This window comes from Veillonella parvula, assembly GCF_001553335.1.
Classification (GTDB): Bacteria; Bacillota; Negativicutes; order Veillonellales; family Veillonellaceae; genus Veillonella; species Veillonella parvula_S.
The window spans coordinates 1-57,671 of sequence record NZ_KQ960801.1; the positions used below are offsets into that span (position 1 = coordinate 1).

54 protein-coding genes and 1 pseudogene are annotated in these 57,671 nt (G+C 40.1%); 50 read left to right on the plus strand and 5 right to left on the minus strand.

Annotation, left to right across the window (positions count from 1 at the left end):
* Nucleotides 1-269 precede the first annotated feature (269 nt).
* Nucleotides 270-593 (minus strand): YnfA family protein, encoded by a 324-nt coding sequence (locus tag HMPREF1865_RS07030; RefSeq protein ID WP_008714961.1) that lies wholly within the window; start codon nt 591-593, stop codon nt 270-272.
* 153 nt (nt 594-746) lie between these two features.
* On the minus strand, nt 747-1,646 hold the full coding sequence (locus tag HMPREF1865_RS07035) for a LysR family transcriptional regulator (RefSeq protein WP_004696868.1): 900 nt from the start codon (nt 1,644-1,646) through the stop codon (nt 747-749).
* A 297-nt stretch (nt 1,647-1,943) separates the two neighbouring features.
* On the opposite strand from HMPREF1865_RS07035, the gene rpsD reads away from it, so the two are divergent.
* Complete coding sequence (gene rpsD, locus HMPREF1865_RS07040) at nt 1,944-2,531, plus strand: 30S ribosomal protein S4 (RefSeq protein WP_004695181.1); 588 nt, start codon at nt 1,944-1,946, stop codon at nt 2,529-2,531.
* An 86-nt stretch (nt 2,532-2,617) separates the two neighbouring features.
* Here the strand turns inward: rpsD and HMPREF1865_RS07045 are convergent, their stop codons facing one another.
* Nucleotides 2,618-3,823 (minus strand): MFS transporter, encoded by a 1,206-nt coding sequence (locus HMPREF1865_RS07045; RefSeq protein WP_058948076.1) that lies wholly within the window; start codon nt 3,821-3,823, stop codon nt 2,618-2,620.
* A gap of 217 nt (nt 3,824-4,040) precedes the next feature.
* Here HMPREF1865_RS07045 and HMPREF1865_RS09740 point away from each other — a divergent pair.
* The 48 genes and pseudogenes from HMPREF1865_RS09740 (at nt 4,041) to HMPREF1865_RS07285 (ending at nt 52,186) form a co-directional block, all read left to right on the plus strand.
* Nucleotides 4,041-4,419: pseudogene (locus HMPREF1865_RS09740) on the plus strand (WapI family immunity protein).
* A gap of 157 nt (nt 4,420-4,576) precedes the next feature.
* On the plus strand, nt 4,577-5,017 hold the full coding sequence (gene rplM / locus HMPREF1865_RS07055; RefSeq protein WP_004695186.1) for a 50S ribosomal protein L13: 441 nt from the start codon (nt 4,577-4,579) through the stop codon (nt 5,015-5,017).
* A 20-nt stretch (nt 5,018-5,037) separates the two neighbouring features.
* Entirely contained in the window at nt 5,038-5,430 is a 393-nt protein-coding gene (rpsI, locus tag HMPREF1865_RS07060) for a 30S ribosomal protein S9 (RefSeq protein ID WP_004695188.1), read from the plus strand.
* A gap of 205 nt (nt 5,431-5,635) precedes the next feature.
* The gene (gene fabM, locus HMPREF1865_RS07065) at nt 5,636-6,427 is read left to right on the plus strand and encodes a trans-2-decenoyl-ACP isomerase (protein WP_058948075.1); all 792 of its coding nucleotides are present in this window, start codon (nt 5,636-5,638) and stop codon (nt 6,425-6,427) included.
* A 170-nt stretch (nt 6,428-6,597) separates the two neighbouring features.
* Complete coding sequence (pgl, locus tag HMPREF1865_RS07070) at nt 6,598-7,353, plus strand: 6-phosphogluconolactonase (protein ID WP_058948074.1); 756 nt, start codon at nt 6,598-6,600, stop codon at nt 7,351-7,353.
* A 36-nt stretch (nt 7,354-7,389) separates the two neighbouring features.
* The gene (locus HMPREF1865_RS07075; protein ID WP_004695192.1) at nt 7,390-7,632 is read left to right on the plus strand and encodes a Sec-independent protein translocase subunit TatA/TatB; all 243 of its coding nucleotides are present in this window, start codon (nt 7,390-7,392) and stop codon (nt 7,630-7,632) included.
* Between the two features lie 14 nt (nt 7,633-7,646).
* Entirely contained in the window at nt 7,647-7,955 is a 309-nt protein-coding gene (locus HMPREF1865_RS07080) for a heavy-metal-associated domain-containing protein (protein ID WP_021148497.1), read from the plus strand.
* Between the two features lie 68 nt (nt 7,956-8,023).
* Nucleotides 8,024-8,467 carry a cupin domain-containing protein gene (locus HMPREF1865_RS07085; RefSeq protein ID WP_058948073.1) on the plus strand — a complete coding sequence of 148 codons (444 nt, stop codon included), beginning with the start codon at nt 8,024-8,026 and terminating at the stop codon, nt 8,465-8,467.
* A 16-nt stretch (nt 8,468-8,483) separates the two neighbouring features.
* Nucleotides 8,484-9,887 carry a DASS family sodium-coupled anion symporter gene (locus HMPREF1865_RS07090; protein WP_058948072.1) on the plus strand — a complete coding sequence of 468 codons (1,404 nt, stop codon included), beginning with the start codon at nt 8,484-8,486 and terminating at the stop codon, nt 9,885-9,887.
* Nucleotides 9,888-10,422: 535 nt separating this feature from the next.
* A complete protein-coding gene (ilvD, locus tag HMPREF1865_RS07095; protein WP_060919670.1) occupies nt 10,423-12,093 on the plus strand; it encodes a dihydroxy-acid dehydratase in 1,671 nt (556 codons plus the stop codon).
* 42 nt (nt 12,094-12,135) lie between these two features.
* Entirely contained in the window at nt 12,136-13,359 is a 1,224-nt protein-coding gene (gene ilvA, locus HMPREF1865_RS07100) for a threonine ammonia-lyase (protein WP_024061815.1), read from the plus strand.
* Nucleotides 13,360-13,377: 18 nt separating this feature from the next.
* The gene (ilvB, locus tag HMPREF1865_RS07105; RefSeq protein WP_060919671.1) at nt 13,378-15,087 is read left to right on the plus strand and encodes a biosynthetic-type acetolactate synthase large subunit; all 1,710 of its coding nucleotides are present in this window, start codon (nt 13,378-13,380) and stop codon (nt 15,085-15,087) included.
* Entirely contained in the window at nt 15,087-15,575 is a 489-nt protein-coding gene (ilvN, locus tag HMPREF1865_RS07110) for an acetolactate synthase small subunit (protein WP_004696811.1), read from the plus strand. The genes ilvB and ilvN overlap by 1 nt, the downstream gene beginning before the upstream one ends.
* Nucleotides 15,576-15,586: 11 nt before the next feature.
* On the plus strand, nt 15,587-16,372 hold the full coding sequence (locus tag HMPREF1865_RS07115) for an ABC transporter ATP-binding protein (RefSeq protein ID WP_060919672.1): 786 nt from the start codon (nt 15,587-15,589) through the stop codon (nt 16,370-16,372).
* A 141-nt stretch (nt 16,373-16,513) separates the two neighbouring features.
* A complete protein-coding gene (gene ilvC, locus HMPREF1865_RS07120) occupies nt 16,514-17,521 on the plus strand; it encodes a ketol-acid reductoisomerase (protein WP_060919673.1) in 1,008 nt (335 codons plus the stop codon).
* A gap of 173 nt (nt 17,522-17,694) precedes the next feature.
* Nucleotides 17,695-18,156 (plus strand): DUF3290 family protein, encoded by a 462-nt coding sequence (locus HMPREF1865_RS07125; RefSeq protein WP_021148487.1) that lies wholly within the window; start codon nt 17,695-17,697, stop codon nt 18,154-18,156.
* A 12-nt stretch (nt 18,157-18,168) separates the two neighbouring features.
* The gene (locus HMPREF1865_RS07130) at nt 18,169-18,888 is read left to right on the plus strand and encodes a DUF421 domain-containing protein (protein WP_021148486.1); all 720 of its coding nucleotides are present in this window, start codon (nt 18,169-18,171) and stop codon (nt 18,886-18,888) included.
* A 120-nt stretch (nt 18,889-19,008) separates the two neighbouring features.
* Nucleotides 19,009-20,736, plus strand: a complete 1,728-nt coding sequence (locus tag HMPREF1865_RS07135) for a TIGR03960 family B12-binding radical SAM protein (protein WP_060919674.1) — start codon at nt 19,009-19,011, stop codon at nt 20,734-20,736.
* 9 nt (nt 20,737-20,745) lie between these two features.
* The gene (locus HMPREF1865_RS07140) at nt 20,746-21,600 is read left to right on the plus strand and encodes a purine nucleoside phosphorylase YfiH/LACC1 family protein (protein ID WP_060919675.1); all 855 of its coding nucleotides are present in this window, start codon (nt 20,746-20,748) and stop codon (nt 21,598-21,600) included.
* A 176-nt stretch (nt 21,601-21,776) separates the two neighbouring features.
* Entirely contained in the window at nt 21,777-22,463 is a 687-nt protein-coding gene (locus tag HMPREF1865_RS07145; RefSeq protein WP_060919676.1) for a YggS family pyridoxal phosphate-dependent enzyme, read from the plus strand.
* Between the two features lie 53 nt (nt 22,464-22,516).
* Nucleotides 22,517-23,014: a cell division protein SepF gene (locus HMPREF1865_RS07150; RefSeq protein ID WP_004695224.1), complete on the plus strand. Its 498-nt coding sequence runs from the start codon at nt 22,517-22,519 to the stop codon at nt 23,012-23,014.
* Between the two features lie 26 nt (nt 23,015-23,040).
* Complete coding sequence (gene proC / locus HMPREF1865_RS07155; protein ID WP_060919677.1) at nt 23,041-23,835, plus strand: pyrroline-5-carboxylate reductase; 795 nt, start codon at nt 23,041-23,043, stop codon at nt 23,833-23,835.
* A 2-nt stretch (nt 23,836-23,837) separates the two neighbouring features.
* The gene (locus tag HMPREF1865_RS07160) at nt 23,838-24,623 is read left to right on the plus strand and encodes a YlmH family RNA-binding protein (protein WP_060919678.1); all 786 of its coding nucleotides are present in this window, start codon (nt 23,838-23,840) and stop codon (nt 24,621-24,623) included.
* Nucleotides 24,624-24,680: 57 nt separating this feature from the next.
* The gene (locus HMPREF1865_RS07165) at nt 24,681-25,328 is read left to right on the plus strand and encodes a precorrin-2 dehydrogenase/sirohydrochlorin ferrochelatase family protein (RefSeq protein WP_060919679.1); all 648 of its coding nucleotides are present in this window, start codon (nt 24,681-24,683) and stop codon (nt 25,326-25,328) included.
* Complete coding sequence (gene hemA / locus HMPREF1865_RS07170) at nt 25,297-26,568, plus strand: glutamyl-tRNA reductase (RefSeq protein ID WP_004696829.1); 1,272 nt, start codon at nt 25,297-25,299, stop codon at nt 26,566-26,568. Before HMPREF1865_RS07165 ends, hemA begins: the two co-directional genes overlap by 32 nt.
* Nucleotides 26,569-26,572: 4 nt before the next feature.
* On the plus strand, nt 26,573-27,511 hold the full coding sequence (gene hemC, locus HMPREF1865_RS07175; RefSeq protein WP_039965270.1) for a hydroxymethylbilane synthase: 939 nt from the start codon (nt 26,573-26,575) through the stop codon (nt 27,509-27,511).
* Complete coding sequence (gene cobA / locus HMPREF1865_RS07180; RefSeq protein ID WP_060919680.1) at nt 27,508-29,016, plus strand: uroporphyrinogen-III C-methyltransferase; 1,509 nt, start codon at nt 27,508-27,510, stop codon at nt 29,014-29,016. The genes hemC and cobA overlap by 4 nt, the downstream gene beginning before the upstream one ends.
* Nucleotides 29,017-29,025: 9 nt before the next feature.
* The gene (hemB, locus tag HMPREF1865_RS07185; RefSeq protein ID WP_004695239.1) at nt 29,026-30,000 is read left to right on the plus strand and encodes a porphobilinogen synthase; all 975 of its coding nucleotides are present in this window, start codon (nt 29,026-29,028) and stop codon (nt 29,998-30,000) included.
* Nucleotides 30,001-30,009: 9 nt separating this feature from the next.
* Nucleotides 30,010-31,314: a glutamate-1-semialdehyde 2,1-aminomutase gene (gene hemL, locus HMPREF1865_RS07190; RefSeq protein ID WP_060919681.1), complete on the plus strand. Its 1,305-nt coding sequence runs from the start codon at nt 30,010-30,012 to the stop codon at nt 31,312-31,314.
* A gap of 46 nt (nt 31,315-31,360) precedes the next feature.
* Entirely contained in the window at nt 31,361-31,822 is a 462-nt protein-coding gene (locus tag HMPREF1865_RS07195; protein ID WP_060919682.1) for a helix-turn-helix domain-containing protein, read from the plus strand.
* A gap of 223 nt (nt 31,823-32,045) precedes the next feature.
* On the plus strand, nt 32,046-32,426 hold the full coding sequence (locus HMPREF1865_RS07200) for a hypothetical protein (RefSeq protein WP_060919683.1): 381 nt from the start codon (nt 32,046-32,048) through the stop codon (nt 32,424-32,426).
* Nucleotides 32,427-32,466: 40 nt separating this feature from the next.
* Nucleotides 32,467-33,354 carry an immunity protein YezG family protein gene (locus HMPREF1865_RS07205; protein ID WP_004696852.1) on the plus strand — a complete coding sequence of 296 codons (888 nt, stop codon included), beginning with the start codon at nt 32,467-32,469 and terminating at the stop codon, nt 33,352-33,354.
* 38 nt (nt 33,355-33,392) lie between these two features.
* Entirely contained in the window at nt 33,393-34,265 is an 873-nt protein-coding gene (locus HMPREF1865_RS07210) for a hypothetical protein (RefSeq protein WP_004696814.1), read from the plus strand.
* Between the two features lie 137 nt (nt 34,266-34,402).
* Nucleotides 34,403-35,167 (plus strand): DUF3969 family protein, encoded by a 765-nt coding sequence (locus HMPREF1865_RS07215; protein WP_039965274.1) that lies wholly within the window; start codon nt 34,403-34,405, stop codon nt 35,165-35,167.
* Nucleotides 35,168-35,412: 245 nt separating this feature from the next.
* Nucleotides 35,413-36,180 (plus strand): M48 family metallopeptidase, encoded by a 768-nt coding sequence (locus HMPREF1865_RS07220; protein WP_042975903.1) that lies wholly within the window; start codon nt 35,413-35,415, stop codon nt 36,178-36,180.
* 12 nt (nt 36,181-36,192) lie between these two features.
* Nucleotides 36,193-39,600 (plus strand): DNA polymerase III subunit alpha, encoded by a 3,408-nt coding sequence (locus HMPREF1865_RS07225; protein WP_060919684.1) that lies wholly within the window; start codon nt 36,193-36,195, stop codon nt 39,598-39,600.
* A gap of 93 nt (nt 39,601-39,693) precedes the next feature.
* On the plus strand, nt 39,694-41,442 hold the full coding sequence (pyk, locus tag HMPREF1865_RS07230; RefSeq protein ID WP_060919685.1) for a pyruvate kinase: 1,749 nt from the start codon (nt 39,694-39,696) through the stop codon (nt 41,440-41,442).
* A gap of 35 nt (nt 41,443-41,477) precedes the next feature.
* Entirely contained in the window at nt 41,478-42,221 is a 744-nt protein-coding gene (locus HMPREF1865_RS07235; protein WP_060919686.1) for a Bax inhibitor-1/YccA family protein, read from the plus strand.
* A 13-nt stretch (nt 42,222-42,234) separates the two neighbouring features.
* Nucleotides 42,235-43,146 (plus strand): LysR family transcriptional regulator, encoded by a 912-nt coding sequence (locus tag HMPREF1865_RS07240; RefSeq protein WP_060919687.1) that lies wholly within the window; start codon nt 42,235-42,237, stop codon nt 43,144-43,146.
* 393 nt (nt 43,147-43,539) lie between these two features.
* Nucleotides 43,540-44,943: an anion permease gene (locus tag HMPREF1865_RS07245; protein WP_060919688.1), complete on the plus strand. Its 1,404-nt coding sequence runs from the start codon at nt 43,540-43,542 to the stop codon at nt 44,941-44,943.
* Between the two features lie 122 nt (nt 44,944-45,065).
* A complete protein-coding gene (gene citD, locus HMPREF1865_RS07250; RefSeq protein ID WP_004696923.1) occupies nt 45,066-45,335 on the plus strand; it encodes a citrate lyase acyl carrier protein in 270 nt (89 codons plus the stop codon).
* On the plus strand, nt 45,335-46,300 hold the full coding sequence (locus HMPREF1865_RS07255; protein WP_004695279.1) for an HpcH/HpaI aldolase/citrate lyase family protein: 966 nt from the start codon (nt 45,335-45,337) through the stop codon (nt 46,298-46,300). Before citD ends, HMPREF1865_RS07255 begins: the two co-directional genes overlap by 1 nt.
* Nucleotides 46,290-47,837, plus strand: a complete 1,548-nt coding sequence (gene citF, locus HMPREF1865_RS07260; RefSeq protein WP_060919689.1) for a citrate lyase subunit alpha — start codon at nt 46,290-46,292, stop codon at nt 47,835-47,837. Before HMPREF1865_RS07255 ends, citF begins: the two co-directional genes overlap by 11 nt.
* Nucleotides 47,838-48,086: 249 nt before the next feature.
* Nucleotides 48,087-48,590, plus strand: a complete 504-nt coding sequence (locus tag HMPREF1865_RS07265) for a hypothetical protein (protein WP_024064552.1) — start codon at nt 48,087-48,089, stop codon at nt 48,588-48,590.
* Nucleotides 48,591-48,606: 16 nt separating this feature from the next.
* Entirely contained in the window at nt 48,607-49,482 is an 876-nt protein-coding gene (locus HMPREF1865_RS07270) for a DUF4261 domain-containing protein (RefSeq protein WP_060919690.1), read from the plus strand.
* A 28-nt stretch (nt 49,483-49,510) separates the two neighbouring features.
* A complete protein-coding gene (locus HMPREF1865_RS07275) occupies nt 49,511-49,867 on the plus strand; it encodes a cupin domain-containing protein (RefSeq protein ID WP_024066296.1) in 357 nt (118 codons plus the stop codon).
* 241 nt (nt 49,868-50,108) lie between these two features.
* Entirely contained in the window at nt 50,109-51,422 is a 1,314-nt protein-coding gene (locus HMPREF1865_RS07280) for an MFS transporter (RefSeq protein WP_060919691.1), read from the plus strand.
* Nucleotides 51,423-51,568: 146 nt separating this feature from the next.
* Nucleotides 51,569-52,186, plus strand: coding sequence for an SAP domain-containing protein (locus tag HMPREF1865_RS07285; protein ID WP_060919692.1), 618 nt, complete (start codon nt 51,569-51,571; stop codon nt 52,184-52,186).
* Between the two features lie 158 nt (nt 52,187-52,344).
* Here HMPREF1865_RS07285 and HMPREF1865_RS07290 read toward each other — a convergent pair whose 3' ends face one another.
* Entirely contained in the window at nt 52,345-52,764 is a 420-nt protein-coding gene (locus HMPREF1865_RS07290; RefSeq protein ID WP_004695292.1) for a hypothetical protein, read from the minus strand.
* Nucleotides 52,764-53,687 carry a LysR family transcriptional regulator gene (locus HMPREF1865_RS07295; RefSeq protein ID WP_008602616.1) on the minus strand — a complete coding sequence of 308 codons (924 nt, stop codon included), beginning with the start codon at nt 53,685-53,687 and terminating at the stop codon, nt 52,764-52,766. The genes HMPREF1865_RS07290 and HMPREF1865_RS07295 overlap by 1 nt, the downstream gene beginning before the upstream one ends.
* A 386-nt stretch (nt 53,688-54,073) precedes the next feature.
* Between HMPREF1865_RS07295 and nifJ the strand changes: the two genes are divergently transcribed.
* The gene (gene nifJ, locus HMPREF1865_RS07300) at nt 54,074-57,610 is read left to right on the plus strand and encodes a pyruvate:ferredoxin (flavodoxin) oxidoreductase (RefSeq protein WP_060919693.1); all 3,537 of its coding nucleotides are present in this window, start codon (nt 54,074-54,076) and stop codon (nt 57,608-57,610) included.
* Nucleotides 57,611-57,671 lie beyond the last annotated feature (61 nt).

Consider the following 57,671-nt stretch of genomic DNA (forward strand, 5'->3'; position numbering starts at 1 on the left):
CTGTCATCGTCCACCAAAGCAAACGGTTATCTTCGGATGACCGTTTTTTAGTATGTAAAAAGTATATATGGGTATAAAAAATACATATAGTCATGTAGATAAATATAGGAGTACAACTGTTATAGTTGTACTCCTTTTGTTGTAATGCTTATATAGTTTTATGTAAAAAATATATAGTTGCTATGGTTGTACTTTCAAAATATATAGTTAGTTATTGTTATATCTAAAAAATATAAATTATATTATAGTCACATCTGGAAACTACATATTTAACGTGGTGCATACATGATGATATAAACGCCTACAAGACAGACAAGACCACCGATGATATCGTATGTATCTGGCCGTAATCCGTCTACAAGCCAACCCCAGAGGATGGATAGGGCGATAAATACGCCGCCGTAGGCCGCGTACACCTTACCAAAGCTGGCTTCTGGTTGGAAGGTGGGGATGATGCCGTATAAAAATAAAATAAAAGCACCTGCGATTAGGTAAATAGGTCCTTTGTCGTCACGCATATAGAGCCATACGAGATAACCGCCACCGATTTCCGCAAGTCCTGCTAGTATAAAGAATAGAATAGATAAGAGCATTGTAACCTCACTGTATTCTTACTGTATTAATTGAAATCTATTCTCTATTGTACAACTTAGGACAATAGAGGGCAATTGTTTTGTATAGATAGGTCATTTGTTGTTTATAGTAAAACCCCGTACACCAAAAGGTATACGGGGTTCTATTAGTTATTATAAACGTGGTGGTGATTCGCTGTGCACATAATCCATGAAGGTATGCATGGTTTCTGTTTTAGAATTATTCTTTTTAAATGCGAAGCACACTTGCAGTTTGAATGGTTTTTCTAAAGGTACAAAGCCATCATTGATGTTTAAAGACGTTAAAATTTGGCGTGCTACGATGCAACCAGATTTATTCTTTTGACAGTAGTCAATCATTGTATATGGATTGGATAGACGGCTACCGCGGATGTGTAGGTTTTGTTGACCGTTCCCAACATAGTTTTTTAATGTGCGATACATAAAGTATTTAGGTGGATACATGAGCAGTGGTTGTTGCTGGATAGCTTTTAAACTGGCTGTTTCCATACCGTTCACTAAGTTTGGTGCATAGTATACAAATTCGTCTTCTCTAAGCGCGGTGGATTCGTATGCGGACATATCCTTATTATTAGGTAAATAGAGTAATGCAATATCGATGCGGTTTTCTCGTAAGTCGAGCATCAATTCTTCTTCTTCCATATCGTAAATACTAACAGAGAATTCAGGATGGTTTTGGAAGAAGTGGGAAACGTAACCGTTTAGACGGATATCCCCAAGACTACGTAATACGCCAATATTTAGAATTGGGCGTTCAACCTTGCTAGCCAAACGAATGGATTGGATAGCTCGTTCCAATGTGTCGAGAACTTGTTCTGCTTCTGGTAGGAATAACTCACCTTCTGGTGTTAAACGGCTACCTCTTGTAGAACGGGAGATTAATTTCACACCAACTAAACGCTCTAATTTTTTCATTTGAGCGCTGAAAGCTGATTGTGTAATATTCATAGATTGTGCAGCTAATGTAAAGCTTCCTGTTTTATTATAGGTAATAAAACTTTGTAGCTCTTGCATTGTAGGTAACTCTTTCATGTTATTCCCCCAACTTAGACATAAGACTCCAATGATACCTATTACCTTACTTATCCATATTGTAGCATACTATAATTGATTTTTCATCTAAATCTATAAAATATGATGAAACATGCACAATCGATATAGTGCGTCGTATTATCGTAAAAAAGTGTAATTCAAAATTGTGATTATGCACTTATTTCAATGACTTTCACAAGTATCGATAATTGACATAACTAGATGAAAATGATATTATACTTGGGTACCATTATGTATAGGTACAGGTTTATTTTAATCTTATGAGGTGATAATCACATGGCAACGAGAAGAGAGGCTCGATTCAAACTTTGTCGTCGCTTTGGTGTGAACGTATTCGGTCACGCAAAAGCCTTGAATCGCGTCAAAAAAGACCAACGTCAGAAAAAAATGTCTGAGTATGGCACACAATTATTAGAAAAACAAAAAGTTAAAGCTTACTACAACTTGCTAGAACGCCAGTTCGTACGCTATTATGATAAAGCGAAAAAAATGCAAGGTGTTACAGGTCAAAACATGTTGATCCTTTTGGAACAACGCCTTGATAACCTTGTATATCGCATCGGCTTTGGTAACTCCATTCGTCAAGCTCGTCAAATGGTAAACCATGGCCACATCTTGGTAAACGGTCGTCGCGTAGACATTCCTTCCTTCTCCTGCAAACCAGGCGATGTAATCGAATTGCGCGAAGCATCTCGTGATAACGAAATGTTCAAAACTAACTTCCAAGAACTTCGTTCTTTCGAACTTCCTTACATTGAAAAAGACTTGGAAGGCTTCAAAGCTACTTTCACTCGTCTTCCTCAACGTGAAGAACTTCCTATCGAAGTTAACGAAACACTTATCGTCGAATTGTACTCCAAATAATTTGGCGCTATTGCCCGCAGTGCTATGCACTGCGGGTTTTTGTATGTTGTGGGTATTGTTTATAAAAGTAGAGCTATCATAAAAAATTAAATTTTAGAGTTTAATCGAGTATAACCTATTATAATAGCAGTGCTTATGATTATTCCAAATCCACATATAAAAAATATATCATGTAAAGGTAATACATTTGCTAAGCTTGTAAATATAGTTATTGATAATATTGATCCAATAGAAAAACCTGTACTTACAGAACCGCTAGCTAATGTTAACTCTTCCTGTGAAAAAATAGATTGTATATATGCATGGACTAAAACAACGGCTGTAAATAATAATATTTCAGATATGCTATATAGAATATAAAGTTCTTCTATTGTTTTTATATAACCTATGCAAAAAATACTTCCCCCATATAGTAAAAAAAGAGGAAACAAAATCTTTTTAAAACTCGTTACTAAGTTAATGGTGAAATATTTAGCAAGAATTCCAAAAACAATGAATGATGCCAGCCTAGAGATTGTTTGTGTATATCCATACTGACTATCAGTTAAATGTAAGATATCTTTAATAAATATTAATAGTAGAATCGGAATACACATATAAAATATTCTAGCTAATATACCCAAATAAACTATAAAATTAATTTTTTTGTTTAGGAATAATAATTTATATCCCTTTATTAAAAGTTGAATTCGATCATATATGTTTTGTCTAATAGTTTTTTGGGAGATAGTTGAGTATGATTGTATTTTCACATTTCTATTTAATTGATAAAGTAGGTAGGCTGAAATAATATAAGTAATTGCATCAATAACGAATACCATCGTTAAAGAGTAATTAATTATAACGCTAAATAATAAGGAACCACTTATCAATGCAAAACGATTAATAGACCGGAGCAGTGCATTAAATTTGACTAGATCATTTGTAATATTAGGTATAAAAGAAAGTCTAGCGATTCCTAAAATTTTATTATTAAAACCTATAAGAAAAGCTATGATATATACTAGATAAAGGTTATCTATGAAAATAAAAATTAATAATATAAAACCCGAAACTATTTCAGGAACTACCATAGACCACATTAAGCCTTTTTCTTTTACAAGTATCCCTAAAAATGGGCCTAATAACATTCCAACTAATAATGTTGCTATCGTAACTGCCCCTGTATTAAAAGGACTGTGGGTGGTATTAAATATATATGTTATAAAGCCTAGTGTTGTTGCAGTGCTTCCCATTGTTGAAAAAAATAGAGCACTATTTAAGAGAAATGAGTTTTTATTTTCTAGATTCATATTATCATCTCCTAGATTATAGAAGTACAGATATAATATGTGTTGTTTTACAAAATCTAAATTAAACTTTTATCAATTTTTGATATTATATATTCATAATTCTATATAAATATATAAATTTCCTGCACAATATAAAGTTATATGTAATATAAGTAGGTTTTTGCTAAGGCAAGATAATAAAGGGGACTATTCATTCTTTATTATTTAGAGGAGATTAATGGATTTTATACGTGTTGAGTTAGAAGAAAAATATATTGCTGATGTTGAGTCTCGAGAGGAGTGTATTGCCTTTAGTGTGTATATTAAAAGTGGTGATTTTTCCGGACGAGGCACATTTGTTTATACTGTAAATCAATTTAGACAATTAATCAGTCAACTCAAAATTAATATATATTACATTAGATGGAGAGGTTCGTATTGCTTATGATGATTCGGATGATTATGTCCATATTATATGCAAATCATATGGACATATAAAAGTAGACGCTCAATTGGGAGGTAGTTGGCGTGATAATTGGGTTAAACTTGTTCTTAATACTGATCAGACCGTATTGAATGAGGTAATACAGCAATGTAATTCTATATTAAAAAATTAATTTGATGATAGCGTATAACTACTAAATTTTAATTGACACAAACCCATAAAATCTGTATACTATTTTGAGTAAGCTTTAGTCGTGTTTCCATTAGCCCCGGAAGCAAAGGACAAGCTGATTTTGGTAGAATTATGACGTTATTAGGAGGATATGCAGCATGAAAACTACATATATGGCCAATCCGAACACAATCGAACGGAAATGGTATGTTGTTGACGCTGAAGGTAAAACTTTAGGACGCCTTGCTGCCGAAGTTGCAAAAGTTCTTCGGGGCAAAAATAAACCAACTTTCACACCACACGTAGACACTGGTGACCATGTGATCGTTGTAAACGCAGAAAAAATTCGCGTAACTGGTAAAAAATTGGAACAAAAGGAATACTTCCGTCACTCTGGTTACCCAGGTGGTTCCCGTTTCACTAAATTGTCCATGATGCTTGAAAAACAACCTGAACGTGTTGTTGAAATGGCAGTTCGTGGCATGCTTCCAAAAAACAAATTGGGTGCACAACAATACCGTAAATTAAACGTATACGCTGGCCCTGAGCATCCACATGCAGCTCAAAAACCAGAAGTGTTAGAAATTTCCGTACGATAATCTAGAGGGAGGAATATATAATGGCAGTAGCACAATATTACGGCACTGGTCGTAGAAAATCTTCCGTTGCTAGAGTTCGTCTGGTACCGGGAACAGGTAAAATCACTGTTAACAAACGTGAACTTAATGATTATTTCGGTCGCCAAACTTTGGAATTGATCGTAAAACAACCTTTGAACTTGACTAACACAGTTGAACAATATGATGTTATCGCAACTGTAGCTGGTGGTGGTCCTTCCGGTCAAGCTGGTGCAATTCGTCACGGTATTTCCCGTGCGTTATTGGACGTAGATGGCGAACTTCGTCAATCTTTGAAAAAAGCTGGCTTCTTGACTCGTGACCCACGTATGAAAGAACGTAAAAAATACGGTCTTAAAAAAGCCCGCAAAGCAAGCCAATTCTCCAAACGTTAATATTGGGAATACAGGATATTACACCTGCAGACAATGTCTGCAGGTGTTTTTGCATCATATATAGTTTTTAACTTAGATTATATTTATCTTAAGTTTTAATTCATAGGATTATTTAATTCTATCATTTACACAGACATTTAATTCTCCTATAATAGAGATATAATCGAATTTTTTCGAAAATAGATTTTCATATAGGAGAACTCATATGATTTATAATACAATTCAGTACGTAGTGGACAACGGCATTGGTACGTTGACCTTTAATCGTCCGACGGTAGCCAATGGTTTTAATATCGAGATGTGCAAGGAGATTCTTGAGGTTTTAGATAAAGCTCATAATGATGAAAGTGTTCGTGCATTGCTTATCAATGCAGAGGGGAAGGTGTTCTCTGCGGGTGGCGATTTAACAGAGATGGAGCGCGCTGTAAACGAAGGGGATACTGAGTCTTTATTTGAAATCGTTGAGCTAGTAGCTGAGATTTCTATGGCTATGAAGAAGTTACCAAAACCTGTTATCATGAGCCTTCAAGGGGCTGCAGCAGGTGCTGCCTTCAATATGGCTTTGGCGGCAGATTTTGTTGTAGCTGCTAATAACGTACGCTTTATTCAAGCCTTTGTAAATGTTGGCCTTGCTCCTGATGCAGGCGGTTTATTCTTGTTGACGCGTTCTATTGGTATGAACCGTGCTATGCATATTGTCATGACCGGTGAAGCCGTATCTGCTGAAAAGGGTAAGGAACTTGGCTTTGTGTATAAGGTTTGTGAATTAGAAGATTTAGAGACTGCTACAAGACGCCTTGTTGAGAAGTTGGCAAAAGGGCCTGCACAATCTTACCGCGTTATGAAGGAAATGATGTGGAATAGCTTCTTAGCGGGTTGGGAAGAGTACAAGAAGTTTGAAGTAGAGAACCAATGTAAATTAGGTCTTTCAGAGGACTTCAAAGAAGGAGTCCGTGCGTTTACAGAGCGTCGCCGTCCTAAATTTGGTCAACAATAATATTGATTTATGAATATACGGAATGGAATTTCCTGTAATTCATAAGAAAATACAAATATAATTAGAACCGATGTGGCTCCAACTATTGAGTTACATCGGTTTTGCTTTCATTACACAGAAAAAGTGTATATAATAGAACTATTGAAATAGTTTTAGGAGGTCATTATTACATGGCTCAAGATACAATTAAATGTTATGACAGCCCTAGCGATGTAGTTCAAGCATTGGCAGAGGATTTTATTGCTTTTACCAACGAGGAAATCAATCGCACTGAAACGTGTGTTGTTGGTATTACGGGCGGGACTGTTATTAATGGTTTATTAGAATTGCTTAATTCCCCAGAATATATTGAACGCCTAAATTGGGAACGCATATTCTTTGTGTGGACTGATGAGCGATTCTTGCCGCAATCTCATGAGGATAATTACTTCAATCGCGTGAAACCTTACTTGTTGTGTAAGGCGAAAGGGGCGGCTCATTTCTTGCCAATTAATACAGATTCTAAAACTGTAATAGAAGCGGCAGCGGAATACGAGAAAGAGGTTAAGAATGTTCTCAAGGCTTGTAAAAAAAGTGGACTAGATTTGGCATTGCTCGATCTTGGCGAAGATGGTCATACAGCCGGTCTATTTGCAGGTTCTCATGCATTGCGTGTCACAGATCAAGAGGTGGTAGCCGTTGAGGATGGAAAGGTATGGGAACGTATTTCTATGACCTTTTCGTTCTTAGCAAAATCCGATGCTATTTGGTTTACCGTAACTGGTGAAAGTAAGCGAACTGCTTTGACAAAGGTATTGTATCAACGCGAAGATTACGAGGATTTACCTTGGGAAAAACGCATTGGTCGTGTATTGCCTGGAGCGGTGCTTTCACAAGAAGCCATGACCTGGTATGTGGACAAGGCAGCCTATGATGATGTACACTAAAGAGTATAAGTAGTAGTAAAAATAAAGGAGATACATATGGGGTCTATAGGAACACCTGAATTAATAGTTATATTAGTGATTGCTCTAGTTATCTTCGGACCTGGTAAATTGCCTGAAGTCGGTAAAGCTATTGGTAAAGGCATCAATGAGTTTAAAGATGCTATTTCGGGGCCTAAAAAGGCTGTTGATGAAACGAAAGAAGCCGTTAAGAAAGCGACTACTATCGATGTGACAGCAGGGGCTAAGAACGACGATAAACATAAAGAAGCTAACGATTAATAGGAGGTAACACTATGTGCAAAGATTGTGGTTGTGGCGAAGATAATGGCGTTGTAACAAAGGTATTTACTGTACCGGGGATGATGTGCAACAACTGTAAAGAAACAGTTGAAGGTGCATCTCTAGGTTTGCCTGGCGTATTAAGTGCAGAAGTAGATTTGCCAGAAAAGACTGCTACTGTTTCTTTTGATCCAACAAAAGCATCTGTAGAAGTTATTACAAAAGCCATTGAACGAACTGGCTTTGAAGTGGCAGGCGTTGCAGACGGTGTACAAAAACATAGTCATGGATTACTAGGCACTTTGAAACGTCTCTTCAAATAATCGAACCGATGGAGCTGTATTGAAACCTTGTTTCGATGCAGCCCTTTTTTGTTTAAAGAGGTAATACGATGATACGTAAGTTTGATGCTAAAAATTTTAAGTGGGATGGTATCGAAACCTTGGTGTATAAGCAAGATGGTAGTCCTTTTAAAGATGTAACACGTCAAGTATTATACGATGGGGCTTATGATATTCCATGTCAATTCCGCTATTTTGAATGCTTGCCTGGGGGCTATTCCACCTTAGAATATCATGAGCATACTCATATGGTTATGATTTTCCGTGGTAAGGGGCAATTGTTATTAGGCGATGAGATTCATGATGTAAAATCTGGCGACTTTATCGAAATTCCCGGTAACACAATCCATCAATTCCGAGCTAATAAAGGGGATTATATTGGATTCCTTTGTTTAGTTAATCAAGATCGAGATAAGGTAAAATTATTATCCCCTGAAGAAATGGATGCGTTAAGAGCAAATCCTAAGATCAAAGAATTTTTGGAAAGTTGTTAAGCCTAATGGAGGTTCTATGAATACTTTTACACGAGCGGCCCTTACCGTTTTAGTGGGCCTCGTCATTTGGTTTTTACCTCATACAGAGGCAATCAAGCCGGAAGGTTGGCATTTATTAGCTATCTTTACGGCTACTATTGTGGGCTTTATATTGCGACCTTGGCCAACGGGCATTATGGCGCTTTTTGGTATTGTTGTAGCCGTAGCCACTAACTCCATCACTATGGTACAGGCACTAGGTGGCTATGCAGAAGCGAATGTGTGGCTTATCGTAGCAGCCGTATTCTTTTCTCGCGGTATTATTAATTCTGGCCTTGGCAAGCGCATTGCGTACACCTTGATTCGCTCCTTTGGCACAAGCTCATTAAAGCTTGCCTATGCTTTGGCTTGTACAGATTTGATTATTTCTCCAGCTACACCATCTAATACGGCGCGTGGTGGTGGTATCGTATTCCCCATCGTACAAAATATTTCCTTAGCATTTGACTCTGAACCATATGGTAATACGGCTCGCCGCATTGGGGCGTACTTGATGACGACGGCACATACTATTAACACCATTACAGTAACGATCTTCTTGACTGCATGTAGTGGTAACTTGCTTATTACGTCCTTAGGTGCTAAACTGTTTGGCTATGATATATCTTGGTGGGAATGGTTCCAAGCCGGTGTGATTCCTGGTGTGATTTGTATGATTTTGATGCCTTGGTTTATCTATAAAATCTATCCACCAGAAATCAAGGAAACACCAGAGGCTGCAGCAATGGCTCAAAAAGAACTAGATGCTCTTGGACCTATTACGAAGGCCGAAATTTCTGTTGCAATTATTTTTGTTCTTTGTATCTTACTTTGGGCTACAGCAATTTGGACTAAGCTTCATCCTACAGTAGTAGCGATGATGGGGGTTCTGGCGTGTGTTGTGACTGGCTCTCTTACTTGGGAGGATATTTTGGGTGAACGCACTGGTTGGGATATCCTCATCTGGATGGGTACGCTTGTAGGCATGGCTGGGCTGCTTGGCAAACTCGGTGTAGTAGCTGTCTTTGCAGATTTTGTAAGTCAACATTTAGCTGGCTTTGACTGGTTCTGGGCGTCCTTTATCATTTCTGCTACCTTTGTGTACTCTCAGTATTTCTTCGCCAGTGGTACGGCGCGTATTACGGCTTTGTTCTCCGCCTTTGCAGCCATTTTAGTGGCGATGGGGGCTCCTATTCCGTTTACGATATTGCTCTTTGGTTTGATGAACAGTCCTGGCTGTACATTGACTCACTATAGTTCGGGTGTAACACCGATCTTCTTCGGTGCTGGTTATGTGCCACAAGGTACGTGGTGGCGCGTAGGCCTTGCTATCTCTGTGGTGAGCTTCCTCATTCATTTCTGGGGCGGCACCTTTGGTATGTGGCTCTTTGGTATCCTATAATATATTTAATCCCTCACTACGGTGAGGGATTTTTCTTGTTATATCTATATTTTTTATACCTTACTAGGTTTGCTATAGTTTTTGGGTATGGTGAACTTCACAAAAAAACTATGATGAATCTATAGAATTTATTGTGAATTATCTTGCGCGGGATAATATAACGTGTTATTATTATTCCGTGATTAATATTACAGAATATTTTAGGAGGAAACATGTTAGGTTTAGTCATTAGCTTATTGATTATTGCGCTAGTCGTGATTATTAATGACATTCGAATTATGAACAACAACTTAACACGTTTTTGTCTTAGAAGTTCCGCGAATGGTTTAATATACAATCAATAAGATTTGACTATATGGTTTGTTTCTTATGTGTATATTTTCCAAGGGGTACATAGGATTATTTATGTATATAGGAATTCTGTAAACAAAAGGAATATCATTTGTAAACTTTTAAGACGATTCATTGGAATCGTCTTTTTTTATGCGTCGTGAAAGCTGTCCAAGTGGATGCTTTCAAAAGTGAGGAGATTAACATGAGTTGTAGAAGTGACAATTTGAAAACAGGCGTAGCACGTGCACCACACAGATCTTTACTAAAAGCTCTAGGTTTTGTTGATGAAGAAATGGGTAGACCCGTCATCGGTATTGCCAATTCTTTCAATGAAATCATCCCTGGTCACGTAGGCCTGAAAAATATTGTACAAGCCGTAAAAGACGGTATCCGCAACGCAGGTGGTGTGCCAATCGAGTTCAATACTATCGGTATTTGTGATGGTTTGGCAATGAACCATATCGGCATGAAATACTCCTTAGTTACACGTAATATCATTGCAGATTCCATCGAAGCTACTGCTATGGCTACACCATTCGATGCGATGGTATTCATTCCAAACTGTGATAAGGTGGTGCCAGGCATGTTGATTGCAGCTGCTCGCCTTAATATCCCATCTGTATTCGTATCTGGTGGGGCTATGCTCGCTGGTGTACATAAAGGTAAAAAAATTGGTTTGTCCGACGTATTCGAAGCCGTAGGCAAACATCAAACTGGTGAAATGGATGATGTTGAGTTAGCTGATATCGAAAATACGGCATGTCCTACATGTGGCTCTTGCTCTGGTATGTATACGGCAAATACAATGAACTGCTTAACAGAAGCTCTCGGTATGGGCCTTCCAGGCAATGGTACAATTCCAGCGGTATATTCTGAACGTTTGCGTTTAGCAAAATTAGCGGGTATGCAAGCGGTAGAGGTATTAAAAGCAAACCTTCGCCCTAAAGATATTATGACTCGTGAAGCCTTTGAAAATGCGGTAGCTCTTGATATGGCTTTGGGTGGCTCCTCTAATACGGCGCTTCATTTACCGGCTATTGCTCACGAAGCAGGTGTACCATTATCCTTAGACGATTTCGATCGCATCGCCCAAAATACACCTCAATTATCTAAATTATCTCCATCTGGCGTATATTTCATTGAAGACTTGTACGCTGCAGGTGGTGTATCTGCCGTGTTGAAACGTTTAGCAGAAAATGGTCGCCTTCATACAGATTGCAAAACTGTTGCTCTTAAAACACAAGGTGAAATTGCAGCGGCAGCTCATGTTGTGGATGAAGATGTTATTCATCCATGGGATAATCCAGTACATGAAACTGGTGGTATCGCGGTTCTCAAAGGTAATCTTGCTGTAGATGGTTCCGTTGTAAAAGCCGGTGCTGTAGATGCAGATATGCTTGTTCACTCTGGTCCAGCAAAGGTATTCAACAGCGAAGAAGAAGCGGTTGAAGCTATTACGGGCGGTAAAATCGTAAAAGGTGATGTTGTAGTTATCCGTTACGAAGGTCCTAAAGGCGGTCCTGGTATGCGTGAAATGTTGACTCCAACATCTATGATTGCTGGTATGGGTCTAGATAAAGATGTAGCTTTGTTGACAGATGGACGCTTCTCTGGTGCGACTCGTGGTGCATCCATAGGACATGTATCTCCAGAAGCAGCTGCAGGCGGTACCATTGCTATCGTTGAAGATGGTGATATTATCAACATCGATATTCCAAACGGTAAATTGGAACTAGCTGTATCTGATGATGAAATCGCTCGTCGTAAAGCTGCATTGAAACCATTCAAATCCAATGTAACTGGATATCTTAAAAAATACGCTCTTCACGTATCCTCTGCTGCACAAGGTGCTATCGAAGTATTTGAAGACTAATACTCGACTTTCATTTAATACTAACTAGAGGAGACCGTGTCTATGTATAAGTTATATGATTTTATGGAGGCTCGTGAGCGCTTGAGCACAATCACTGTGAAAACGAAGTTACTTCATAGTGATGTGTTTTCTGACGAGTGTGGCAATGATGTATACATCAAGCCAGAAAACCTGCAAATAACAGGCTCATTTAAGGTTCGTGGAGCTTATAATAAAATTGCAAAACTAACAGAAGAAGAAAAGGCGCGCGGTGTTATTGCTGCGTCTGCCGGTAATCATGCACAAGGCGTGGCCCTTGCTGCGAAACGTCTTGGCATTAAAGCGACTATTGTCATGCCGAAACATACACCTCTTATCAAGGTGAATGCTACAAAACAATACGGTGCAGATGTTGTACTATTTGGCGAGATTTATGACGAAGCCTATCAAAAGGCGATGGAGTTGCAAAAAGAACACGGTTATGTGTTCGTTCATCCCTTTAATGATGAAGATGTCATCGAAGGGCAAGGTACGATTGCCCTTGAGGTTCTTGATGAATTGCCTGATGCGGATATTTTGCTCGTTCCTGTTGGGGGCGGTGGTATCGTATCTGGTATTGCGGCTGCGGCGAAATTAAAAAATCCGCGCGTTAAGATTATCGGTGTAGAACCAGAAGGTGCAGCGAGTGCTCTAGCCGCCTTAAAGGCTGATCATCCTGTACCTCTCGATGAAGTGGCGACGATTGCAGATGGTACGGCAGTACGTCAAATTGGAGAAACTACATTAGAATATATCAAGCAATATGTAGATGAAATTATTACCGTTTCTGATTATGAATTGATGGAAGCATTTTTATTGCTTGTTGAAAAACATAAGTTAGTAGCAGAAAACTCTGGTATTTTGCCACTTGCTGGTCTCAAAAAATTAGAGTGCCGCGGTAAAAAGGTGGTAGCTATCGTCAGTGGTGGTAATATCGACGTACTAACTATATCGTCAATGATTAATAAAGGTCTCGTATTGCGTGGCCGTATCTTTACCTTCTCCGTTAATCTTCCTGATAAACCTGGCCAGTTAGTGGCTGTATCTCAAATGTTAGCCGATGCAGATGCAAATGTTATTAAACTCGACCATAATCAGTTCAAAAACCTTGACCGTTTCCATGAAGTGGAATTGCAAGTAACGGTAGAAACAAATGGTGAAGAGCATATCCAACACATTATTGATACTTTCAAACATAATGGTTACATTATTAAACGTTTAAATTCCAGCGAGATTTTATCTGAATAGCTGGGTGAAAGGGTTCCTATGAGCGCAGAAACAATCAATGGGGCACGCATTGTCCTTGAAACATTGCATCGCTTAGGCGTAACCGATATGTTCGGTTATCCAGGTGGCGCAGTAATCCCAATTTATGATGAAATTTATAGCTTCCCTGAAATTAAACATTACTTCGTCCGTCATGAACAAGGTGCAGCTCATGCGGCAGATGGCTATGCTCGCGTATCTGGTCGCGTAGGTGTATGTCTTGCTACGTCTGGTCCTGGCGCAACGAATCTTGTAACAGGTATTATGACTGCGTACATGGATTCCGTACCTATGGTGGCCATTACTGGTCAGGTTGGTCGGCCCTTTATCGGTAAGGACTCCTTTCAAGAGGCGGATATCCAAGGCATTACGATGCCTATAACCAAGCATAACTATCTTGTTCAAGATATTCATGATTTGCCTCGCATCATTAAAGAGGCGTACTTTATTGCTGGTACAGGTCGTCCAGGCCCTGTACTCATCGATATTCCTAAGGATATTCAAACCGAAAAAATATCCATGGCGGAATACAACAAATTGTACGAAGTACCTATTCATCTTGAAGGCTATGATCCAACCTATAAAGGTCATCAAGGTCAAATCAAAAAAGCAGCTACTCTCATCAAAAATGCAAAGCGCCCACTTATCATTGCTGGGGCAGGCGTATTGAAGTCTGGTGCTATGGATGAGCTTAAAGAATTAGCTGAAAAGGCTCAAATCCCTGTGACGAATACATTAGTTGGCCTTGGTGGCTTCCCGGGAGATCACGAATTGGCCCTTGGTATGGTTGGTATGCACGGTTCTGTTGCAGCCAATAATAGTACAGATGAGGCAGACCTTGTTATTGCTGCAGGCATTCGTTTCCATGACCGCATCACAGGCCATCCAGACTTCTTCTGTAAAAAAGCTAAAATCATCCATATCGATATTGACCCAGCTGAAATTGATAAGAATGTTACAATCAATGTGCCTATCGTAGGGGATCTAAAACAGGTATTAACGGAGCTTAATGCTCTTGTAGAACCTACAACGCATGAAGCGTGGCTTGAGCAAATTCGAGAATGGCAAGTGGAATACCCTATGGTGATACCTGAGTCTAAAAATGGTGTATTGCATGCACAATATGTGTTATCTGAACTTAACAAAATTGCCAAGGATGATGCCATAATCGTAAGTGATGTAGGTCAACATCAAATGTGGGCAGCTCAATTCTTAACTCATAAAAAACCTCATACTATCGTTACCTCTGGCGGTGCGGGTACCATGGGGTATGGCTTGCCGGCGGCTATCGGTGCTCAAGTAGGGGCGCCTAAGAAACAAGTTATCCTCGTTGTCGGTGATGGCGGGTTCCAAATGACTTGTGAAGAGCTCATGATGGTTCGCCAATATAATTTGCCAATTAAGATTATTATCATTAACAATGGTTATCTTGGTATGGTTCGCCAATGGCAAGAAATTTTTAATGATAGACGCTATTCCTATGTAGATTTGGAAGTGAGTCCAAACTTTTTGAAACTCGCAGATGCATTTGACTTAAAAGCAGCTCGTCTAGATAGTGTTGAAACTTTCAACAAAGAATTTAAATCATACATTACATCGGATGAAAGCATTGTCTTGGATTGTCGCGTTGAACGAGAGGATAATGTATTGCCAATGATCCCAGCAGGCGGCACGATAAGCGGTATGATGGGTAAGAAAGGGGTGCTATAATGGCAAAAGAACATCAAGTCTTAATCATTGCGAAAAATGCACCAGGTATTGGTACACGTATCTTGGCACTCTTTAACCGTCGTGGCTTTAACGTTACAAAAATGACATCTGGCATTACAAATCAGCCAGGTTATGCACGTATTACTATTACTGTAGAGGCCGATGACCGAATTCTTGATCAAGTGCAAAAACAAATCTACAAGCTCATCGATGTTGTTAAGGTTAAAGTGTTTGATGATCATGATGTGGTATGCCGTGAGTTAATGCTTATCAAGGTAAAAGCATCTGCTTCCACAAGATCACAAATTGTACAGATTGCCGATGTATATCGTGGTAATGTGTTAGATATTTCTCCTACATCTATGATCATTGAAGTCATTGGCAGTGTAGAAAAATTACGCGGCTTCATTCAAATTATGGAAACCTATGGTATTCTTGAAATTGCCAAAACAGGTATCACCGCTATGAGCCGTGGAGAAAAAATGTAGGAGCTGATAACGTGGGGCGTGAATTACTCCATTATGAAAATGTCTGCTTTCGCCGTGATGGTAGACCTATTTTAGATAATGTAAATTGGCATATAGAGGAAGGTGAACATTGGGCTTTGTTAGGGCTTAATGGGGCCGGTAAATCAACGCTACTCAGCATGCTACCGGCTTATCAAATTCCTACAACGGGCACTTTGCGTGTGTTTGGTAAGGAGTTTGGCAAATATGCGTGGCCTAAAATCAAGTCTAGACTAGGATTTGTCAGTTCTGCTCTTGGACAATTTCAGTCAACCTTGGATAAACAAGTCGTTGAAGATATTGTTATTTCTGGTGTGTTTAGTAGCATTGGTATATACCAAGAGGTAGCACCTGAGGTCCATCAACGAGGGATACAACTACTATCTGAATTTGGATTAGGCTATTTGGAAGGGCATCGTTTTCACACCTTATCTGCTGGTGAGCAGCGTCGTGTATTGTTAGCGCGGTCTATTATGGCAAATCCGGAATTATTGATTTTGGATGAGCCTTGCTCTGGCTTGGACTTACCAGCGAGGGAGCAGTTTTTATGCACCGTATCTACCTTGGTAGCGGAGCAGCAGACGCCGATTATCTATGTGTCACATCAAATTGAAGAGATACTACCGTTTATTACTCATGTAGCTATCCTGCGAGAGGGCAAGATGGTTCATGCAGGACCTAAACACGAGATACTAACCGATGATATTTTATCTGATGTCTTTGGTCTTTCCGTACAAGTTGTATGGAAGGATGATCGTCCATGGGTGATAGTTCGGTAGTTATCAAATTTCTTTATCAGAGGCTTAAAACTTGGCTTACTGATACTAAATTAATGTACGCCACATCTTGCAAAAATTTGTTAGATTGTGTACAGTATATATAATCTATATTCTATTGAATATGTTTGGAGGTTGTCTAATATGGCAGGTAAAATTTTAGGTACTACAGTTTATTATGATGCAGATTGTAATTTGAGCAAATTGGAAGGCAAAAAAATTACAGTGTTAGGTTACGGTTCCCAAGGTCATGCTCATGCATTGAACTTGAAAGAAAATGGTATGGACGTGACAATTGGTCTTCGCGGTGGTTCTTCTAGCTGGAAAGCTGCTGAAGAAGCAGGTCTTACAGTAAAAGAAACTGCAGAAGCCGTTAAAGGCGCTGATATCGTTATGGTATTGATTCCAGACGAATTGCAAGCAGACGTATATGCACAAGATATTGCTCCAAACTTGAAACAAGGTGCGTACTTGGCATTCGCTCATGGCTTTAACATTCACTTTGGTAAAATCGTACCTCGTGAAGATATCAATGTATTCATGGTAGCTCCTAAAGGTCCTGGTCATTTAGTTCGTCGTACATACCAAGAAGGCTCCGGTGTTCCTTGCTTGTACGCAGTAGAAAAAGACCCATCTGGCGATACTGAAGAAGTGGCATTAGCATGGGCTTCTGGTATCGGTGGTGGCCGTTCCGGTATTTTGGAAACTAACTTCAAATCCGAAACTGAAACTGACCTCTTTGGTGAACAAGCTGTATTGTGCGGTGGTGTTACTGAGTTGATCAAAACTGGTTTTGAAGTATTAACTGAAGCTGGTTATGAACCTGTTAACGCTTACTTCGAATGCTTACATGAAATGAAATTGATCGTAGATCTTATCTACGAAGGCGGTTTCCAAAAAATGCGCCATTCCATTTCCAACACTGCTGAATACGGCGATTACTATGCAGGTCCTCGCGTAATCACTGCAAATACTAAAAAAGCTATGGAACAAATCTTGGCGGATATTCAATCTGGTAAATTTGCTGATGAATTCTTAGCAGATTCCAAAAATGGTCAAAAATTCCTTAAAGAACATCGCGAAGCAGCTGCTAATCATCCAATTGAACCAGTTGGCGCAGAACTTCGCAACTTGATGAGCTGGTTAAAATAAGAGTATTATTTAGGTAATCTTTTGTGAGATTATATGCTTATTAAAAGCGACCCCGTAAGGGGTCGCTATTTTTTATCTTTTCTTACATTATTTTGGGCCATCTTGACGATTACATCGAAAATATTGGAATCAAATATGGTATAATAAAAAGTAATATTTGAAAGGAGTGTAGCATGGATTTTTACACATTAGCCTATGTTGAAAGTCAGGCTGTAATAGGTCAAACTTGGGGCTTTATTATAATTGTAGCTGTTCTGTTAGCATTACTCATTTTGGGAGTACAAGTATTGCGAAATGGTTTTACTAGTCGCTATCGTGACCTGATGATTATATTGTCTTTAATCGTAGTGTTCTTCTTAGGGCTTGAATACCAAGAGTATAATCGGATGAAAACCTATTCTGAGGACTCCTCTCGTATGGCTCAATTTTTACATTCTTTTAGTTCAGATCGTTCCGTACCGAGCGACCAATTGGCGGTTAACTCCTTAAAGATTCGTAATGGTATGATTTTAAAAGTAAGTGATGCTTACTATGAGGTTCAATTTAATCCAGAATTTTCAACCTATACTATTACACGTGTTTATAAGGTAAGTCCTATAGATCGAATTCATGATAAAGCGGACACATTACCATAAGGAGGACCACATATGACAGAAGCTATGGCCGTCTATGGGATGGTCTTTGCAAAACTCGCCATCGGTCTCTTGGCGATTATTCTACAAATCAATTTAATGGGTAAGGGCAATTTAGCCCCAACCTCTGCTTTAGACCAATTGCAAAACTACGTACTTGGTGGTATTATCGGTGCCATTATTTACAATGATCAAATTGGCATTTTACAGTTTATGTTAGTTCTTATTTTATGGACTATCCTCGTAATGACTCTTAAGTTTTTAAAAGGGAATCTTCGTATTTTTAAAGCAATTCTTGATGGTCATCCAGTTATAGTAATCGAAAAAGGTCATATTCTAACAGAAGAATGTATGCGTTATGGTATACAAGCGGCTGAACTTAAATTAAAACTTCGTGCTGCCGGTGTTCAATATGTTACGGATGTTAAGCGTGCCGTATTGGAGCAAAACGGTCAGCTCAACGTGGTTCAATTCGGTGAAGATAATATTCGATTTGACCTTATCGATGATGGTCAAATTAATCAGTTTACCCTCGATGTAATTGAAAAAGATAGAGATTGGCTTGAACAAGAAATCCAAGCTCAAGGATACTCTGTTAAGGACATATATATTGCAGAATATAAAGATGAAAAAGTTGTTGTATATCCTTATGAAAGAAAACATCGCCCACAAATTGTAAGCACTCTTAAAAGTAAGACCGCTCATACTAAGGATAAATTGAAATCTAAATTGTAATATCTATTGGTTTTTTATTATAGGCGAAATTAGTATTATGTAATTTTATAGATGTACAAATGATATGTAAAGTGTTATTAAGCCCACTATTCGTAGTGGGCTTATATAGAAAGGAAATTAGTGAATCGTAAAGATTTAATTGATCGATTACAAGAATTATATAAAGATGAAGACAGTCGGGTAACAGTAAATCCTCATGCAGGGCAAAAAGTAGCTATCGTTTATCCGAATACATACTTTGTGGGCATGAGTAATCTTGGACTTCATATCATTTATGAGGAAATCAATTTACGAAATGATAGCGTCTGCGAACGAATCTTCTTGCCTGAGAAAAAGGAATTAGAAGCTTACGATAAGACTAAGACTCCGCTTATGAGCGTTGAAACACAAAGGCCTATGCATCAATTTGATGTAGTTGCTTTTGATGTCACCTTTGAAATGGATTATTTCCATATTCCTTTGATGTTGCGCCATGGCCGTGTACCTATCATGGGAAAAGACCGTACCGAATTTGACCCTATCGTTATTGCAGGGGGCCCTTGTGCGACCTTTAACCCTGAGCCTTTTGCCGACTTTATCGATGCTTTTATCATCGGTGAAGGGGAAGGTATCGTCAGTCGCGTACTAGATATCATTCGAGATGGAAAAATGGAAGGCTTGGATCGTCACGCTATTTTACGTCAATTAGCGGATGTATCGGGTGTTTACGTACCATCCCTGTATGTGCCGATTTACAATGAAGATGGTGAATTTAAAGGCTATGATATTGCTGAGGGCGTGCCTAAAACGATCAAACGTCACTTTGAAATGCTCACTAGCGGTGGTGAAACGGTAGTAGCTACGAACTATACTGAATTTGGTGCTATGTATATCATCGAAGTAGCCCGTGGTTGTGGTCGGCACTGTCGCTTCTGTATGGCTGGATATTGCTTCCGCGTACCGCGTGTACGTCCTTTGGACATTTTGAAAGAAGGCGTAGAGCGCGCAGAAAAGCTAGGTAAAAAGGTAGGCCTCATGGGTGCCGCTATTTCAGATTATCCTGAGGTAGACGAACTAGTTAATTATATTCGCTCTAAAGATATGCGCTACTCTTGTGCATCCTTGCGGGCTGACTCATTAACGCAAGCCGTGGTGGATGGACTGGCGGATAGTGGACAAAAGACGATTACCATTGCCCCAGAAACGGGTAGTGAACGGTTGCGTCGCGTCATTAATAAGGGTATCAGTGAAGAGCATTTACAAAATGCAGCCACCTTATCTGCAAAGTCAGGTATTCAGCATATGCGCTTATATATTATGATTGGGCTGCCAACGGAAACCAATGAAGACATTGAGGCTATTGTAGGTCTTGCGGAGAGAACGCAGGCTCATATGGAAAAAGTAGGCTGTAAAGGTCGTTTAACGCTCAGTATCAATCCCTTTATTCCGAAACCTTTTACACCGTTCCAATGGATGGCCATGGATAACCAAAAAGCAGTGGAGAAAAAGCTGCAATATATAAAGAAAGCATTGCAAAAGAATCGCCGTATTGAGGTTCTCGTAGAGTCGCCTAAAGAGGCGTATATACAAGGGGTTCTCGCTCGTGGGGATCGTCGCTTAGGCGCTGTCATTGCAGCATGTGCAGCCGATCGGGGCAGTAAATCTTTTAAGTCCGAAATGAAGGCTGCTGGCCTGGATATGGATAATATGAATTATCGTGAACGCAGTTTTGATGAATTCTTGCCATGGAGCCATTTAGATATGGGCATGCAGGAGGGCTATCTTGAAATGGAATGGAAACGATCTATCGATGAAGCATATACCCCTCCATGTGCAGCAGGTTGTAAACGCTGTGGCGTTTGTAAATAGGAGGAACAGATGAATCAATCTGTAAAACGTATAGATGTGAAAGGCCCTCATGGAACATGGTCTTATGAGGCGCCAAGCTGGGTTGATCGATTTCCCATTGTTATGGGCGATACCTATCGTCATGGTGGTGTATCTAAAGTCCCTTATGAATCATTAAACCTAGCGTTTCATGTAGGGGATGAAGCTCAAAGCGTACGAGAAAATCGAGCTATTGTTGCGAAATATTTAGGTGTTGAACCAAATCGTATTTCTTGTGGCAATCAAGTCCATGGTTTAAAGGCTGTAGAAATCACAGAAGACCTTGTTGGGGCAGGTGCTTTTGGAGAAGATACGGCCATCGATGATTGTGATGCGGTATTTACAAATCTACCGCATGTGCCATTATTTCTGTTCACAGCAGACTGCGTTGGCGTAGGTATTTACGATGCTAAACATCATGCGATTGCTACGGCGCATGCAGGTTGGCGTGGTGCCATTGGCCGCTTATCAGTACTTACTATTGAGGCCATGAAAGAGTCTTATGGGACCGAGTTCAAAGATTGCTATATATATCTTGGGCCTAGTATTGGCCCAGAGTCCTTTGAAGTAGATATAGAACTAGGTAAACGCTTTGAATTAGCCTGGAGAGATATGACAGACCGAGATGCATCTGATGTTGTCAATTATCCTGGTGATAAATTAGACAAGGCTTATATCAATTTATGGAACTTTATTGGTGAGGATCTCATTGTAAATGGAGTTCCTTCAGAGAATATCACGATTGGTGGTACCGATAGTGTAACGGAAGTAGACTGTTATTCCTATCGTCGAGAGGCAGGCCTAACAGGTCGCATGGCCTTATTTGCGATGTTACAAGACCGATAAAATTCGACTTTCACAGGAATCATAATAAAGTATGATATTTTATGTATATACATGCTTGAATTTGTGGAGGGGATAAGCCTTAAATCATGTACATTTGACCTTAAATACTATATAATAGAATAGTCTATACAAATATATTTGATGATTATGATATATAGATTGAAGGGGGCATTCACGTGATTGAAGAATCCCTACACGCTATACAGCAGCGCATGGCCGATGCTATGGCGCGTGTTGGTCGCGTAGATACAGCATTATTAGTGGCGGTTACAAAGAACCACCCTGTGTCGGCTGTAGAAGAGGTCGCACGGCTCGGTGTCACTCATGTAGGAGAAAATCGAGTACAAGAGGCCAAAGAAAAGCAGCTAACCTATAAGGGGCCACAATTAACATGGCATTTGATTGGTCATTTACAGGTCAATAAGGTGCGCCAAGCGGTTCCTATGTTTGATTTAATTCATTCTGTGGATAGCCGTAAATTATTAGATGAAATCGAAAAGGTTGCTGCAAAGCACGATAAAATACAAGATGTATTACTGCAAGTCAATGTGGCCCGCGAAGCTTCTAAAACGGGAATGGCCGTTGAAGAGTTTCCGGAAATACGAGATTATGCAAAAACATTGCCTCATGTACGCGTGCGGGGCTTGATGTGTATGGCGCCATTTTTCGATGATCCACAGGAAGCTCGTCCAATCTTTCGCGTAGCGAATGCCTTGTTTGAGGATATGAAACGCTACTTTGAAGAAGGGCAGATTCAATATTTATCTATGGGGATGACTCATGACTTTGAGGTCGCTTTGGAAGAAGGGGCTAACATCGTTCGTGTAGGCACAGCAATTTTTGGGGAACGTGTATATTATTAAGGTTCGGGTTACCTGATAATCGGAAGCGTTAATTGTATTAGGAGGAAATCCAAATGGCATTGGGAGATTATTTAGACAAAGCAAAAAACTTATTCTTAGGCAGAACTGATGATGACTATGAATATGATGATTACGAATACGAAGATGAAGAGGAATACGAAGCTGAACCTACCCCAGTAGCAACAGCGGCTCCCGTGTCCGGCGCATCTGAATTTCATCCACGCAAGGTAGGAGGCCAATCTACGATGACACAACGTCCAACAGCTATGAAAGTAGTTGTAATTGAACCAAAAGTATTTGAAGACTCTGAAAATATTACACATCAATTGCGCGACATGCGTCCTGTATTGATTAATTTTGAAAATACAGACCCTCATGAAGCAGCTCGTATTGTAGATTTCGTATCTGGTGCGACCTATGCATTGGATGGCAAATTGGAAAAAGTAGGTAAAGACATTTTCATGTGTGTACCTGTAAATATTTCCATTGATTATAATGACAATGAAAGCAACACAACTGAGCAAAACGAATATTCTTGGGAAAACAAATAATCTCTCTATAAATGGTGGTGATAACTATGTTAGGTAAAACCCTATGTATAGGCGTTGGCTCAATGGGGGGCGCTCTATTGCGCGGTGCATTACAGCATGGTGTGTTGAAAGCCTGTGATACACACATTCTAGTGCGTCGCGAAGAACAATGTAAGGCTCTTGCAGAGGAGCTTGGTGTAGTGGGTTTTACTACATTGCCTAATGTAAACGAGTACAACACTATTCTATTGGCTGTGAAACCACAAGTGTTACCATCTGTGTTAGAGACTTTAAAAGAAGTACCTTATGGGACTGTTATGATTTCTGTTGCCGCAGGCGTCACATTAGATACTCTTGATGCGGCGATTCCACAAGCTAACTGGTTTAGAGCTATGCCAAATACACCGGCTTCTATCGGTGCTGGCATGACGGCACTTGCTGGAGATGATGTGAATACTGACCTAGGTCGTACTGTACAAGCCTTATTTGAGGCTGTAGGTGAGGTAGCAGTGGTGAGCGAAGCCGATTTAGATCGCTTAGGCGCACTATCTGGCGCGGGCCCTGGCTATATGTTTGTTATCCTTGATGCTTTAGCTGATGCAGGCGTTCGTATTGGTTTACCACGTCAGCTAGCCATAAAGGCAGCTGCTCAAACAATGTACGGTGCAGGTAAGATGGCTCTTGAAAGTGGCAATCATCCATCAGTACTACGAGATCAAGTGACCAGCCCTGGGGGCACTACCATTGCCGGTATTGGTGCCATGGAAAAAGGTGGACTTCGCAGTGCTCTCCAAGACGGCGTAGTAGCATGTCTTGCTCGGTCGAATGAATTGGGGAAATAATTTTGGCAGATACTAGTAAATTAATTCGATATTTTGAAGCCAGTGGCAGTGGTGAGGAAGCTCGTCGCATGCTTGACTTGGCTGAGCAGGTTGTTAAAGGTCGCCCCTATCGCGTGGCGGATTTTACGAGCCCTGCAGGTCTTGTCATTGCAGACGCAATCAAGGCTAACTACCCACAGATTATCGTTAAGACCGATGGTGGCTATGAAGGGGCGGAACGTATCCGTATCGCCTTTGTAGATAGCGACTTTAACGGTACCGTGGACATGGGCATTCGCGCCCTTAAGGTAAATTGGGACCCACGGTTCCGATTGCTTACCCATCGCGATGTGCTGGGCTCCTTGATGGGCCTTGGCATTGATCGCTCCAAATTTGGGGACGTTATCGTCCAGCAAGGGGGCGCTCAGATTATGGTGGATGAAAGCGTGGCTGATTTCGTAATTCAAAACTTTACGAAAATTGCTATGGTTTCTGTATCTGTAGAGGCTATTGAGTTATCAGATATTGCACCAAAAGAAGAAAAAATTAAAGAAGTCCGCACTACAGTCGCTTCCTTGCGCTTAGATGCGGTAGCAAGTTCTGGATTTAGTGTATCTCGCACTAAATTGGTGAGTGCTATCAATGCGGGCTTATTACAAGTAAACTGGCAACCAGCTAAGGGGGCATCCCAAGAAGTTAAAGAAGGGGATGTCATTTCCATGCGCGGTCGTGGCCGAATGAAGGTAGAAGCCATTACAGGTACCTCTCGTAAAGGGCGTATCGGCGTATATCTGAAACGATTTATGTAGGCAGTTGAAAATCGGCTTGACCATCAAGCCGATTTTTTTATATATAGTAGGACAGCCATGGTATCTATAACATTTCAACCTACAACTGAAGATATAATCCTATTCGTAGGCGGCGGAGAAGTAGCGGAACGACGGATGCAGCTTTTTATTGAGGAGCCTTGCCAAATTGTCGTTATCGCTCCTGCTGTAACGGATACGATTAGCCAATGGGCAAAAGAAAATCGCATCACATGGTGGGACCGTGCTTTCACCAGTGATGATGAACAATTCATCATAACGAGCAGTTTGTTCTTTATCTGCACAGATAATCATAAATTGAACGATTCGTTGCATGCACTTGGCAAAAAGCATCGCGTGTGGACCAACCGCAGTGATGACCCTGGGGCGTGTAGGTTTACCATACCTTCATCACTTGAGCTAGGCGATCTTCGTATTGCTATTAGCGCCAATAATGTAGGCCCTCGTATTAATCGTCTCGTACGACAAGATATGATGAATCGTTATGGTCAGTTGCAAAAGGCTATGCCTAGACTTAAAATATTTAGAGAAGAAGTAAAGTTACTGCTTCCTACTCCAGAGGCTCGACAGAAATTTTGGCGAGACAATCTGACGGTAGAAACATTTGAAGCCATTCTCAAGGGAGAGTGGACGATTATAGAGGAGAAACTTAACCATGCAATTAGTGGTATTAGGTCTAAATCATAGAAGTGCCGCTGTAGAGGTGCGTGAACGTTTCTCGTTTGATAAAGACGAGGTAGTTGCCGCACTAAACCGCCTCTATGAATTTGACTGTATCTCAGAATGCGTTATATTATCCACCTGTAATAGAACGGAAATTTATGCTGCTTTAGAAGGCGTAGAATTTCCAAAGGATTACATGTTGGCAGTGTTAAAAGATTTAAAAGGGGCAGATTATATTGATGCAGATGCATTCTTCTTCTACGAAGAACGGGACTGTATTGAACATCTATTCCGTGTGTCTGCTAGCCTTGATTCCCTTGTGTTGGGGGAAGGTCAAATCTTGAGCCAATTAAAAGGAGCCTATATTCAAGCTTATAGCGCAGGCTGTACGGGCACAATATTTAATATTTTATTCCAACGTGCTATTGGGGTTGGTAAAAAGGTGCGTACCAATACGGGCATTGCAAATACGCCTGTATCCGTTAGTTACACCGCTGTTAACCTAGCTGAGGATAGCTTAGATAAGCCATTATCTGAAGCTACGGTACTCATTTTAGGGGCAGGTACTATGAGCGAGTTGACGGCTACACATTTACAAGCGAAGGGTGTAAAAACGATTTTCGTATCTAATAGAACCTTTGCTAAGGCTGAAATGTTAGCGGAACGCTTTAATGGTAAAGCTGTTAAGCTCGATAACTTTGTAGACTATGCTAAAGATGCGGATATTCTTATCACATCTACAGGGGCACCACATTATATTATTACGGAACGAGAAGCCAAGAAAATTACGACTCTTCGTAAAGGTGAACCTATCGTTATGATCGATATAGCGGTGCCTCGCGATATCGACCCTGCGGTGGCAGACTTGGACGGTATTTATCTATTTAATATTGATTCTCTTGAAAGTGTAGTAGAAGAAAATAAGGCGCAGCGCGAAGAGGAAGCTCGTCGGGCAGAACCTATTATTCACGATGCTATTGAAGAGCTATTGGATAAATTAAGCTATTTAACAGTGCGTCCGATGATGGCATTGCTTACAGAAAAAGCGGAGCGTATTCGCCGTCGTGAATTACATCGCGCATTAGCTAAATTACCAGATATTTCCGATAAAGAGCGCCGTGTTATGGACTCGATGAGTCGCATGATCATTCGCAAAATGTTGCGTGAACCGATGATTCACTTCAACGAAATTGCTGGTACGGAGGAAGAAGGTCTGTACTGGGACTTATTCAAAGATATGTTTAATCTTGAGAAAGAAGGCTAATGCCATGAGAGATCATATTCGAATCGGCACGCGAAAAAGTGCCCTTGCCCTATGGCAGGCTGAACATATTAGTGCAGAATTACAACGTCTGTACCCCAATATTACGGTAGAGCTAGTTCACTTTAATACAAAGGGTGACCGTATCCTAGAGAAACCACTGGCTCAAGTTGGTGGTAAAGGTTTATTTACTGCTGAGCTAGAAGAGGCTATGCATAAAGGCGATATCGATATCGCCGTACATAGCTTAAAGGATATGCCTACAGAGTTGCCAGAAGGCCTCACTCTTGGGGCTATTTCTGCTCGTGAAGTGCCTTATGATGCGCTGGTGAGTCCCGTGTATAAAACACTAGACAAATTGCCACAAGGAGCTCGCGTTGGTACCAGCAGTTTACGCCGGCAAGCGCAGTTACTGCATGCTCGACCTGACCTAAAGGTAGAGGTTATTCGCGGTAATGTACAGACTCGTTTGAGCAAGATCGAAACGGAAAAGTTAGATGGTGTTATCTTGGCTCAAGCAGGGCTTAAACGATTAGGTTTAGAAGACCAAATCACACAAGTCTTCAAGGCTGATGAAATGATTCCTGCCGTAGGTCAAGGGGCTCTCGCTATTGAGTGCCGCGCCGACGATGCGGAAATGCTTGATATGTTGGCTCCTATCAACGATGAAGCAACGCGCTATGCCGTTGAAGGGGAACGCAGTTTCTTGCGTCAACTAAACGGTGGTTGCCAAGTGCCAATGGGCGTGCATGGTACTATCAATAAAGGACAATTAACCCTGAAAGCCATGATTGCATCCCTCGATGGAAAAACTGTGTACGAAGGGGAAATCTCTGGCCCTGCTAAAAAGGGAGAAATCCTTGGAAAAAACCTTGCAAAAGCTTTATACGAAGAAGGGGGCAAACGCATTGTGGATGCTCTCATAGAGGAAGGAATTATAAAATGACAGGTATGGTATATCTAATTGGTGCGGGCCCTGGCGATGTTAAACTTATCACTGTAAAAGGTCGTGAATGCATCGAAAAGGCAGATGTAATTGTATATGATTATTTAGCGGATGCTCATCTGTTAGAATGGGCACGTCCAGATGCTGAATTGATTTACGCTGGTAAGCAATGTAAAGATCACACAATGCATCAATGGGAAATCAATGAGCTTTTAGTACAAAAGGGTAAAGAAGGCAAAATTGTAGCGCGTTTAAAAGGCGGGGATCCGCTCGTATTTGGTCGTGGCGGTGAAGAAGCGATGGCTCTTGGTGAAGCCGGTGTACCATTTGAATTCGTGCCAGGCGTAACATCTCCTATCGCAGCGCCTGCTTATGCGGGTATTCCTGTAACACAACGCGCTATGGCTACATCCTTTGCGGTTGTAACAGGTCATGAGGATCCTACAAAAGCAGTATCTGGCATTCATTGGGAAGGCCTTGCTACGGCGGTAGATACACTTTGCTTTGTAATGGGTGTCGGCAACTTGCCTGTCATTGCCGAAAAATTGATGGCTCATGGCCGGGCAGCCTCTACACCAGTAGCGCTTGTTCGATGGGGCACAAAAGCAGTACAAGAGGTATTAGTTTCTACCCTTGAACATGTCGTTGAAGATGTAGCAAAGGCTCAATTAAAAGCGCCAGCTATTATCGTAGTAGGCGATGTAGTCAACCTTCGTGAAAAATTACAATGGTTCGATAATAAACCTTTATTCGGGAAAACCGTTGTAGTCACACGCGCTCGCTCCCAAGCAAGTGCATTCCGTGAGAAATTAGCGGCGCAAGGCGCTAATGTAGTGGAAGCAGCCGCAATTAAAACATCTCCATTGGAATTGTTTGAGGAAGATAAACGTATCATCAATAATACAAAACAATACCAATGCATCGTATTCACATCTGGTGAAGGGGTTCGCTACTTCTTCGATGCTCTATATAAAGAAGGCAAAGATACACGTGCGTTAGGCAATTCTAAGGTGGCAGCTATCGGCTGTGCTACGGCTCGTGAACTTCATAAATATGGCATCGTACCAGACATCATTCCTGTAGATTACAAGGCAGAATCTGCTGTAGAGGCACTAGAAGAAGAACTCAGTGCAGGGGATTCCGTATTGTTGATTCAACCAAAGGTAGCACGGGATGTAATTCCACGCTGCTTGCGTCATCGCGATATGGATGTAGATATCTTGCGTTTGTATGAAACGACACAAGATACATCTCAACAAGAAGCATTAGTAACAGCGTTAACAGAAGGCAATGTAGATTACATTACCTTCACAAGTTCTTCTACTGTAACAAATACAATCCAATTATTGGGCGACAATGCACTAGAGCTATTAGGCAATACTAAAGTGGCTTGCATCGGTCCAATTACGGCTGCTACGGCTATGAGTGCAGGTCTTAAACCGGCTATCATCAGTGATGTATATACAACTGATGGCTTAGTAAACGCTATTGTAAAAGATATTTAGGAGGATTACATGTACGATTTAACATACCGTCCTCGCCGCTTGCGTATCAATCCAGAAATGCGAGATTTGGTACGCGAAACGACACTCGACGTAACTGATTTGATTTATCCATTATTTATTGTGCCTGGTGAAGGTATCAAAAAGGAAATCGACACATTGCCAGGTCAATATCACTTGTCTGTTGATGAAGCTGTGAAAGTAGCGCAAGAGGTATATAATCTTGGTATTCTTGGCGTAGAAATCTTCGGTATTCCTACATACAAGGACGAACAAGGTTCCTCTGCATGGGATATGTCCCAACCAGTACAACAAGCTATCAAAGCCATCCGTGCAGCGGTGCCAAACCTATTGGTCGTAGCTGATGTGTGCTTATGCCAATATACTACGACAGGGCATTGTGGCATGATTGATGACCATGAAATCTTGAACGATGAAACATTGCCTTTGCTTTGTAAAGTTGCGGTAAGCCAAGCGGAAGCAGGTGCGCATATGGTGGCTCCATCCGACATGATGGACGGCCGTGTAGGTGCTATTCGTGAAGCCCTTGATGCGGCAGGCTATACCAATGTATCCATCATGAGCTATGCAGCAAAATACGCATCTGCTTACTATGGTCCGTTCCGCGGTGCTGTTAATTCTGCGCCAAAATTTGGTGACCGCAAATCTTATCAAATGGATCCAGCGAATCGCTTGGAAGCTTTCAGAGAAATCGAACTCGACATCGCTGAAGGTGCAGATATTATCATGATTAAACCGGCCTTGTCCTACTTGGACATCGTTCGTGAAACGCGTGACCGCTATGAATTGCCGGTTGCAGTATACAATGTATCTGGCGAGTATGCGATGGTAAAATCCGCTGCAGCGGCTGGTCTTATCGATGAAGAACGCCTCGTTATGGAAACAATGCTTTCCATGAAGCGTGCTGGTGCTAAAATCATCATTACGTACCATGCCTTAGATATTGCTAAATGGTTACAACAATAAGGAGGAACTATGTTCCAACTCGGTAAATCTGAAAAGGCCTTTAACGAGGCTAAACGTTATATGCCAGGCGGCGTAAATAGCCCTGTTCGCTCCTATCGCAGCGTAGGATCTAACCCTCCGTTTATCAGCAGTGCCAGCGGCAGCCGTATTTATGATATCGATAACAACGAATATATCGACTATGTGTTGAGCTGGGGACCTATGATCTTGGGCCATGCGAACCCTGAAGTCATCGCGAGCCTGCAAGAGGCTATTCCTCGCGGTACTAGCTACGGTGCACCTACACTATTAGAAACAGAATTGGCTAAAAAGATACAAGCCTTCATGCCATCTATGGAGGTTATCCGCCTCGTAAACTCTGGTACAGAGGCTACCATGAGTGCATTGCGCGTAGCTCGTGGCTATACTGGTCGCGATCGCATCGTAAAATTTGTAGGCTGTTACCATGGTCATAGTGATGCGCTCCTGGTGAAAGCTGGCTCTGGCCTTGCTACCTTTGGCGTGCCGGATAGCCCTGGCGTTCCTCAAGGCGTAGCAGAGAATACCATAACATTGCCGTACAATGATTCTGAAGCGGTTCGTAAATTATTCGACGATATGGGCGATACCATTGCGGCTATCATCGTGGAACCTGTAGCAGGTAATATGGGCTGTGTGCCTCCAGTACCAGGTTTCCTCGAAACCTTGCGCGAAGTGACTAAAGCTCACGGCGCTGCATTGATCTTCGACGAAGTTATGTGCGGTTTTCGTGCTAGCAGCGGCGGTGCTCAAAAACGTTACAAGATTAAACCAGACCTCACATGCCTTGGAAAAATCGTTGGCGGTGGCATGCCACTCGCTGTATTCGGTGGATCTCGTGAGATTATGAACCAAATTGCACCAGCTGGTCCTATCTACCAAGCTGGTACATTGAGTGGTAACCCAATTGCCGTTACCTCTGGTTTGGCAACGCTTTCCATTCTGCAACGTGATTCAACGGTATTTAAACAAGTAGAAGATACGACGATTGCCCTTTGCGAAGGCTTTGAAAGATTGGCGGCACAATACAATGTGCCTGTTGTAGTACAGCGTGTAGGCTCTATGTTCACCATCTTCTTCACTGACAAACCAGTTAAGAACTTTGATGATGCGGCAGCTTGCAACGAAGAACAATTCAAAATGTTCTTCCACCATAACTTGAGCCATGGTATTTACTATGCGCCAAGTCCTTATGAAAGTAATTTCGTATCTATCTGCCACAAGAGTAGTGAAGTGGAACGCACATTAGCCGTTGCTGATGAAGCTTTCAAAAAAATCAGTGATACATTATTATAAAAGTATATAGTTTGTAGTTGTTTATGTATCGATACAGGTGATGAACATGCAGTTTTACAAGAACTTAAAGCGTGCTCGCGTGCGCATGGGCAAAAGCCAAATCGAAGTAGCAAAGGCCGTAGGTATCAGTAATGCGGCGCTTTCAAATTACGAAACAGGGTATCGCGAACCAGATTTAGATACACTCTGTGCCTTGTCTCGCTATTATGGATTGACCTTGGATGAGCTGTTGGATGTAAATGGAGAAGAACACGAGCCCATCTATGATCTTAGTCCTGTACTAAAAAATAAATACATCGCCTATAAAGGTGATGTATTCGAGTTGAAAGACTCACAAAAACGTGCGCTCTTGCGTGAGCTAGATAATTTATTTACTAAATTTGAGAAATCAAAAGTAGAAGATAAAGACAGCAAGCCAAAAACGTACAAACATGGGAACCCACATATCAATCGGGCTGGACTAGCTAGCAGTGCTGGTAGCTTAGTGGCAAGACGGAATATAAAGTAGTTTAATATACTACCTTGTAGATTGAGGGTATTCCTTAACTTGCACAATTTAAAACAAAAGCACCATCTATTTGGGGAGCTAATCGACACATAAGTCGTCCCCCGATAGATGGTGCTTTTTTTTGCCGTATATAACAAAATATTCTTTGGTGGTATATGCTAGTTTAACATATAATTAAATATAGAAGTGAAATAAATATTTACTAGTCTTATAGGAGAAAGTTATGATAGTAGTATTTGCAGGATTTTTAGCATTTTTATTTTGTCTGTATTTCATTAAAAATCCATACTTCACATTACAGCATATTAAAATTAAACGCTCAAAATCTTTGTTAATTACAGAGCTTTCTATAGGTGTGATAATTTTCTTATATATTATTTTTGCAGGGTATTCTAGATTAGTGCGGTTTTTATTAGAATTGACATCTGTAATTCTGTTTTTATTAGAAATGTGGTTAAGAGTTCCTGCTATTGAATCGGATTTTAGTTTATCACCTGACGTGAAAGCAATGCTCAATAAAAAAGCTAAAAAAGATTTTTATTCTACATTGCCAATGCTATTTTTATTAACATGTATGTTTGTATTTAATTTCATCAAGATTTAAATAGATTTAATTGGAAAAGTGAAGATTAATAGGAACTACTATGAATACATATATTAATAAAATAAGAGATTTACTTATTGATTGTATGCCAAGACATTGGTATAAGTGTTATTTGTTTTTTGAATGTACAGAATCAGGTATGAGTTCGGCTTGTTATTATGTAAAAACCCCGGCTGGTTCGATCATTAGTTATGGAGATTTGCTATATAATTGCAGTGATGAAAAAGTAAAATCTATAAAAGCTGGGACTAGTGAGATTTTAACGTATGTACGTTTACTTCATGAAGCCTCTACAGAACAATGGACGTGGGGAACAATGTATATTTTACGCGATGACTATGAGCCACATTGTGAATTTCATAATGACCCTGTAACTGACGATTACTGGCTCCAAAATAGATATAAGTGGGTATATAAAAATTTTGGTGTTTTGGAAAATGAAGATGAATTTGATCCGCATGTATATAAAGAAATGCTAAAAGGTCCACGAGGTATTTTATTATTGGAAGATATGGAATCTCGTGTATTAGCAAAAAATTATACTGCCATTGATAAGGTGTTTAAGTTAAAGCATAAAAGCTTGGAATCGGAACTTGAAAAACATTATAATAAAGTGGCCAAAAATATATATAAATTAACCCCTCTAAATTGGCATCGTGCTAAATTACACTTTGATATGAATGTTAATAATCCCTTTGTAGAGCTTTGGGTTTATAAAACTGAGGATGATTCATATATTACAAAGTATGTAGAAAATAATGATGAAGAGCCGGCTATTATTTCGGAAATTATGTATGATTTAAAGAATGAAGTTTTAGCGATGATTGAGACTTTTAAATTCTATAATCAAAACCCATTCTCTGGTTTAGTATATACATTAACATCTAATGGTGAGGTATCTTTAGAGCTAACTTATGGAGATAAATGATTTTAAGTTCGTTGATGAAATTGATTGGATGAGCTTTCATGCGGATAGGAAGAAACTCAAAAAAATGGCTTGAGAGAATAGGTCTTTCTTGTTTAATAGTAGTAGGTATTATTTTGGGTGTTTGGCTTTTCTTTACTACAAATTTTATACACCCATTTATCCACTATTTGGATCTGAGGGGAGGTATAATATATTACAAAGAGCCAACTAATATAATTGCTTCTAATGTTCTTGGTTTTGATGAAGTACGAGGGAAAATATATTATATAACTACAAATGGTATTGGTGTATATAATGAATTAAATAACGAACATGTATTTATATTACATAAAGAGCCATCTAATGAAATCAGAATAAATGACATTACTAATGTATATCCAGAATTTAGTCGTTTTTCTGATTCGGAACAGGAAGTTTGGAAAAGCAAATTTTATGCTGATTTTAGGCAAAGAATTCCTATAGAGGAGGGAAGTATCATTAGATTTCCATTCTTTTTTTCTTACGAAACCCGTGGAATTTATAATTTAGCTACAGGATCTAAATTATCGAAAATTGATACGTATAAAATTTCTAATAATATATTCTATAATGTTGATTTTGGAAGCATCACTAAGATAGATTTAGAAACTGGTATAGTATGGAAGTACTATTCTAATAACTTATTAAATTATAATTTTATTAATGAAATGGTTTCTAGTAAATCAAAAGAGTTTAGTATTAATGAATTAATCAAAGAACGAAATCATGATAAACAATTGAAAGATAAAATTATAGCTATAGATCATTATAGTCAATTTAGTAAAGAGGATAAGGAGGTTATAGAAGAATTATTTGTTAAGTTAGTCACTGCACGAGATAATATGAGCTTAAAACCAGAACATAAAATGAGGTTAGAAAACTATTTAGAGTGATTAACTTTTCAATGTATTCATACTTAGTTGGGGAGGCTGGCTAAAGAATATATATTATTTATTACTATAAATAAAAAGGGTTAATGATAAACCAGTAAATCAAAAGCTAAAATAATATAGTGGGTAGAGGTATAATTATGATTTATTTTAAAAATAAAAAAAGTTTAGATACATTTTTAATGGTCTTTATATTGGGCGCTGTTAAGGCATATAGACGAAATTATATTGATTTGACCATTCTAGAATATTACATATTTAGTATGTTAATTCGATTAATGTGTAGAAAAGCACATCTGTCCGATAAATTGTTAAATATTATTGGAGATGGGATGAGTTTAGAGGATGTTGATGAGTGGATGGCTCGTAGGATTCCTATACCACCATTAAATGATATGTTAGATGATATTGAATGCAGTAGTTGGATTGCTTTAATAGAACGGGAGTTAGAGGGTAATACTTTATCTGAAGCGTTAAAGATTTCTACACATGATGAAAAGAAGTTCGGTATCTATTTCTTTACCGATTATGTAGAGGAGATATTTTGGGCGTTGTTTTTGTTAGGATTGTATGAAGTCTTACAAAAACCTGAATTCATTTCTGAATCAATCTTAAGTTGTATTAAACAGACCTATTTGTCTGAAATATATACGTGTGAACGTATTCAGAATGAAGATTTTCAAGCATGTATTTCCAATTTACAGGAGATAGTTGATACTAATATATCCGGGCAATTAAGTAAAGAATTAATTACTATGAAAGCAAAATTAGCATCATTACAGGTATTATTACCATTTTATGATGTGAGTTTTGATAAGTTAAAAACAGACATTGATTTAAAAGCTACTAGAGGGATGTTCTGGCAAATTAAAGTTTTAGGGAAGTTTATAGACTTGGGATTATAGATTCTAAAAGATTATTAAGTTGGTTCTATACTTATGATTACTTTTAATTTTGGGATTAACCTTTATTAACTTCTATCCTTAAATAATATTTAGTGTTAAATGTTATAAGCTTATTTTAATGACATCTATACCTTTCATAAGGGACTGGTATAGGTGTCATTTTTATATTGAAAACTAATAAAAATCAGTATTGATTAAAATCTAAGTAGTTCTATTAAAATTACCAGAATTCTACGTTTTCATGAGTGTTTTATGATAAAATAAAAGGTATGAATACTTCAACAACTAGGTCTATTACCTATAATGGCGACAGAATTGAATATGAGTTAACCATCAAGCGTGTGAAGAACATGAACATGCGCATTACAAAGGATGGTGTGATCCATGTGTCGGCGAATGGGTATGTGCCGGATTATAGGGTGGACAAGTTTGTCATCGAGAATATGTCCTTCATTGAGCGGGCTCGTTACAAGATTGATGCATTGAATGCCAAGCGCGTCGATGCGTTGCAGTATGTGAATGGTGAAAGTTTATCCATCCTCGGCATTCCAGTTACGTTGCGCTTAGTTGAGCAGGATGGAAAGCCTCACATAGGCTTTGACGGGAAAGCCATTCTTACCATGGTTGTACCTCAGGGTACGACCTTTGAAGCAAAGCATAAATTAATGCAGAGTTACTGGCGTAATTTAGGGGAGAAGGTCTTTGTCCACTGGGCAAAGGTCGTGTATCAGCGCTTTCACAAGCAAGGTATTGATGTGCCTATGCCAATCATAAAACAGCAGCGAATGAAGAGTCGTTGGGGTTCTTGTACGCCTGCAAAGCAGCTCGTCAAGATGAACACCCGTTTGTTAGAGGGACCACAGGCGTATATTGAGTACGTTATGGTTCATGAGTTTGCTCATTTTAAATATTTAGACCATTCCAAGAACTTTCACAATCTCGTGGCACAGTTTTTGCCAGATTGGAAGGCTCGTAAGAAGTCATTGAACGTGTATTTTGCTCATCGCCCTTAAAGGAGGTGTACCATGCAGCCATTTGTACATTTACATAGTCATACAGAGTTTAGTTTGCTTGACGGAATCAGTCGTTTGCCTGACATGGTACGTCGTGCGAAGGAGTTAAATCAGCCCGCCCTTGCCATTACAGATCACGGCAATATGTACGCAGCTATTTATTTCTATAAAGAGTGTATAGCCCAAGGCGTTAAGCCTATCATTGGTTGTGAAGTATATGTAACGGAACATAGCCGATTTGATCGGCCTGAAGGTCGTAGCCGTGAACGATTAAAACATCTCATCCTATTGGCGGAGACCATGGAAGGGTATCGTAATCTTGTTAAAATCGTGTCTAAAGCATCTACGGAAGGTATGTTGTATCGTCCTCGTGCAGACCGAGATTTGTTGCGCCAATATAGCAAAGGGATTATTGCCCTTAGTGCGTGTATTCAGGGGGAAATTCCTCAGTATATTCTGCAAGACAATATGGAAGGCGCAAAGCGTTCCATCGAATGGTATATCGAGACGTACGGCAAGGATAATTTCTTCTTAGAAATTCAAAATCATGGCTTGCCGGAGGAGGCTAAGGCCCAAGAGGAGCTCATTAAGCTCAGCAAGGAATATGGTCTTGGCATTGTAGCGTCTAATGATTTCCACTATGTCTTAAAAGAGGATGCAGACGCGCAAGATATAAAGGTATGTATTTCTACAGGTCGTCGCCGTGCTGAGGTAGACCGCTTAAAATTCCCGAATGATGAGTTCTATCTCAAGTCTGGGGATGAAATGGCAGAGCTATTTGGACATATTCCGGGGGCCATTGAAAACACCTTAAAAATTGCAGACCGCTGTAATGTAGAGTTTAATTTTGATGAACATCACTTGCCGCACTTTGATGTGCCAGAAGGGGAAACCTCTAAAACGTATTTACGTAAGGTTTGTGAACGAGAAATTCCTCGCCTTTATGGGGAGACCTCTGAAGAATTACAAAAACGTCTCGACTACGAGTTAGATGTTATTGGTACCATGGGCTTTGAGGATTACTTCCTCATCGTATGGGACTATGTACGCTATGCTCGTGAGCATGATATCTTAGTCGGCCCTGGCCGTGGTTCTGCGGCAGGTTCTGTAGTAGCCTACCTATTGGGTATTACCGGTCTTGATCCATTGAAATACGACTTGCTCTTTGAACGGTTCTTAAATCCAGAGCGGGTAAGCATGCCTGATATCGATATTGACTTCTGCTATGAAAAGCGTGGTCAAGCTATCGAATATGTGACAAGAAAATACGGTCAAGCTCGTGTATCTCAGATTATTACCTTTGGTACAGAAGCGGCTCGTGCCGTTATTCGTGACGTAGGCCGCGTGCTCGACTTACCACTGGCGGAGGTAAATCGTATTGCTAAGATGATTCCTAACGAATTGGGTATTACCTTAGATAAGGCGTTACAAGGTAAGGACTTAAAGGCTTTATATGAATCTGATTCAAATGTAAAAGAACTGTTTGATTTCGGTAAAAAGTTAGAAGGAATTGCACGCAATTCGTCCACTCATGCAGCGGGCGTCGTAATTTCTGCGGACCCACTAGATGACCACGTACCGGTACAAAATGCCAACGATGAAGGCTTTGTAACGCAGTACGATAAGGATAATATCGAGGAATTAGGCCTCTTAAAGATGGACTTCTTGGGCCTCCGTACCTTGACAGTTATGGGGGATGCCTTAAAGCTCATCAAGGCTAACCGCGGCATTGACCTCGACTTAGATGCTATCCCACTAGATGATAAGGCGGCTTGCGACCTCCTCACAAAGGGCGACACATCTGGTGTATTCCAGCTTGAGTCGGAAGGTATTACTAAGCTTGTAATGGATCTTAAGCCTGAGCATTTTGAGGACTTGATTCCGTTGGTAGCCTTGTATCGTCCAGGTCCATTAGGCTCTGGTATGGTGGCGGATTTTATCGACCGCCGTCATGGTAAAAAAGAGGTTGCTTATTTACATCCTATTTTGGAACCTATATTGAAAGATACTTTCGGGGTAATCTTATACCAAGAACAGGTTATGCAGATTGCGTCCGCCATGGGTGGATTCTCCCTTGGTCAAGCGGATTTGATGCGCCGTGCCATGGGTAAGAAAAAGGAATCTGTCTTAAAAGCACAGCGCGAGTCTTTTATTCAGGGCTCCGTTAAAAACGGTATTGATGAATCCGTGGCGAACGAAGTATTTGATTTGCTTGTATACTTCGCAGGCTATGGCTTTAATAAATCGCATAGTGCGGCGTATGCGTATATCGCGTACCAAACGGCGTATTTGAAAGCCCACTATTTCCCTGAGTTTATGGCTGCAACCATGACTAGCTTCATGCAGAACATGCAGAAATTGACTTATTACATCAATGCCTGCAAGAAACACAATGTTAAGGTACTAGGCCCAGATATTAACTATTCTGAGCGAAGCTTTGCCGTGCAAGACGACGCTATTCGTTTCGGACTTGGCGGTATCAAGAACGTAGGGGATAATGCCATCGATCGCTTGATTCGTGAGCGCAATGAGCACGGTCTGTATACGGATATCGTGGACTTCTGCAAACGGGTGGACAATAAGGTTGTTAATAAACGATTGCTTGAAAGTCTCATTCGTTGTGGTGCCATGGATGGTTTCAAGGAAAATCGTAACCAATTGTTGCATATGTATGAAAGCGCACAAGCCGTTGGTGCTAAAGAGCAAAAGGATGCCGCTATGGGTACCATGAACCTATTTGGAGATATGGACGAAGCTGTCGATTTCATTCCTGTTCCCAATGTGGAAGATTTATCGGAAGACGATAAGTTAAAGGATGAAAAGGAATATACCGGCTTTTACATTACGGGGCATCCATTGCAAGGATATGCGAAGGAGTTGGAGGGCCTCTTTGAACTGGGCGCTCTCGTAGAAAATCCAGAGCAATACGATGGTCAAACCATTACCTTTGGCGGTCTTATTGAAAATAAATCGGACCGCATGACAAAGCGTAATGAGGTTATGTCCATTCTTCGCATCGAAGATTATTCTGGTGCGGCTAATGTAGTGGCATTCCCTAAGGTCTTTAGTCAAAGTCAGCAATTCCTTGCGGTCGATATGATTGTTAAGGTAAAAGGTCGGGTTGATGCGGATGAAAAGGGCGTGCAAATCATTGCAGACCGTATTACGCCATTAAAGGTAAACTATAGTCAGGCAAAACAGGTGGCAATCCACATTTATAGCCAATATGATACACCAGAAAATAGTGAAGCTTTAAAACGTGTATTGACTAATACCGCTGGCTCCGTGCCAACGTCATTATATTTACACCGTCAACGAAAACGGATTAATCTGCCACCAAATATGTGCTTTGACCCTAGTGATGAATCCATCAGGGCTATTGAATCTATTCTAGGCGAGGGCTCCGTAGAGATGCAATAATATATGTTGCGTGAGGCACAGATAACTTTCACCAACATTGATATAATAAGAAATGAAAGATCCAATCTTAGATGTGCTTTCATAGGAGGAAAGATGAAACGTACAAAGATCGTATGTACTGTAGGTCCGGGAACGGATAAATTTGGTATCTTAGAAGATATGATGCGGGCGGGCATGAACGTAGCTCGTTTTAACTTCTCTCACGGATCCCATGAAGAGCAAGCAGAACGCATGCAAATGGTGCGCGATGCAGCGATGATTGTGAATAAACCAATCGCATTATTGCTCGACACAAAAGGCCCTGAGGTGCGTCTTGGTCTATTTAAAGAGGGCAAGGTATTCCTCGAAGCGGGTCAACAATTTACGTTGACTACAGATGATGTGGAAGGCACAAAAGAGCTTAGCTCCGTGAACCACAAAGGTCTTACAGGCGATGTGTCCGTAGGGGATAAAATCCTTTTGGCTGATGGGCTTGTAACACTTACCATCGATGCTATCGAAGGCAATAATATCGTTACAACTGTTCAAAATAGCGGAGAAATCGGCAACCGCAAGCGCGTAGCCGTACCAGGTGTAGCACTAAGCTTGCCACCCGTATCTGAACAGGATGAAGCGGACTTGCGCTTTGGCTGTCAACAAGGGGTAGACTTTGTGGCCGCATCCTTCATGCAACGGGGGAAAGACATTGTGGCTATTCGCCGCATTCTTGAGTCTGAGAAAAAAGATATTAAGATTATCGCGAAAATTGAAAATGCAGAAGGCGTTAAAAATATTGATGAAATCTTGGAAGTAGCTGATGGCCTCATGGTTGCGCGTGGCGATCTCGGTGTAGAAATTCCGGCAGAAGAAGTGCCAGTACTTCAAAAGATGATGATTGAAAAATGCAATAACTTGGGTAAACCCGTTATTACGGCGACACAAATGCTCGAGTCTATGATTCAAAATCCACGTCCAACACGTGCGGAAGCAAGTGACGTAGCTAACGCCATTTTGGATGGTACCGATGCGATTATGTTATCTGGTGAAACAGCCAATGGGGCTTATCCTGTAGAAGCTGTTGCGACCATGACTCGCATTGCAGAAGTAACGGAAAAGGCTGCTATTTACGATAGCTATAGTCGCGCTCGTGAGGATGAAGAAATGACTACTACAAGCGCCGTATGCTTGGCTAGCGTGCGCGTAGCTCAAAACCTCGGGGCCGCAGCTATTTTGACATGTACTGAATCTGGTCACACCGCACTTAGTGTGGCTCGTCATCGTCCAGATTGTAAAATCATCGCTGTCACACCTCATGAGGAAACTATTCGTCGCATGCAATTATGCTGGGGCGTAGAGGCTATCAAAGGTCATGAAATTATCAACTCCGATGAAATGGTAAAACAAGCCATTACCGGTGCACTTGGCACTGGTGCTATCGAGTCTGGTGACCTTGTAGTTGTTACCGCTGGTGTGCCATCCGGTGCAACCGGTACTACAAACATGATTCGCGTTCATATTGCAGGTCGAGTACTCTTGTCTGGCAATGGTATTTTACGTAAATCCGTTACAGGTAATGTGTACATTGCGGCTAATCATAAGGGTAATTATGAAAGCTTCAAGGACGGCGACATCCTTGTGGTAGGCACAATGGAGCCTGAATTGATGGCTATTGCCAAACGTGCTGGTGGTATCATCGCCGTAGAAGATGGTTATACATCGGACAGCGCTATTGCGGGCATTACCTATGGTATTCCGGTTATTTTAGGCGCTAAAAATGCTCATGAAGTTCTCCTCGAAGGTCAAGAAGTGACGATCGATGGTGAACGGGGCAAGGTGTTTGCGGGCATTGCCAATGCTCGATAATCTCTATGAGTGATAATTAAATAAGGAGGGATAGTATGAATCCATATAATGTAACAGGACCTACTGCAGCTGAGGTTGCACAGGTTGAAAGTATCGTATCCCAACGATTAAAAGGCTCTTTCTTGTGGATGGTTGTAGGTTTACTTACAACTATTGGTGTTGGCTTTGCTGCATTAGTGAATCCAAATTGGTTACGCTTTGCGTACCAAAATTTTAATATTATCTTATTAGTAGAGCTAGGTGTGGTATTCCTTTTTAGTGCTCGTGCATATTCTGCTAATGTAATGACGTTACGAGGTATGTTCTTCCTCTATAGTGCTTTGAATGGTCTCACATTGACTTTGGTATCGTTGCGATACAATGTGTTTGATGTAGTTATTCCGGCATTAATAGGTACGCTTGCTTTCTTCATTGGCTTTGCCGTGGTAGGGACTACAACTAAACGTAATTTATCATCCCTTACACCATATGTGATGGCGGCATTGTTCGGCATGATTATCGTATCCTTGGTGATGATGGGGGCCCGCTTCTTTAACTGGACTGTACTCAGTGGCTTTAGTGATACTGTTAGTTTAGTTCTAGGTTATGTAGGTGTTGTAGTATTCTCTATCTTTACAGCTATCGATGTGAACCGCATTAAAAATAATGTGACTCAAGTGGCGCTCATGGAGGATGAAACAATTTTAGACCGCATTGAAATCACAGGCGCTTTGAGCCTATACTTAGATTTCATTAACTTATTCTTATCCTTATTACGCATCTTTGGTAATAAGCGATAATAAAGGAGTTTGTATGGACGATAGAGAATGGCAAACCTTTGTTACTGTTGTCGATGAAGGCAATATTACAAGGGCTGCAGAAAAATTATTTTTATCGCAACCAGCGTTGAGTTATCGGTTGCGCCATATGGAAAAAGCCTTGGGCCATTCTCTGTTGTTGCGGACTGCTGAGGGGATTGCCCTCACGGCACAAGGCGAAATTTTCTATGATTACTGTAAGCGAATGATGCAAGAAGAAGAGGCTTTGGAGCACGCTATGAACTCCGCTTCTGGCAAGATTCAAGGGACCTTGAAAATCGCATCATCTATCAACTTTGCAGATTATGAACTACCGGCTTTATTGAGAGCTTTCCGCGAACAATATCCTGATGTTCATATTCAGGTGAAGACTGCTTTCAGCCATCAAGTGGTAAAAATGTTTAATACTGGTGACTGTATGGTCGCCTTTGCTCGTGGTGGCTATGACGTATCTGGTAAGTCTGAACTGTTACTAGCAGAGCCATATTGTCTTGTATATAAAGAATTAGTGCCGCCTGAATCCTTAGTAAAGGTACCGTTCATTAAATACCAAACAGATGCATCGGTGGCAAATATTATCGAAACTTGGTGTGCAGAACATTTTGACGAGCCTCCAAGTGTGGCGATGGACGTAAATTCTATGAGTACGTGTCGTCACTTTGTGCGCGCAGGTCTAGGATGGTCTATCTTGACGTATATGGGACTTGGATCCTGTAAGGACAAAGATATCTATGTGAGCCCATTACGCAGTAAAAATGGTGAATATATCACCCGTGATACCAATATGGTGTACACAAAAGATTCGGAAAATTTAATCGTTGTTAAAACCTTTATTGAATATGTCCGTAATTATTACAAGGAACACACCGTTGTAGATAATAGTATACTTAGAGAATATAAGTCCTAGGAATTATCAATAGAGCATATCTATGAGGTTTTCTAACTGTTTATCCATGCTATTTCAGTATTGGATTTTTTCGATATAATAGATAATAATAAAAGTGTCTCGAAAGAGAAAGGCAGTACCATGTAAGTGCATGTATACACCCCTTTGGGGACGTATACATGCATTTTTTTCATTTGGAACTGTAAAACTATGCTCAAAATGCATAAAAAGTATGAATAGTAGATATAAAAGTTTTTATAACCCCTATAAAGGTAATCTATTATTCATATTTCTTTTAAACATTTATAATGAATATAGACTTAATCAATGTAATCGACGTCGCGAGCGATTATGTTGTTGAAGACTAGATGATTTTATGTATGCCTAAGTTAATTAAGAAAGGGAAAGACACACATGAAAGACAAATTATGGCGCGTTGCCGTTATGGCTGCCATCGTCGCAATCGCTTGGTTTGGTGGCACACCAGAAGGCCTCAAACCACAAGTATGGCAATTATTTGGTATTTATTTAGCAACTATCGTGGGCTTGGTATTAAAACCATTCCCAGTTCCTATTACAGTATTATTAGGTGTTGCTACATCCTCTATTTTATTGAATAACACAAAAGATGTATTAACTGGCTACAGTAACACAGCATTATGGTTAATCTTCGCAGCTTTCGCATTATCCGTTGCGTTTGGTAAAACTGGTCTTGGTCACCGAATTGCATATCACTTGGTTCGCGCCTTTGGTAGCACTACACTTCGTCTTGGCTATGTAACTGCATTTCTTGATATGATCCTATCTCCAGCAACTCCATCCAACACAGCTCGCGCGGCAGGTATCGTATATCCTATCAATTTGTCCATCGCTGAAGCTGTTGGTTCCTATCCTGGTGAAACTGCTAAAAAAGCCGGTGCTTACCTCTTGCAAAATGGTTACTTCGCAACAAAGGTCACATCCTTCTTCTTTGCTACTGCAATGGCGCCAAACTTATTAGCATTAGACTTTATCACTAAATTGACAGGTGTATCCTTGAACTGGGCGCAATGGGCGTTGGCTATGTTTGTACCTGGTTTCATCATGCTAATGTGTATCCCATTCATCGGTTATATGTATGAACGTCCTTCTGTAAAAGAAATCGACAACAAAAAAATTGCTGAGGATGGTTTGGCAGAATTAGGACCTATGAAAGCGTCAGAAAAAGGCCTTATTGCCATCGCACTTCTTGCAATCGTAGGTTGGGTTCTTCCTACTTTTGATATTAATATTAATGCTACTGCAGTGGCTATCGTAGCTATGCTTGCTACATTTGTATGTGGCATTATTAATTGGGATGACTTGCTCAAAACTAAAGCGGCTTGGAACACATTGATTTGGTTCGGTGGTATCTTGGGCTTATCCTCTGCATTAACTAAAGGTAAATTCTTCGAATGGTTGGCTAAATACTTAGAAGCTCATATGAACTTTGGCCTAGATCCATTCATGATGCTTATCCTTATTTCTGTGATCTCCGTTGCTGTTCGTTACTTCTTTGCATCTGGTACTGCATATATTTCTGCAATGTTACCAGTATTCTTGATTGTAGGTATCAATGCAGGTATCGATCCTACATTATTAGCTTTCATCTTAATTGGTACAAACTCCTATGGCGGTTCCGTAACTCACTATGGTGCGGCTCCTGGTCCAATCATTTTCTCTGCTGGTTACAATAATGTAAAAGACTGGTGGACAGTTGGTCTTATCTCCGCCGTTGTATGTTTAGTTTTGAACTACGTAATCGGTATCCCTTGGTGGAAAATCATTGGTTTCATGTAATCAGAAACCTTCACTATGGAGTGTTAGAATTTAGTTGTTAGTATTCAATATCTGTATAGACTCTCGCGACGAGTCTGTACAGATTTGGGTTTTATAAATGTTTCACAAGGAAAGGATGCAACATGGCACAATTAGTAAAAGCTGCACAAGCTGGCTTCGACGAAAAAAATGATGCATTAGTAACGGTTGAACCGATTGCTAGCGGTATCGAAATTGAATTAACATCCAAAGTTATCCGCCAATACGGCGACCAAATTAAATCCGTTATCTTGAACACAGTGAAAGAAGCTGGTTATGATGGCGTAAAAGTAATTGTACAAGATAAAAATGCTTGGGATTACACAATTAAAGCTCGCGTATTAGGTGCATTGGAAAGGGGGAGCAAAGCATAATGGCTAACGATAAAACATTCCCAGAAGTTAAAACAAACCCATTAACAGAGGCTGCTAAAAAACGTTTGTCTCGTTCCATGATGTTCGTACCAGGTAATACACCTAAAATGATTAACAGTGCAGATATTCACGGTGCTGACTCCATCATGATCGATATCGAAGATTCCGTGCCAATTACAGAAAAAGACACAGCTCGTCTTTTAACTGCAGAAGCATTGAAATCCCGTAAATTCCGTGCAGAAACAGTTGTTCGTATCAACCATCCTACACAAACTCCTTATGGCTATGACGATCTTGATGTTATCGTTCCAGCTAAACCTGATATGATTCGTTTACCTAAAACTGAAGATGTTTCTGAAGTTGAAATCGTAGCGAAGAAAATTGAAGAAGTAGAAAAAGCTAACGGCTGGCCAGAAGGTACAATCAATATTATCGTAGCTATCGAATCCGTTCGTGGCTTATACAATGTTCGTGAAATCTGCCACGGCCCTCGCGTAGTTGCTATCGCTCTTGGCGCTGAAGACTATCGTGCAGACCTTCGCACAGGTAAACATAAACCAGCTGTTGAATTGTTGTTCGCTCGTCAAACAATCCTTCATGCGGCGCGTGAAGCAGGTATCCGCGTAATCGATACTGTATTCTCCGACGTGAAAGACCCACAAGGCTTCCGCGAAGAAGTTGAATTCATTAAAGCTTTGGGCTATGATGGCAAATCTTGTATCCACCCAAGCCAAATCAAAATTATCCACGAAGTATTCACTCCTGACGAAAAAGAAATCGCTCATTCCGTTAAGGTATTGAACAGCTATGCAGATGCATTGCGCAACAATAAAGGCGTAATCTCCGTAGATGGTAAAATGATCGATGGTCCTATCGTAGTTCGTGCACAACGCGTAGTTGATAAAGCACGTGCAGCAGGCATTAAAGTTGAATTAGAGGAAGGAGCAGAATACGATGTTAAATAAAGTAGGTCGCGATATCCCAACAAATATCCCAGCACTAGAAGGTCGCGAAGTATATCAAGGTGAATTCGCCATTGAACCTAAAGTTCATCGTGCAGGTAAACCTGTACACATGAGCCATGTTGGCACTAATAAAGTACTTGCTTCCATCGATGAAGCAATCGAAAAAGCTGGCGTAAAAGATGGCATGACTTTGTCCTTCCATCATCACTTGCGCAATGGCGACTATGTAATGAAAATGGTTATGGAACGCGTACAAGCAAAAGGTATCAAAGATATTACTATCGCGTCTTCCTCCTTGTCCCCATGCCATGAATTCTTGGTAGAAATGATTCAAGACGGCACTGTAACAGCTATTGAAACATCTGGCTTGCGCGATCGTCTTGGTAAATTCTTAACACAAAACCCAGGCGTATTGAAACGCCCTGTAATCATTCGTTCCCATGGTGGCCGTGCTCGTGCTATCGAATGTGGCGAAGTTCATATCGACGTGGCTTTCATGGGCGCTCCTACAGCTGATCCACGTGGTAATGCTACTGGTCGTACAGGCAAATCCGCGTGTGGCGCACTTGGCTATGCTAAAGTTGACTCCCACTATGCAGATACAACTGTTATCATCACTGATAACTTAGTTGACTATGTACATAACTATGCAATTCCTCAAACTGACGTAGATTATGTTGTTGAGGTTGAAAGCATTGGTGATCCAGAAGGTATCGCTTCTGGTGCGGTAGGTTTCACTAAAAACCCTATCCAAATCAAAATTGCTGAATTAGCTGGTGAATTCCTTGACCAAGCTGGTATCATTAAAGATGGTTTCGTATTCCAATTGGGCGCTGGTGGTGCTCCATTGACTGTGGCGAAATTCATCGGTGAAAAACTTCGCAAACGCGGTGAAGTAGCTGGCTTTGCTATCGGTGGTGCTACTGGTATTTTGACTGGTATGCTTGAAGAAGGTTTGATTCGTGCTATTTACGATACTCAAACATTCGATACTACTGCAGCAGCATCTTTGGATAAAAACTCTGCACATATCGAAATGTCCGCTTCCATGTACGCTAACCCTTGGACAGATTGCACTACTAACTACTTAGACGTAGTATTCCTTGGTGCTACTGAAATCGACCTTGATTTCAACGTAAACGTAATGACTGACTCCAATGGCGTATTGATGGGCGCTTCTGGCGGTCACTCCGATACAGCAGCAGGTGCTAAATGCACAGTTATTACTTGCCCATTGATCCGTGGCCGCTTGCCAATGATCCGTGATAAAGTAGCTACTGTAATTACACCAGGCTCCTCCATTGACGTACTTGTTACTGAATATGGTATCGCAATCAACCCAACTCGCACTGATTTGATTGAACGCTTCAAAGATAGCAACTTGCCTATCTACACAATTGAAGAATTACAACAATTAGCATTCGACTTGGTAGGTAAACCACAAGATATCCCTGTATCCGACAAAGACGAAGACATCGTGGCAATCGTAGAATACCGCGATGGTTCTATCCTTGACGTGGTTCGTAAACCTCTATAATTGAGTAGGGGTTGGAGTCCGGTAGAGTCCGTTTGGGTTTCGCTGTCAACTCACCATCCCATGCTAGTAAGTTAATACAAAGACCCGCTCCATGAGTTCGAGGACCATGAAGCGGGTCTTTTTGAATTTATGCGTTGTTTTATTATTAACTTCAAAGATAGAAATAAAGTCTAATGTGGCAAATATGGTACATGATTATAGTTATACTTTTACTATAAGAAGATTGGAGACTTTTAGGAGGTAGTTTTTATGTATCGTTGTATTGCCAATTTAGAGATTGATCTAGATGGGTTAGGTGAGTTTTATGGTGAAATAGGCGAATATGAAATACTAAATATGTACCAAATAATATCAGCGTGGTTACAGGATGATTTAGATGGGCCTAATCCAGAAAATACAGTATTCGGTGTATCAGAGTATGCCTTAAACTGGATGTCTGTATTGCCTGGAGATATTTCTTATCGTAACCTATTTGATATGGGGAGTTGTAAGGTTGGTAATCGTTATGAAAGTATTGATTATTTATATGCAAAATTTCTACAAACATTAGAGAATAGTAAACAGCTTGAACCTGAATATGAATCCCTATGTTTAAATCATATAAACGTGATGTCACAGTATATAGAAATTACTCTAACCTGTAGTCAAAATATAGACTTTATATTATTTATAAAACATTGGTTACGTAATTGTAGTACTTATAAACATCCGATATACTATAGGATAAAGGATGCATTTTATATTACGCTTTAACTATAGGAGAGAGCATATGAGCCAAGTTTTTAAACAAGATTTAACAGATACTTCAGTCCGACCAGGTGGTATTATTTTCGTTGAGTTATTGATGCCAGAGCAGTGTGATATGCCTGGCCGCGATACAATGGTAGAGGTACTCACAAAGTATTTAGGACCTGTGGATTGTTTTGATCATCGTCGTGATTCCGCAGGTTTTGCACCTCAGAATTATAAGGTGCATTACGAGGATACTGATGCAGATATTCCACCGACCTTGATGGTGACGAATTGTGAGAAAATCGATAAGCCTGTATTAGATGATTTTGATCGTAGTCAGGTATGGGATTGTCCAAATGTGGATGAGTTATTAGCAGAGTGCCAATACAGGGTGTTTGCTACGGATATGTTAGCCTCTGGTTTAGCGGCCAAAGAACGTGCAGATATGCTTGTAAAGTATGTAGATGCATTACTAGAATTATATCCCTCTTGTAAAGCCGTTGTATTTGGACCATCTCGTAAGTTCTTAAGTCGAGAATCGATTGAAAATCATCCTGATAAAGAGGTGACTCGTTTCATGTATTATGCTGTAAATGTGCGTTATTTTAGTATTCAAGGTACCAATGATATGATGGTAGATTCTGTGGGTATGAGTACATTATTTTTACCTGATTTACAGTATCACTTTCACGGTGTAGATCCTAATCATGTAGTATTTCATGCTTATAATGTGATGAATTATATTTTCGAACATGGTAATATAATAGGTGATGGGGAAACCATTGCGGGGTTACAAAATGGCGAGATGAATCAGGATATTCAGTGGAAGGTTCAATACGAGGATTCTTTAATCCAGCCCGTTCGAGAGGTTCTAGATATTAATATGGGTGAATACGCATCTGGAACTCGGTAGTTGTTAATCAATGAAAGGTGTGAGCATTATGAGTGATCAACGTGTTTTTGATATGGAACTTGTGAAAGTTGAAAGTTTGGAGAACGCTGTTAGGACGCCATTTTATCAAACTGATTCCACAGGTGGTTCAGTATGGGTTATTAAACCTGGTCAAATCTTACCAAAACATTATCATCATCACTCTGATGATATATGGGTTATATTGCAAGGCAAGGGTGTATTTTATCCAACGCCTAATACAGAGGTGCCTTTTACAAAGGGGCAAGTTATAGTATCTAAAAAGGGTGAATGTCATGGTGCAAAAAATACTGGAACGGAAGATATTGTCTTTGTGAGTATCGTTGCTCCAGTGCCTGCTGATTATGATCCTGTTAAGACTAATTAATATGAAAGCACTTTATAGTATTTTCTTCTCTTGTGATAGAGATATATTCATACTATAAAGTGCTTTTTTATTTTATACAGTCATTTCTAGCGAATATACCTTTTCTATTTTATATGTCATTATTTTGGTTTTACTATTCCTATTTGTTATTTCTATACTCTATAAAATTCCATTGACAGAGGACGTTTGTTCTTTTAAGATGGTAAAGTATGTAATATTTTAATAAGTAGAAAGGAATTATATGAACTCATCTACACCAGAGCCTCAAAGTGGGGACATCAATTTCAGAGACTTTACGAAACGTCGTATGCTTCACGTAGTCTTACCATTGTTTATTGTTTCTATCATTGCCTTCTTGGATCGTGTTAACATTGCTTATGCAGGCTTGACTATGAAGGAGAATTTACCATGGTTGACGCCAGAAGTATTTGGTATGGGGGCAGGCATTTTCTTTATTGGTTATGTTTTGTTTGAAGTGCCTGCATCTTTAATTGCAGCTCGGTGTAATGCTATGCATTGGGTGGCGCGTATCATGTTTAGTTGGGGGCTCGTATGTATTCTTATGACGACGATGACCACTGAGTTGGAATTTTATGTTTATCGATTTTTACTTGGTCTATGTGAGGCTTCTTTATATCCTGTAATTTATTCATTACTCATTCCAAATTGGTTCTTGCCAAAGGAGCGCGCGAAGGCAATCTCCTTGATGTTGACGTCTTTATTGTTCTCTAACATCATTGGTGGGCCATTGGCAGGTATTTTATTGGATACAACGTTCTTTGGCCTACATGGTTGGCGTACACTCTTTATCGTTGAAGCCATTCCTGCCGTGATCTTTGCGTTCATTTTCGCATTCTGGATGAAAGAACGTCCTGAACATGCATCTTGGGTAACTAATGCAGAAAAGGTATATATTAAAGCTGAACTTGAAAAAGAAGAGCAACAAAAGCAAGCTATAAAGAAATATACTACTTGGCAAGCGTTAAAAGACCCAAAAGTATTGCGTTTAGCATTAATCTATTTCTTGTGGGTTATTGGTTTCTGGGGCTTTAGTTTTTGGATGCCTCAAGTTCTTAAAAGCTTATCTGGATGGCCACCAAGTGTGGTAGCATGGTCTATTGCTATTCCAATGACAGCAGCCTTACTTGTACAAATATACTGTGGTTACTCTTCTGAAAAGCGCAATGAAAAACGTTGGCACGTTGCTACTACATTATTCATTGGTACTATTGGTTTCTTAGCAACACCACACAGTCCATCTCCAGAAGTTAGCTTATTCTTTATATGCTTAACTGCAGTAGGTGTTTACGGTGGTATGGGTGTATGGTGGACCATGCCAACAACCTTCTTATCTGGCGCTGCTGCAGCGGGGGCGATGGGACTCATTAACTCTTCAGGTAACATGGGGGGCTGGGTAGGTCCTTATATGCTTGGATTCATCAATGGTCACACAGGTAGCTTTGCTTATGGTTACTATGTAATGGGGGCTTGTATGTTCCTTGCTGGTTTATTAATTTTGACACTTCCAAAATCTATGGAGCATAAAGAGGATTAAGTAGAGCTATATTATAGATAACTATATTATAGACAACTTAATAGGAAAATATTTAATGAATGCTTCAATGGTGTGATTTTGGGTACTATTCAATTTTATGTTACAATTTACAAAATAGTATTATTTAAACTTGAGGAGACAGAATATTGAAAGAGTGTAGACCTAAGTTTGATGAAATTACATCGTTTGATGAATTTAAAAAATATTATTGGTATCGTGATGAACTTTCACAAATATGTAAATCATTAGGATTAGAATATAGGGGAATAAAACAAGAACTCAATCATATTATTGAGCAGTACTTTAAAGGCAATTTAATTAAAAAATCATCAATAAAAAATAGAAAAAAACAAGTGGAAAATATTACTTTAGATACACCATTACTTGAATGTAATTTTTCTTTTAATACGAAGTTTAGAGAATATTTTTCTGATTTAATAGGTGTTTCACGATTTAAATTTAATGCTGATATGGCTACTGCTTGGAGAAAAGTAAAAAGTGAAAAAAATATAAGCTTTACCATTGGAGATTTGCTGAAAGTATATTATGGTGAATCAGATTATGCAAAGTATGACAATTCGGTTTGTCAATGGAATCAATTTTTTAAGGATTTTTGTGCAGACGAATGTAGTGGCAATTATTCGAATAAATTAAAAGTAGCATCTATTATTTGGAAAGAAGTTAGAGATTCAAAACATGAAAAAATTTATTCAAATGATCTTTTAACTGAATATGCATATAAATTAGAAGCGTATCGCAAGTAGAAGCAACTTGTCATTGCAGAGACGTATGGGAAAACTAGTAATTAAATCTATAATAGAATAATGATAAAAGCACCTTATATCCTATGAAAAGAGTCATTTGTGATGACTTTTGTAGGTATATAAGGTGCTTTTATTTATTCTTGATTTCTTTATTGAGTTTATTTTGTTACATCAGGCACTTTCCCAGGATTCATATCGAGATTTAGATCTGTGGATTTGAATGGGTGTGGGTTTGCCTCTGGTGGTTGTACTTTGAGTTCTGGATGTAACCATTGTAATTGTTTTAGTTCCCAGTCGTACTTGGCACCGTCATTTTGTAGTTGACGAATATCTTTTAGGATTTCGTCTAGTTGGTCGCTATGCTTATTAGCCATCCCTTCAAGAATGTAAAGACGACCTGCTACACTGTCTATGGTAGAGCCATCGTGGTCTTCATCGACACGCCATTGTAATTCAGAGATTTGTATTTGCTGGAATATGATAACGATAACCAGCACAATGATAACGCCCCACATGGGAGCTTCTTTAGCTTTCAAAAGGGCTCGCAATTTAGATGCGAGCCCAGATGGTTTGTTCATTATTGACGATCCTCGAGTTGTAATCCAGGTAATGGTAATTTGGAGTTGACGAAGTCTAACCACAAGCGAGAAGCGTGGGAGAGGTAATGACCCTTTTTCCAAATTACATAAAGGGTATGAATAATTTCAGGTACGAGAGGTCTTACGACAACCTTGGAACCAACCTCTGTATTTTCACCTACCTCAGGGCAGAGGCGAGATGGTAATAATGCGATAGCAAGGTTTGCACTAACTGTTTGTAACATGAGATCACGTTGGCTCGTTTCAAACACGATATGCGGTTGGAAGCCGGTGTGTTTACAAGCTTTGATGATTTCATCATGTAAGTTGAAATCGTCTTTATGCAATACAAAGGATTCATCAGCTAGCATTTCTAAGCGAATTTCTTTTTCTTTTGCCAAAGGGCTAGATTTAGGAATGATAACGGATAGTGGGTCACTTGTAAGGTAGAAAGATTCAAATTCTTTAGGGTTTGGTTTAGTACAGATGATGCCAATATCAATTAAACCTTCCTGAACGCTGATCTCAACCTTTTTAGAACCTTGTTCGTAGAGTTCCAATTCGATTTGTGGATATACTTTTTTAAATTCACCTAATAACTGGGCAAAAATGGGAGCATCAGTAATTGGTGGAATACCAATTCTGATGGAACCTTGTTCCAAACGAAACTCGTTTTCAAAATCAGTTTTTAGATGTTCAAACATAAACACAACGCGTTTAGCGTGGGTTAAGAAGATGGTACCCCCATCAGTAAGTTCTACAGATTTAGCATTACGCATGAAGAGAACAACACCAAGTTCGTCTTCCAAAGCTTTAATTGTACGGCTGATTGCAGATTGGGAGATGTGTAAATTCCTTGCAGCCTTACTAAAGCTTTTTTGATCAGCTACTTCAACGAAGTATTTCAAATGATGAAAATCCATAATTAACCCCCTAAAAATAAAACTTGGTTATAGGACGTGACCTAACTAAATGAGAATAGTTATTACTGTAATGCAATTAGCTATTACTTTATGTAAAGCATGGATAGCAATATTGGCAAAGCGACAGTCACTGTATGTGTTGCGTTGATAGGGCCCAGCACGTTATAATTAGCATATAGGGCTATATCAAGTTATGATATTAGGAATTATGGTTGTGCCCATCACAAAAAAGTATGCTCACACATAATGCCATATTATATATAACATATATATTATTGCATTATTTTTTCATGTGCGCAAGTTTGTAATGGTTGTTATTCCTAAACATAATGATAGATTAAGCAAGTGTTCTATTTTTGCTAAATGCTTAAGGAGGCAATAATCACATGAGTCGTAAATTTAAAACTATGGACGGCAACCAAGCGGCTGCTCACGTTTCTTATGGTTTTACAGAAGTTGCTGCGATTTATCCAATCACTCCATCTTCTCCAATGCCAGAACACATTGATGAATGGGCTGCATCTGGTCGAAAAAACATCTTCGGCAACACTGTTCAAGTTGTAGAAATGCAATCTGAAGCAGGTGCTGCTGCTGCAACCCACGGTTCTTTACAAGCTGGTGCATTAACAACAACTTTCACATCTTCCCAAGGTTTGTTATTGATGCTTCCTAACTTATATAAAGTAGCAGGCGAATTACTTCCAGGTGTATTCCAAGTAGCTGCTCGTGCATTGGCTGCACATGCTTTGGCTATCTTTGGTGACCACCAAGACGTAATGGCTGCTCGTGCAGCTGGCTGTGCTATGTTAGCTGAATCCTCTGTACAAGAAGTAATGGACTTGTCCGCTGTAGCTCACTTGACAGCTATTAAAACTCGCGTACCTTTCATCAACTTCTTTGACGGTTTCCGTACATCCCACGAAATTCAAAAAATTCAAATCTGGGACTATGAAGATTTAAAACCATTGGTTGACATGGATGCTGTTAAAGCTTTCCGTAAAAATGCTTTGAATCCAGATGCTCCTGTAACTCGTGGTACTGCTGAAAACCCTGACGTTTACTTCCAACATCGTGAAGCATCCAACAAATTCTACTTGAACGTTCCTGACGTTGTAGAACACTACATGAACGAAGTTAACAAATTGGCAGGTACTAACTACCAATTGTTCAACTACCATGGTGCTCCTGATGCTACTGACGTTGTTGTAACTATGGGCTCTTCCGCTCAAGTTGTAGAATCCACTGTGGATTACCTCAACAAATTGGGCCGCAAAGTTGGTTTTATCAACGTTCATTTGTTCCGCCCATTCGCAACAGATCGTTTGTTGAAAGCTCTTCCTAAAACTGTAGAACGCATTGCAGTTCTTGACCGTACTAAAGAACCAGGTGCTTTGGCTGAACCATTGTTCTTAGACGTACAAGCAGCTGTAGTTGACGGTGGCCGTAATGTAAAAGTTATCGCTGGTCGTTATGGTTTGAGCTCCAAAGACGTTATCCCTGCAGATATCGTTGCTGTATTCGATAACTTAGCTGCTGAAAATGGCAAGAAATTCTTCACATTGGGTATCAATGATGATGTTACATTCTTGTCCTTAGATCGTGCTGAAGGCGTAGAAGTTGAAACTCCAGGCTTGACTGAATGTAAATTCTGGGGCTTCGGTTCTGACGGTACAGTTGGTGCGAATAAATCCGCTATCAAAATCATCGGTGACCACACTGATATGTATGCTCAAGCATACTTTGACTACGACTCCAAAAAATCTGGTGGCGTAACAATGTCTCACCTTCGTTTTGGTAAAAACCCAATCAACTTGCCTTACTTGATTACTGAACCTCAATTCGTAGCATGTCACCGTCAATCTTATGTACATGAATACGACTTGATTCGCGGCATCAAAAAAGGCGGTACATTCTTATTGAACTGTACTTGGTCTCCTGAAGAATTGGATGAACATTTACCTGCTAAATTACGTCGTCAAATCGCAGAAAAAGAATTGAACTTCTACATCATCAATGCTGCGAAAATCGCTTCCGAAATCGGTTTGGGCGGTCGTATCAACATGGTAACGCAAGCTGCATTCTTCAAATTGACTGAAATCATCCCTGTAGATGATGCTGTTAAATACCTTAAAGAATCCGTAGTAACTTCTTACGGTAAAAAAGGTCAAAATATCGTTGACATGAACAATGCTGCTATCGATCAAGGTGTTAACGCTTTGGTAAAAGTAGATGTTCCTGCTAGCTGGAAAGATGCAGTAGATGATGGCAATCATGCAGTTAAACCTGGTTGCGAATCTTGCCCATCCTTCGTTCAAAATATTGCACAACCAATCAATGCACAAGCTGGTTATGATCTTCCTGTATCCACATTCTCTGGCTATGAAGATGGTACATTGCCTGCTGGTACTGCTAAATTCGAAAAACGCGGTCCTGCATTGTTCGTTCCAAAATGGTTGCCTGAAAACTGTATTCAATGTAACCAATGTTCCTTCGTATGTCCTCATGCTACAATTCGCCCAATTTTGGCAACTGAAGCAGAAGTGGCTGCGGCTCCAGAACATTTCGATACAATCCCTGCATTGGGCGCTAAAGACCTTCAATTCCGTATCGCTGTATCCCCATTAGATTGCTTGGGTTGCGGTAACTGTGTTGATATTTGTCCAGCTCCTAAGGGTAAAGCTATCGTGATGACATCCATCGATACTGAAATCGAACAAGCTGAAGCTTGGAACTATGGTGTTAACCTTCCTGTAAAAGAAAACCCTATGAAGAAGGAAACTGTTAAAGGTTCCCAATTTGAACAACCATTGTTCGAATTCTCCGGTGCTTGCGCAGGTTGTGGTGAAACTCCTTATGCTAAATTGTTAACTCAATTGTTCGGTGACCGTATGATGATTGCCAATGCAACTGGTTGTTCCTCTATCTGGGGTGCTTCCATGCCTGCATCTCCATACACAACTAACCAACAAGGTCATGGTCCTTCTTGGGCAAACTCCTTGTTCGAAGATAATGCTGAGTATGGTTATGGTATGTACATCGGCGTTAAGAAAATTCGTCAACAATTAGTAGAATTGGCTTCTAAAGCAGTTGAAACTGCTACTGGCGAATTGAAAGAAGCTTTGGAACAATGGATTGAATTTGCTAACCTTGGTGCAGCTACTCGTCAACGTTCTGAACGTCTAGTAGCAGCTATTGAAGCTGAAGGTGCTACAACTCCTGAATTGAAAGAAATTCTTGAGAAAAAACAATTCTTGATCAAACGTTCTCACTGGATCTTCGGTGGTGACGGCTGGGCATACGACATCGGCTTCGGCGGTGTTGACCATGTATTAGCTTCTGGCGAAGACGTAAACATCTTCGTATTCGATACTGAAGTATACTCCAACACTGGTGGTCAAGCATCTAAATCCACTAACGTAGCAGCAGTTGCTCAATTCGCAGCTTCTGGTAAACGTACTAAGAAGAAAGACCTTGGCATGATGGCTATGTCTTATGGTTATGTATACGTAGCACAAGTAGCTATGGGTGCAGACAAAAACCAATTGATGAAAGCTGTTACAGAAGCTGAAGCATATCCAGGTCCATCCTTGATCATCGCTTACAGCCCATGTATCAACCATGGTATCAAGGCTGGTATGGGTAAAGCTCAAGAAGAACAACGTAAAGCAGTTGCAGCTGGTTACTGGGATCTTTACAGATACAACCCTCAACTTAAAGAAGAAGGTAAAAATCCATTCTCCTTGGATTCCAAAGAACCAACTGAAAGCTTCCAAGACTTCCTTAAAGGTGAAGTTCGTTACGCTTCCTTGGCTAAAGCTGCTCCAGATGTGGCAGAAGAATTGTTCGCTAAAACTGAACAAGATGCTAAAGAACGTCGCTTAAGCTATGTTCGTTTACAAAAAGGTTTCGAAGACGTAAAATAATTCGTTATTTAACGACTGAGAACTATATGAGGCACCCTTTCGAGGGTGCCTCTTTTGTATG

What these genes read in the sequence shown, in the direction of transcription:
- HMPREF1865_RS07030 (WP_008714961.1), bottom strand. Translation starts at nt 593, where the DNA reads ATGCTCTTATCTATTCTATTCTTTATACTAGCAGGACTTGCGGAAATC.
- HMPREF1865_RS07035 (WP_004696868.1), bottom strand. Translation starts at nt 1,646, where the DNA reads ATGAAAGAGTTACCTACAATGCAAGAGCTACAAAGTTTTATTACCTAT.
- rpsD (WP_004695181.1), top strand. Translation starts at nt 1,944, where the DNA reads ATGGCAACGAGAAGAGAGGCTCGATTCAAACTTTGTCGTCGCTTTGGT.
- HMPREF1865_RS07045 (WP_058948076.1), bottom strand. Translation starts at nt 3,823, where the DNA reads ATGAATCTAGAAAATAAAAACTCATTTCTCTTAAATAGTGCTCTATTT.
- rplM (WP_004695186.1), top strand. Translation starts at nt 4,577, where the DNA reads ATGAAAACTACATATATGGCCAATCCGAACACAATCGAACGGAAATGG.
- rpsI (WP_004695188.1), top strand. Translation starts at nt 5,038, where the DNA reads ATGGCAGTAGCACAATATTACGGCACTGGTCGTAGAAAATCTTCCGTT.
- fabM (WP_058948075.1), top strand. Translation starts at nt 5,636, where the DNA reads ATGATTTATAATACAATTCAGTACGTAGTGGACAACGGCATTGGTACG.
- pgl (WP_058948074.1), top strand. Translation starts at nt 6,598, where the DNA reads ATGGCTCAAGATACAATTAAATGTTATGACAGCCCTAGCGATGTAGTT.
- HMPREF1865_RS07075 (WP_004695192.1), top strand. Translation starts at nt 7,390, where the DNA reads ATGGGGTCTATAGGAACACCTGAATTAATAGTTATATTAGTGATTGCT.
- HMPREF1865_RS07080 (WP_021148497.1), top strand. Translation starts at nt 7,647, where the DNA reads ATGTGCAAAGATTGTGGTTGTGGCGAAGATAATGGCGTTGTAACAAAG.
- HMPREF1865_RS07085 (WP_058948073.1), top strand. Translation starts at nt 8,024, where the DNA reads ATGATACGTAAGTTTGATGCTAAAAATTTTAAGTGGGATGGTATCGAA.
- HMPREF1865_RS07090 (WP_058948072.1), top strand. Translation starts at nt 8,484, where the DNA reads ATGAATACTTTTACACGAGCGGCCCTTACCGTTTTAGTGGGCCTCGTC.
- ilvD (WP_060919670.1), top strand. Translation starts at nt 10,423, where the DNA reads ATGAGTTGTAGAAGTGACAATTTGAAAACAGGCGTAGCACGTGCACCA.
- ilvA (WP_024061815.1), top strand. Translation starts at nt 12,136, where the DNA reads ATGTATAAGTTATATGATTTTATGGAGGCTCGTGAGCGCTTGAGCACA.
- ilvB (WP_060919671.1), top strand. Translation starts at nt 13,378, where the DNA reads ATGAGCGCAGAAACAATCAATGGGGCACGCATTGTCCTTGAAACATTG.
- ilvN (WP_004696811.1), top strand. Translation starts at nt 15,087, where the DNA reads ATGGCAAAAGAACATCAAGTCTTAATCATTGCGAAAAATGCACCAGGT.
- ilvC (WP_060919673.1), top strand. Translation starts at nt 16,514, where the DNA reads ATGGCAGGTAAAATTTTAGGTACTACAGTTTATTATGATGCAGATTGT.
- HMPREF1865_RS07125 (WP_021148487.1), top strand. Translation starts at nt 17,695, where the DNA reads ATGGATTTTTACACATTAGCCTATGTTGAAAGTCAGGCTGTAATAGGT.
- HMPREF1865_RS07130 (WP_021148486.1), top strand. Translation starts at nt 18,169, where the DNA reads ATGACAGAAGCTATGGCCGTCTATGGGATGGTCTTTGCAAAACTCGCC.
- HMPREF1865_RS07140 (WP_060919675.1), top strand. Translation starts at nt 20,746, where the DNA reads ATGAATCAATCTGTAAAACGTATAGATGTGAAAGGCCCTCATGGAACA.
- HMPREF1865_RS07150 (WP_004695224.1), top strand. Translation starts at nt 22,517, where the DNA reads ATGGCATTGGGAGATTATTTAGACAAAGCAAAAAACTTATTCTTAGGC.
- proC (WP_060919677.1), top strand. Translation starts at nt 23,041, where the DNA reads ATGTTAGGTAAAACCCTATGTATAGGCGTTGGCTCAATGGGGGGCGCT.
- HMPREF1865_RS07165 (WP_060919679.1), top strand. Translation starts at nt 24,681, where the DNA reads ATGGTATCTATAACATTTCAACCTACAACTGAAGATATAATCCTATTC.
- hemA (WP_004696829.1), top strand. Translation starts at nt 25,297, where the DNA reads ATGCAATTAGTGGTATTAGGTCTAAATCATAGAAGTGCCGCTGTAGAG.
- hemC (WP_039965270.1), top strand. Translation starts at nt 26,573, where the DNA reads ATGAGAGATCATATTCGAATCGGCACGCGAAAAAGTGCCCTTGCCCTA.
- cobA (WP_060919680.1), top strand. Translation starts at nt 27,508, where the DNA reads ATGACAGGTATGGTATATCTAATTGGTGCGGGCCCTGGCGATGTTAAA.
- hemB (WP_004695239.1), top strand. Translation starts at nt 29,026, where the DNA reads ATGTACGATTTAACATACCGTCCTCGCCGCTTGCGTATCAATCCAGAA.
- hemL (WP_060919681.1), top strand. Translation starts at nt 30,010, where the DNA reads ATGTTCCAACTCGGTAAATCTGAAAAGGCCTTTAACGAGGCTAAACGT.
- HMPREF1865_RS07195 (WP_060919682.1), top strand. Translation starts at nt 31,361, where the DNA reads ATGCAGTTTTACAAGAACTTAAAGCGTGCTCGCGTGCGCATGGGCAAA.
- HMPREF1865_RS07200 (WP_060919683.1), top strand. Translation starts at nt 32,046, where the DNA reads ATGATAGTAGTATTTGCAGGATTTTTAGCATTTTTATTTTGTCTGTAT.
- HMPREF1865_RS07205 (WP_004696852.1), top strand. Translation starts at nt 32,467, where the DNA reads ATGAATACATATATTAATAAAATAAGAGATTTACTTATTGATTGTATG.
- HMPREF1865_RS07210 (WP_004696814.1), top strand. Translation starts at nt 33,393, where the DNA reads ATGCGGATAGGAAGAAACTCAAAAAAATGGCTTGAGAGAATAGGTCTT.
- HMPREF1865_RS07215 (WP_039965274.1), top strand. Translation starts at nt 34,403, where the DNA reads ATGATTTATTTTAAAAATAAAAAAAGTTTAGATACATTTTTAATGGTC.
- HMPREF1865_RS07225 (WP_060919684.1), top strand. Translation starts at nt 36,193, where the DNA reads ATGCAGCCATTTGTACATTTACATAGTCATACAGAGTTTAGTTTGCTT.
- pyk (WP_060919685.1), top strand. Translation starts at nt 39,694, where the DNA reads ATGAAACGTACAAAGATCGTATGTACTGTAGGTCCGGGAACGGATAAA.
- HMPREF1865_RS07235 (WP_060919686.1), top strand. Translation starts at nt 41,478, where the DNA reads ATGAATCCATATAATGTAACAGGACCTACTGCAGCTGAGGTTGCACAG.
- HMPREF1865_RS07240 (WP_060919687.1), top strand. Translation starts at nt 42,235, where the DNA reads ATGGACGATAGAGAATGGCAAACCTTTGTTACTGTTGTCGATGAAGGC.
- HMPREF1865_RS07245 (WP_060919688.1), top strand. Translation starts at nt 43,540, where the DNA reads ATGAAAGACAAATTATGGCGCGTTGCCGTTATGGCTGCCATCGTCGCA.
- citD (WP_004696923.1), top strand. Translation starts at nt 45,066, where the DNA reads ATGGCACAATTAGTAAAAGCTGCACAAGCTGGCTTCGACGAAAAAAAT.
- HMPREF1865_RS07255 (WP_004695279.1), top strand. Translation starts at nt 45,335, where the DNA reads ATGGCTAACGATAAAACATTCCCAGAAGTTAAAACAAACCCATTAACA.
- citF (WP_060919689.1), top strand. Translation starts at nt 46,290, where the DNA reads ATGTTAAATAAAGTAGGTCGCGATATCCCAACAAATATCCCAGCACTA.
- HMPREF1865_RS07265 (WP_024064552.1), top strand. Translation starts at nt 48,087, where the DNA reads ATGTATCGTTGTATTGCCAATTTAGAGATTGATCTAGATGGGTTAGGT.
- HMPREF1865_RS07270 (WP_060919690.1), top strand. Translation starts at nt 48,607, where the DNA reads ATGAGCCAAGTTTTTAAACAAGATTTAACAGATACTTCAGTCCGACCA.
- HMPREF1865_RS07275 (WP_024066296.1), top strand. Translation starts at nt 49,511, where the DNA reads ATGAGTGATCAACGTGTTTTTGATATGGAACTTGTGAAAGTTGAAAGT.
- HMPREF1865_RS07280 (WP_060919691.1), top strand. Translation starts at nt 50,109, where the DNA reads ATGAACTCATCTACACCAGAGCCTCAAAGTGGGGACATCAATTTCAGA.
- HMPREF1865_RS07290 (WP_004695292.1), bottom strand. Translation starts at nt 52,764, where the DNA reads ATGAACAAACCATCTGGGCTCGCATCTAAATTGCGAGCCCTTTTGAAA.
- HMPREF1865_RS07295 (WP_008602616.1), bottom strand. Translation starts at nt 53,687, where the DNA reads ATGGATTTTCATCATTTGAAATACTTCGTTGAAGTAGCTGATCAAAAA.
- nifJ (WP_060919693.1), top strand. Translation starts at nt 54,074, where the DNA reads ATGAGTCGTAAATTTAAAACTATGGACGGCAACCAAGCGGCTGCTCAC.